This window comes from Demequina zhanjiangensis, assembly GCF_030418315.1.
GTDB lineage: Bacteria > Actinomycetota > Actinomycetes > Actinomycetales > Demequinaceae > Demequina > Demequina zhanjiangensis.
The window spans coordinates 113,006-168,942 of the sequence record NZ_JAUHPV010000001.1; the positions used below are offsets into that span (position 1 = coordinate 113,006).

Sequence of the window (55,937 nt, forward strand, 5' to 3'; positions counted from 1 at the left end):
TCGGTAACCCACGCCTCGCACCGTCTCGATCGAGTCCGCTCCGAGGCGTCCACGGAGATAGCGGATGTAGACGTCGAGCACGTTGTCCTTCGACGCCGAGCCCCACACGTGCGCCAGGGCGGCCTGCCTGCTCACCACGTCGCCTCCGTGCGTCATGAGCAACGTTGCCAGCTGCAGCTCGCGCGGGCTCAGCTCCACCGGCTCGTCGTCGCACGTCAGCGACCGGGACTCGGTGTCGAGCGCGCAGCGGCCGATGCGGATCACGGGATCCGCCACCTCGGCCTCCGGAGCGCGCGCCCGCAGGCGGATGCGCGCGAGCAGCTCGTCGAAGCTGAACGGCTTCGGCATGTAGTCGTCCGCCCCGCGTTCGAGGCCGCGGACGGTGTCCTCCGCCGAGGTGCGGGCGGTCAGGATGATCACCGGCAGATCGGACCCCGTCGCACGCAAGCGCCTCAGCACGGTGAAGCCCTCCTGATCGGGCAGCCCGATGTCGAGCACCATGATGTCGAAGTCGCCTTCGACCGCCCGCGCCAGCCCGTCACGCCCGGTGGACACTCGCTCCACCTCGATCCCCGCGACCCTCAGCCCTTCGGCGACCGACGCTGCGAGGCGATCCTCGTCCTCCACGAGCAGCAGGCGGGTCATGCGCGCGCTCCCTCCGCCGCCGGATCGTCCCAGGGGGACGCCGGAGCAGGCTCCTCATGACGCGGCGCGTAGGCCGGCGCCACGATCGAGAACGTGGAGCCCCTGCCAGGCGTGGACTCGATGTCCAGACGCCCTTCGTGCGCCTCCGCGATGGCAGTGACGATGGGCAGCCCCAAGCCGGTCCCGTCCACGCGGGTGTCGACCCTGCCGAACCGTGACCGGATGCGCTCGATATCCTCGTGAGCGATGCCGATGCCCTCATCGCGCACCCACAGCCTGAACTCGGGAACCCCGTCCACGGTGACGCGCACCTCGCTCCCGAGCGTGATGGCGGTGCCAGGCTCAGAGAAGCGCACCGCATTGGCGGAGAGCTGAAGCCACGCCTGGGTGAGGCGCTCCGCATCGGCCTCAACGACGCCCTCAGCGATGGCCTCCGTCGTCCAGATGCGCGGCCCCAGCTGTGAGGCCCGGCTCAGCGCGACGTCCGTCAGTTCGGCGAGATCCACCGGCGCAAGCCTGAGGAACTCCGGCCTGTCGGCCTTCGCAAGGGTCACCAGGTCGTCGACCAGTCGCGACATGCGGGTGACCTCATCGAGCAGCTCGTCACGGGCGGCGACCACAGCCTCCGAGTCGCGCGGCTCGAGCAGCTCGAGCCGGTTGCGGACGATCGTGAGCGGGGTGCGGAGCTCATGGGACGCGTCGTCCAGCAGCTGGCTCTGGTCGGAGAAGGCACGCTCGATGCGGTCGAGCATCTGGTTGACGGTCTCCGACAGCCGTGCGAGGTCGTCGTTCCCCACGATCGGGATCCTGTCCGACAGGTCGGTCGTCGAGATGCGTCGCGCGGTCTGGTCCAGCAGCCTGATCGGCTCGAGGAGACGGCCGACCGTGACGTAGCCGAACACGGCGATCGCCGCGAGCGAGATGAGCGCCACGACCACGTAGACCTCGAACGTGTCCACGAGAGCGGACATGATCGCGCCATGGTCGGCGGCGTAGACCATCACCCCCTGCACAGCGCCGGTCGCGTCGGCGATCGGCACGGCAAGGAACCTGTAGTCGGCTTGCTCCGTGGTGAGCGACTGTACGGCGACGGTGCCGGAGGTCGCCGCGTCAGTCGCCGCGGCGAGCAGGGCGTCGTCGGTCTCGAGGCGCAGGATCTCGTCGCCGCCCGGTACGAAGCGGGCTTCGCCGGCGAGCAACGCGACAGCGCTTTCGGTCGGCGAGGCGACCACGCGTCGCATGGCCTCCCGCAGGATCGACTCGGCATCGACGAAGGTGGCGCCCGTGACGGGGTCCCCCTCGGCGACGAGTGTGTGAAGGTCGTCGGCTCTCAGGGTGAGGTCGGTGCCGATCTCGTTGTCGAGCCGTGCGCGCTCGATCGCGAAGGCGGTGCTGCCCGCGACTGCGAGAGCGATGCCGGTGAGCGCGGTGAGGTACGTGAGGACCCGGATCCTCACGCTCACGCTTCCGCTCCACCGGCGCAGCGACATCGCCATCGGTGCCACCCTTCGACGCCACCACGCTACTGCGGGCGTGTGGCTCGGCGCGTCTCCGGCGTCAGGAACGGCCGGGGGAGTGGCGTCGGGCGCTGGGCGCGTGTCATGCGGCGCCCCCGTGCGGAGGGCTGTGGGGGACATCTCGTGGCTCGCTGTCGTGTCGCGTGCGGTCAGTCGTCGTCGAACTCGTCCTCGAGCTCGTCCTCATGCTCGGGCTCGAACTCGTCCTCGTGCTCGAACTCGTCCTCGTGCTCGACATCATCATCGCTCTCGTAGGAGTCGTCTGAGCCGCTGCGGGAGCTGTCGTCGTCCGACCCGGAGCTGGAGGACGTGGAGCGGGAGCTGTCGTCGTCGCGATCGTCGTCGTAGTCCTCGAGATCGATCACGTCGTCCTCGATCACCTCGACGGGGTCGTCGGTCGCCTCCTCCGTCGGTTCGGGGCTGCTCGTGTCGTCGGCGCTGTGCGAGGCCGAAGGCGTCGGCGCGGAGGATGGGATGATCACGGGCTCGACCGTGCTCTCGGGGCTGCTGCCGCCGGTGACCATGGCGCTGGCGCCCAGGCCGACTGCGACGAGGATCCCGGCGGTCGCGCCGATGGTGACGATGAATCGTGGTGTCGTGGCTTCCATGTCTCGATCGTCGTCCTGCGACTCTGAGAACGGCCTCAGAGAGCGAGCGGTGGGCCGTCAGTTGTCGTCGTGGCGGGTCCAGCGGAAGGTCTTCACGGCGAGCACGAGCCCGATGACGACCCACGCTGCCAGCACGATCGCACCGGTGGTCAGCTCCCAGCTGCCGCGCGCCTCGGCGGCGGCGAAGTCCTCCGGCAGGAACACCGACCGCATGCCTTGCGCAAGCCACTTGAGCGGGAAGATCTCCGCGACGTGCTGCAGGAATGTGGGGATCTGCGTGTAGACCAGGAAGACACCCGAGGTGAACTGGAGGAACAGCACGATCGGGGTGATGACCGCGGATCCTGACTTGGCGTTGCGCAGCAGCGTGGACATCGCGATGCCGAGCGTCGTCGCGGCTGCGGTGCCGAGCAGGAACACCCACGCGAACGTCCCCCAGTGGCCTGCGTCGGACGGCAGCGTGACGTCGTAGATGACGACGCCGATCGCGATCAGGATCGCCACCTGCACCGCTGACACCAGCAGGACCTGCGCGACCTTGGCCGCGAAGTACGAGGTGGCGGGCAAGGGTGTGCCCTGGATGCGCTTGAGCACGTCCTCGTCGCGGTCGATCGAGATGGTCATCGCGAGCGACTGGAAGCCCGTGTTGAGGATGCCCGAGGCGACCATGCCGGCCAGGAAGTACTGCGCGAACGTCACGCCCGGCGCGATCTCCTCGCCGCCGAAGACCGAGCCGAAGAGGAGCAGCAGCATCATCGGGAAGAGGAAGATGAAGACCATCTGCTCGCGGCTGCGGAAGAACTCCTTCAGCTCGACGCTCAGCCGGGCGAGGGTCATCGACGTCCACGTGGGCGTGGGCGGTGCGGCGGTGGCGGTCACGACGCGACCTCCTCGGTGTCGGCTGAAGGATCGGCGGCGGCGCGCTGGGTCTCGCCGATGAGCTGAAGGTAGACGTCCTCGAGCGAGGGGTGTCGCACCTCGAGCGACGTGATCTCTCCTGGGGTGCGGGCCAGCAGGTCGCGCAGGAACGCGGAGGGGGTCGCCGTCTGCTCCGTGCGGGCCACTCCGTCGTCGACCCAGCTGATGTGCGCCGCGTTGGCCCTCGAGCGCAGCCCTGCGGGGGTGTCGAGGGCGACCATGCGGCCGGCGGCGATGATGCCGATGCGGTCGGCGAGGTGGTCGGCCTCGTCGAGGTAGTGGGTGGTCAGGAGCACTGTGGTCCCGTCGCCTCGCACGGACTCGATGAGCCCCCAGAACTGGCGTCGCGCCTCGGGGTCGAAGCCGGTCGTGGGCTCGTCGAGGAAGACGAGCTCGGGCCGCCCGATCAGGGCGAGCGCCACGTCGAGCCGACGGCGCTGGCCGCCGGACAGGGTCGCAGGCTTGGCTCCGGCCTTCTCGGTGAGGCCGACGGCGGCGAGGGTCTCGTCCACGTCGCGTGCGTTCGGGTACAGGCGGGCCGCGTACTGGACGGACTCGCGCGCGGTGAGCAGGCCCCGACCGGAGGTGCCTTGGAGCATGACGCCCACCCGGTGCCGCCACTCCTTGGTCGCGGACTGCGGGTCGATGCCGAGCACGGAGACCTCGCCCGAGGTGCGCTTGCGGAACCCTTCGAGGATCTCGACCGTGGTGGACTTGCCGGCGCCGTTGGGTCCGAGCAGCGCGAACACCTCGCCGCGGGGGATCTCGAGGTCGAGTCCGTCGACCGCATGGAGGTCCCCGTAGTGCTTGTGCAGCCCGGAGATGCTGATGGCGGGTTCCGTCATGGGGTCGAGCCTAACGACGACGAAGGCCGGCCGCCTCGTCTGTGTGGACGATCGCGGCCGGCCTGTATGCCGGGGGTCTCCCCTACTCGGCGAGGAGCGACTGGATCCGGCCCACGCCCTCGGCCAGGTCCTCATCGCCCAGCGCGTAGCTGAGGCGGAGGAAGCCCGACGGGCCGAAGGCCTCGCCCGGGACGACCGCGACCTCCACCTCGTCGAGGATCACGCCCGCAAGGTCGGCGCTCGAGGTGATCTCCTTGCCGCGCACGGTGCGGCCAATGAGGCCCTCGACGGACGGGTAGGCGTAGAAGGCGCCCTTGGGGGTGGGGCAGACGACGCCGTCGATCTCGCGCAGCATCGACACCATGGTCTGGCGGCGACGGTCGAAGGCGGTGCGCATCTCGTGGACGGCGTCGAGGCTGCCCTCGAGCGCCGCGATCGCGGCGCGCTGCGACACGTTGGCGACGTTCGAGGTCAGGTGCGACTGGAAATTGCTGGCGGCCTTGATGACGTCCATGGGGCCCACCATCCAGCCCACGCGCCATCCCGTCATGGCATAGGTCTTGGCGACGCCGTTGAGGACGATGGTCTGGTCGGCGAGCTCGGGCACCAGCTTCAGGATGGGGGAGAAGACCGCGTCCTCGTACAGGAGGTGCTCGTAGATCTCGTCGGTGATGACCCAGATGCCGTGCTCGAGCGCCCACTCGCCGATCGCCTTGGTCTGCTCGGCGGAGTAGACCGCGCCGGTGGGGTTCGAGGGCGAGCAGAACAGGAGCGCCTTCGTGCTCTCGGTGCGCGCTGCCTCCAGCTGCTCGACGGTGACGAGGTAGTCCTGATCCGCGCCGGCGAACACCTCGACGGCGGAGCCTCCCGCGAGCGCGATCGCCTCGGGGTAGGTGGTCCAGTACGGGGCGGGCAGCAGCACCTCGTCGCCCGGGTCGACGATCGCGGCGAAGGCCTGGAACACGGCCTGCTTGCCACCGTTCGTCACGAGCACGCTCGCGGGGTCGATCTCGTAGCCGGAGTCGCGCAGCGTCTTCGCGGCGACGGCAGCCTTCAGCTCGGGCAGACCACCCGCGGGCGTGTAGCGGTGGTTGCGCGGCTCGCGCGCGGCCGCGACGGCCGCCTCGACGATGTAGTCCGGCGTGGGGAAGTCGGGCTCTCCCGCGCCGAAGCCGATGACGGGCCGGCCTGCGGCCTTGAGGGCCTTGGCCTTGGAGTCCACGGCGAGCGTGGCGGACGGCGCGATGGCGCCGAGGCGGGCAGAGACGCGGCGGGCGGGAGCAGTCATGCGACCATTGTTCCATCCCGGGCGGCCCTCGAGGTCGGGTGCCAGAGGCCGGGTTCGCATCTGGAGCCGAAACCACGTACTATGGCTCCTCGGCACTTGACAGTAGCCATGATGGTCCGCGCCTCGGTGCGGTGCCGGTGGTCAAGAGCCTCGGGGCCCAACCCCCGAAGGGCAGTGGCGCAATTGGTAGCGCATCGGTCTCCAAAACCGACGGTTGGGGGTTCGAGTCCCTCCTGCCCTGCGTACAGCGGACGTGTCTTCCGCGACACCCCCACACACCACCCAAGCAAAGGACGTATCGGTGAGCGAATCCGTCGTGACCGACACCGGAGATAAGGACCCGCGCCACGAGTCGCGCGAGGGTCGCAACATCTTCGGGCGCATCGCGCTGTTCGTGCGTCAGGTGGTGTCGCAGCTGCGCCTCGTCGTGTCGCCCACGCGTCACGAGTGGATCCGCCTGATCGGCGTGGTCCTGGCGTTCGTCGCGGTCATGATGGTCATCACGTTCGTGCTCGACCTGGTCTTCGGGTGGGGCGCATCGCAGGTGTTCGGCGGATAGCCGGCGAGTGAAGGAGTCGAGAGACGTGAGTGACGACAAGATCGACGAGGCGCTGAGCGCCGCCGAGGCCACCCTGGCCGAGACGGACGCGAAGCTCGCGGAGGCGACCGAGGCGGCAGAGGACGCGCTGGCGCCTGCCGTCGACGAGGCCGACCTCAGCGACGCCCCGGTCGACGCCGTGGTGACCGCGGACGACGACACCGTCCCGGGCGAGCCCGAGGCTCCCGCCGAGGAGGCCGCCGTGGTCGAGGAGACCGAGCCGACCTCCGTCGACGACGACCTGCGCGCGTCGCTGCGCATGCAGGAGGGCGACTGGTACGTCGTCCACAGCTACTCGGGCCACGAGAAGCGCGTCAAGCAGGCGATCGAGCACCGCCGCGAGAGCCTCAACATGGAGGACTTCATCTTCCAGGTCGAGGTCCCCATGGAGGAGGTCGCCGAGATCAAGGGCGGTCAGCGCAAGAAGGTCACGCGCGTCCGCATGCCTGGATACGTCCTCGTGCGCATGTACCTCACCGACGAGTCGTGGGGCACCGTGCGCAACACCCCGGGCGTCACCGGATTCGTCGGCCACGCCCACCAGCCTGTGCCGCTGACCATCGACGAGGTCTACGGCATGCTCGCGAGCCCGACCGAGGCCGAGGCCCCCGCCGAGGGCACCGAGACCGCCGCGCCGAAGAAGTCCGTCGAGGTCGACTTCGAGATCGGCGAGTCGATCACCGTCATCGACGGCCCGTTCGCGACGCTCCCCGGCACCATCTCCGAGATCAGCGTGGAGAGCCAGAAGCTCCACGTCCTCGTTTCCATCTTCGGCCGGGAGACCCCGGTCGAGCTGTCGTTCAACCAGGTGCAGAAGCTCTAGTCGAACGACGCACGTGGCGGCGGCCAGCCGCCATTCAAAGCAAGTAAAGGACCCGAAAGAACATGGCAGCCCCTAAGAAGAAGGTCGCCGGACTGATCAAGCTTCAGATCCAGGCCGGCGCCGCGAACCCCGCTCCGCCCGTCGGACCCGCGCTGGGTCAGCACGGCGTGAACATCATGGAGTTCTGCAAGGCCTACAACGCGGCCACCGAGTCGCAGCGTGGCAACATCATCCCCGTGGAGATCACGGTCTACGAGGACCGCTCCTTCACGTTCATCACGAAGACCCCGCCCGCGTCGCAGCTCATCAAGAAGGCTGCCGGCGTCGCCAAGGGCTCGGGCGTCCCGCACACCAACAAGGTCGGCAAGCTGACCGACGCTCAGGTGCGCGAGATCGCTGAGATGAAGATGCAGGACCTCAACGCGAACGACATCGACGCCGCTGCGAAGATCATCGCCGGCACCGCCCGCTCCATGGGCATCACGGTCGAGTAAGACCGCTCTCAAGACTCCCAGTGGGAGGGCCGCGCTGGCCCGCCACCACGACTGCAAAGGAAACGCAGATGACCAAGCGCTCCAAGGCTTACCGCGACGCAGCACAGCTCGTCGACCGCAGCCAGCTCTACACCCCGCTCGAGGCCGTCCGCCTCGCGATCAAGACGGGCTCCAAGAAGAACGACTCGACCATCGACGTCGTCTTCAAGCTCGGCGTCGACCCGCGTCACGCCGACCAGATGGTCCGTTCCACCGTCATCCTGCCCAACGGCACCGGCAAGACCGCTCGGGTCCTGGTCTTCGCCAACGGTGACAAGGCGGATGCGGCACGCGAGGCAGGCGCCGACATCGTCGGCGGCGACGAGCTCATCGCCGAGGTGGCCGACGGCCGCACCGACTTCGACGTCGTCGTCGCGACGCCGGACCTCATGGGCAAGGTCGGTCGCCTCGGAAAGGTCCTCGGTCCCCGAGGCCTCATGCCGAACCCCAAGACCGGCACCGTCACCATGGACGTGGCGAAGGCCGTGTCCGACATCAAGGGTGGAAAGATCGAGTTCCGCGTCGACAAGCACGCGAACCTCCACACCATCCTCGGCAAGGCGTCGTTCGGCGATGAGAAGCTGGTGGAGAACTACCAGGCGATCCTCGACGAGATCATGCGTGTGAAGCCGTCCGCCTCGAAGGGCCGCTACATCGTGAAGACCGCGATCTCCGCGACCCAGGGCCCCGGCATCCCCGTGGACGCCCTCGCGAAGGCTGACGCCTAAGCAGAACGCCTGATCGGGCCCGACCCCTCCTGGGAGTCGGGCCCGATTTGCTTTTTCTCGTGGCGTTCACGTAAGGTTGTCTAGCCCAAGACCGCCGGTCGTCGGACCTGGTTCGCCAGGAACGACCGAAGCTCCGCAACAGCGGGGGCCAGCGCAGGTGAGAAAGTAGCGCCACGTGCGCGAACCCTTGGGCGGCCTTGCGGCCGCCCTTCGTGCGTTCGCCCCCGTGACCGCCACGGCCCCGCCTGCGCGGGGCCTTTCGTCGTTTCGGGGCAGGCCCGGTGGTCACTTTCCCTGAAAGGACAACTATGGCGACGCCCGACAAGGTGACCGCGGTTGCTGAGCTCACGGAGCAGTTCCGTGCCTCCAGCGCTGTGTACCTCACCGAGTACCGCGGCCTCAGCGTCCCGCAGCTCGCGAAGCTGCGCGGCGCTCTCCGCGGCGAGGCGACCTACGTGGTCGCCAAGAACACTCTCACGGCGCTCGCGGCCAAGGATGCTGGCGTGGACGGTCTCGACGACCTCTTCGTCGGACCCACGGCCATTGCATTCGTCACCGGTGACCCGGTGGAGGCTGCAAAGGGTCTGAAGGCTTTTGCCAAGGAGAACGACAAGCTCGTCATCAAGGGCGGCGTTCTCGAGGGCAACGTGATCTCGGCTGACGAGGTCAAGAAGCTGGCGGACCTCGAGTCCCGCGAGGTTCTGCTCGCCAAGGCTGCCGGCGCCATGAAGGCGTCGCTCTTTGGTGCTGCGTACCTGTTCCAGGCGCCGCTCGCTCAGGCAGCGCGCGCCGTCGACGCCCTGCGTGCGAAGCAGGAAGACGCGGCCTAAGGGCCGCACCCCACTACACACCTCTGCTTCACGCAGGCTAAGAGAAGGAAGTCATCATGGCTAAGCTCACCACCGAGGAGCTCATCGAGCAGTTCAAGGAGCTCTCGCTCATCGAGCTCTCGGAGTTCGTCAAGGCGTTCGAGGAGACCTTCGACGTCACCGCCGCCGCCCCGGCCGCCGTTGCCGTTGCCGCCCCCGCCGCTGGCGGCGAGGCCGCTGCCGAGGCCGAGGAGAAGGACGAGTTCGACGTCATCCTCGCCGCCGTCGGCGACAAGAAGATCCAGGTCATCAAGGAGGTGCGCGCGCTCACGTCGCTCGGCCTCGGTGAGGCCAAGGCGCTCGTGGACGAGGCCCCCAAGGCCGTCCTCGAGGGTGCCAAGAAGGAGGACGCCGAGAAGGCCAAGGCTCAGCTCGAGGCTGCCGGCGCCACCGTCGAGCTCAAGTAAGCTCGCGTCTTCGACGCTCTGAGGGTCGGGTCGCTCCTGCGGGAGCGGCCCGACCTTCGTCGTTGGCACGGCCTCCGCGTCGCGGGCCGTGCCGGGGGACACGCTGTGCGCGTTCTCCCCAAGACGAGACCCAGGTCACGTTTTTCAACCGAACCGCGCGCCACTCTTGACGGCCCTCTGGCCGGGGTGGACAATCGCTCGTTTCCGCGTTAGTCTAGCGACCGCGCTGTCTTTTGCCCTGCCCTCAGATGCCTACCCGGCGTGCGTCCGTCACCTGACGGGATCGCCCCGGGGTCCGGTGGAGCTGTGGCTGGACGACGTGTCAACGCACGATCATCACAGGGAAGGACCCGCCCTTGGCTGCCTCGCGCACCCCTTCGGCAACTGCCATCTCCAACCGCTCCGCGTCACGACGCATCTCCTTCGCCCAGCTTGCTGAGCCGATCGAGGTCCCGAACCTCATCGGTCTCCAGACCGAGTCGTTCGACTGGCTTCTCGGCAACACGCTGTGGCAGGACCGCGTCGCCGCCGCAAAGGACGCAGGTCGGAACGACGTCCCCGAGGTCGCCGGCCTCCAGGAGATCTTCGAGGAGATCTCCCCGATCGAGGACTTCGGCCAGACCATGTCGCTGAGCTTCTCGGACCCGTACTTCGAGGAGCCGCGTCACACTCCCGAGGAGTGCAAGGAGAAGGACTTCACCTACTCCGCGCAGCTCTTCGTCACCGCGGAGTTCATGAACAACACCACGGGCGAGATCAAGTCGCAGACCGTGTTCATGGGCGACTTCCCGCTCATGACCGAGCGCGGCACGTTCATCGTCAACGGCACCGAGCGCGTCGTCGTGTCGCAGCTCGTCCGTTCGCCCGGCGTGTACTTCGAGCGCACCCCCGACAAGACGTCGGACAAGGACATCTTCACCGCCAAGGTGATCCCGTCCCGCGGTGCCTGGCTCGAGTTCGAGATCGACAAGCGCGACGCCGTCGGCGTGCGCGTCGACCGCAAGCGCAAGCAGCCCGTCACCCTGTTCCTCAAGGCGCTCGGCATGAGCGAGGAGGAGATCGCTGAGGAGTTCGCCGACTTCCCGGCCGTCCTCGAGACCCTCGCCAAGGACACCGTGCACGCGACCGACGAGGCGCTCGTCGACCTGTACCGCAAGCTGCGTCCGGGCGAGCCGCCCACGGTCGAGGCCGGTCAGAACCTGCTCGACAACTTCTACTTCAACGCGAAGCGCTACGACCTTGCCAAGGTCGGCCGCTTCAAGCTGAACAAGAAGCTCGGCGTCGGCAAGGCCCTCGGCGACTCGACCCTCGGCGTCGACGACATCGTCGCGACCGTGAAGTACATCGCCGCGGCGCACGCGGGCATGTCGAAGCTCACGATCGGCGACACCGAGATCACCGTCGAGACCGACGACATCGACCACTTCGGCAACCGCCGCATCCGTGCGGTCGGCGAGCTGATCCAGAACCAGATCCGCACGGGCCTGTCGCGCATGGAGCGCGTCGTCCGTGAGCGCATGACCACGCAGGACGTCGAGGCGATCACGCCGCAGACGCTCATCAACACGCGTCCGGTCGTCGCCGCGATCCGCGAGTTCTTCGGAACCTCGCAGCTGTCGCAGTTCATGGACCAGAACAACCCGCTCGCGGGCCTGACCCACAAGCGTCGCCTCTCGGCGCTGGGCCCCGGCGGTCTGTCCCGTGACCGCGCCGGCATGGAGGTCCGTGACGTCCACCCGTCGCACTACGGCCGCATGTGCCCGATCGAGACCCCTGAGGGTCCGAACATCGGTCTGATCGGCTCGCTCGCGTCGTTCGGTCGCATCAACCCGCTCGGCTTCGTCGAGACCCCGTACCGCAAGGTCGTCAAGGGTCAGGTCACCGACGCCGTCGACTACCTGACCGCGGACGACGAGGACCACTTCGTCATCGCCCAGGCGAACGCCCCGCTCGACGAGCAGGGCTACTTCGCCGAGGAGCGCGTGCTCGTGCGCGCCAAGGGTGGCGAGGTCGAGTTCGTGCAGAAGGACGCCGTGGACTACATGGACGTCTCGCCGCGCCAGATGGTGTCGGTGGCGACCGCCCTGATCCCGTTCCTCGAGCACGACGACGCGAACCGCGCCCTCATGGGAGCGAACATGCAGCGTCAGGCCGTGCCGCTGGTCCGCTCCGAGGCGCCGCTCGTCGGCACCGGCATGGAGCGCCGCGCGGCGATCGACGCAGGTGACGTGGTCGTGGCCACCAAGCCCGGCGTCGTCACCGAGGTGAACGCCGACCTGGTCACCGTCGCCAACGACGACGGCACCACCGGCTCGTACCGCGTCGCTAAGTTCGAGCGCTCGAACCAGGGCACCAGCTACAACCAGCGCGTGCTCGTCAACGAGGGCGACGTCCTGGTCCAGGGCTCGGTCATCGCCGATGGCCCCGCCACCGACGAGGGAGACCTCGCACTCGGACGCAACATGCTCGTCGCGTTCATGTGCTGGGAGGGTCACAACTACGAGGACGCGATCATCCTGTCGCAGCGCCTCGTCCAGGACGACGTCCTCTCCTCGATCCACATCGAGGAGCACGAGGTCGACGCCCGCGACACCAAGCTGGGCCCGGAGGAGATCACCCGCGACATCCCGAACGCCTCCGAGGAGGTGCTCGCCGACCTCGACGAGCGCGGCATCGTCCGCATCGGTGCCGAGGTCCGCGCCGGTGACATCCTCGTCGGCAAGGTCACGCCCAAGGGTGAGACCGAGCTGACCCCGGAGGAGCGCCTGCTGCGCGCGATCTTCGGTGAGAAGGCTCGCGAGGTCCGCGACACGTCCCTCAAGGTCCCCCACGGCGAGTCCGGCACCGTCATCGGTGTGCGCGTCTTCACCGAGGAGGACGGCGACGACCTGCCCGCGGGCGTGAACCAGCTGGTCCGCGTCTACATCGCGCAGCGCCGCAAGATCATGGAGGGCGACAAGCTCGCCGGCCGCCACGGCAACAAGGGCGTCATCTCGACGATCCTGCCCGTCGAGGACATGCCGTTCCTCGAGGACGGCACGCCGGTCGACGTCATCCTGAACCCGCTCGGTGTCCCCGGTCGTATGAACGTCGGCCAGATCCTCGAGACGCACTCGGGATGGCTCGCGAAGAACGGCTGGGACGCGACCGACGCCGAGGGCGAGTGGACCAACCACCTGCCCGACGGCGCTCGCAAGGCCGAGCCCGGCAACCCGATCGCCACCCCGGTGTTCGACGGTCTTCACGAGGACGTCCTCAACGGCCTCCGCGAGCACATCAACCCGAACCGCGACGGCGACCGCATGGTCGGCCCGAACGGCAAGGCGCGTCTGTTCGACGGCCGCTCCGGTGAGCCGTTCCCCGAGCCGATCACGGTGGGCTACAAGTACATCCTGAAGCTCCACCACCTGGTCGACGACAAGATCCACGCACGTTCCACCGGCCCGTACTCGATGATCACCCAGCAGCCGCTGGGCGGTAAGGCGCAGTTCGGCGGCCAGCGCTTCGGTGAGATGGAGGTGTGGGCGCTCGAGGCATACGGCGCCGCATACGCCCTCCAGGAGCTGCTGACCATCAAGTCGGACGACGTCACCGGTCGTGTCAAGGTCTACGAGGCCATCGTCAAGGGGCAGAACATCCCCGAGCCGGGCCTGCCGGAGTCCTTCCGCGTGCTGATGAAGGAGATGCAGTCGCTGTGCCTGAACGTCGAGGTCCTCGGCGTCGACGGCTCCGTGATCGAGATGCGCGAGACCGATGAGGACGCGTACCAGGCCGCCGAGTCGCTCGGCATCTCCCTGTCCAGCCGCCCCGACGCCTCGAGCGTCGACGAGATCTGATCTTTCGAGAGGTAAGGAATCGACTAGTGCTCGACGTCAACGAGTTCGGCGACCTCCGTATCGGCCTGGCCACCGCGGAGCAGATCCGCGAGTGGTCGCACGGCGAGGTGAAGAAGCCCGAGACCATCAACTACCGCACCCTCAAGCCCGAGAAGGACGGACTCTTCTGCGAGAAGATCTTCGGCCCGACCCGCGACTGGGAGTGCGGCTGCGGCAAGTACAAGCGTGTCCGCTACCGCGGCATCGTCTGCGAGCGATGCGGCGTGGAGGTCACCCGTTCCAAGGTGCGTCGCGAGCGCATGGGCCACATCGAGCTGGCTGCGCCCGTCACCCACATCTGGTACTTCAAGGGCGTCCCGTCGCGCCTCGGCTACCTGCTTGACCTCGCCCCGAAGGACCTGGAGAAGGTCATCTACTTCGCGGCGTACATGGTCACGTACGTGGACGAGGACGGCCGCCACGAGGACCTTCCCCAGCTCCGCAACGAGCTGGAGAAGGAGAAGAAGTTCATCGCGAACCAGCGCGACGTGGACATCAACAACCGTGCCGAGAAGCTCGAGAAGGACATCGCCGAGCTCGAGGCCGAGGGTGCCAAGTCCGACGTGAAGCGCAAGGTCAAGGACGGCGCCGAGCGCGAGATGGCGAACCTGCGCAAGCGCGCGGACGCCGAGATCGAGCGTCTCGACGCGGTGTTCGACCGCTTCGCGAACCTCAAGGTCCAGGACCTCGAGGGCGACGAGCTGCTCTACCGTGAGCTCTCGCGCCGCTACGGCTCCTACTTCAAGGGCTCGATGGGTGCCGAGGCGATCCAGCAGCGTCTGAAGGACTTCGACCTTGAGGCCGAGGCCGAGCTGCTGCGCGACATCATCGCGAACGGCAAGGGCCAGCGGAAGACCCGCGCGCTCAAGCGCCTCAAGGTGGTCAACGCGTTCCTGACGACCACCAACTCGCCGGTGGGCATGGTGCTGGACGCTGTTCCGGTCATCCCGCCGGACCTGCGCCCGATGGTCCAGCTGGACGGTGGCCGCTTCGCGACCTCCGACCTGAACGACCTCTACCGTCGCGTCATCAACCGCAACAACCGCCTCAAGCGCCTGCTCGACCTCGGTGCCCCCGAGATCATCGTGAACAACGAGAAGCGCATGCTGCAGGAGGCTGTGGACGCGCTGTTCGACAACGGCCGTCGTGGTCGCCCGGTCACGGGCCCCGGCAACCGTCCGCTGAAGTCGATCTCCGACATGCTCAAGGGCAAGCAGGGTCGCTTCCGTCAGAACCTGCTCGGTAAGCGCGTCGACTACTCGGGCCGTTCGGTCATCGTGGTCGGCCCGAAGCTGAAGCTGCACCAGTGCGGTCTGCCGAAGCAGATGGCGCTCGAGCTGTTCAAGCCGTTCGTGATGAAGCGTCTCGTGGAGCTCAACCACGCGCAGAACATCAAGTCGGCGAAGCGCATGGTGGAGCGTTCGCGCTCCGAGGTGTGGGACGTCCTCGAAGAGGTCATCCGCGAGCACCCCGTGCTGCTGAACCGTGCGCCCACCCTGCACCGTCTCGGTATCCAGGCGTTCGAGCCCCAGCTGGTCGAGGGCAAGGCCATCCACCTGCACCCGCTCGTCTGCGGCGCGTTCAACGCCGACTTCGACGGTGACCAGATGGCTGTGCACCTGCCCCTGTCGGCGGAGGCGCAGGCCGAGGCCCGCATCCTCATGCTGTCGTCGAACAACATCCTGAAGCCGTCGGACGGTCGCCCCGTGACCATGCCGTCGCAGGACATGATCATCGGCCTCTACCACCTGTCGCTGCTCAAGCCGGGCGTCACCGGTGAGGGTCGTGTGTTCGGTGACGAGGCCGAGGCGCTCATGGCGCTCGACGCCGGCGACATCACCCTCAACACGCAGATCCAGCTGCGCGTGGACGGCGACACCGTCCCGCCGGTGGGCTGGGTCGCGCCCGAGGGCTATGTCGAGGGCGAGCCGTTCATGCTCGAGACGACGCTGGGCCGTTCGCTGTTCAACGGCCTGCTGCCGGTCTCGTACCCCTACGTGAACCGCAACGTCGACAAGAAGGTGCTGGGCGACATCGTCAACACCCTTGCCGAGCGGTACCCGAAGGTGGAGGTCGCGGCCTCGCTGGACGCTCTCAAGGCGGCCGGCTTCTACTGGGCCACCCGTTCGGGCGTGACGATCGCCATCGGCGACGTCGCCACCCCGGCCTCGAAGCAGGCGATCCTCGAGCGTTACGAGGCGCAGGCGGAGAAGGTGCAGGTGCAGTTCGACACCGGTCTGATCACCGACGACGAGCGCCGTCAGGAGCTCATCGAGATCTGGACCCAGGCCACCAACGAGGTCGACCGCGAGATGCGTGCGTCCTTCCCCGAGTACAACACCGTCCACACGATGGTCGGCTCGGGTGCCCGTGGTAACTGGATGCAGGTCCGTCAGATCGCCGGTATGCGCGGCCTGGTGGCGAACCCGAAGGGTGAGATCATCCCGCGTCCGATCAAGTCGAACTACCGCGAGGGCCTGTCGGTCCTCGAGTACTTCATCGCGACGCACGGTGCCCGTAAGGGTCTGGCTGACACGGCTCTCCGTACCGCTGACTCGGGTTACCTGACCCGTCGTCTGGTGGACGTGTCGCAGGACGTCATCGTCCGCGAGGAGGACTGCGGCACCGAGCGTGGTCTGACCATGCCGATCGCCCAGACCCTCGCCGGTGGCGAGCGCGTCAAGGACGACCGTGTGGAGACCTCGGTCTTCGCCCGGACGCTCGCGACCGACGTGCTCGACAAGGACGGCAACGTCGTCGCGACCGCGGCGTCGGACATCGGCGACGTCCTCATCGACGCGCTGATCGCCGGCGGTGTGGACGAGGTCAAGGTCCGTTCGGTGCTCACCTGTGAGTCCGCTGTCGGTACCTGCGCGAAGTGCTACGGCCGCTCGCTCGCGACCCGTGAGCTGGTGGACATCGGTGAGGCTGTCGGCATCATCGCCGCCCAGTCGATCGGTGAGCCCGGCACGCAGCTGACGATGCGTACGTTCCACACCGGTGGTGTGGCGTCCGCGGACGACATCACGCAGGGTCTGCCGCGTGTCCAGGAGCTCTTCGAGGCCCGTACCCCCAAGGGTGAGGCCCCGATCTCCGAGGTCGCCGGTGTGCTCCGTGTGGACGACTCCGAGGCCACGCGCCGTCTGGTGATCACGCCCGACAACGGCGACGAGCCGATCGAGTACCCGGTCACCAAGCGTTCGCGTCTGCTGGTCCAGGACGGCGAGTCCGTCTCGGTCGGTCAGCAGCTCGTCGCCGGTGCGGTGGACCCGAAGAACGTCCTGCGCATCCTCGGCCCGCGTGCGGCTCAGAAGCACCTGGTCGACGAGGTGCAGAACGTGTACCGCTCGCAGGGTGTGGAGATCCACGACAAGCACATCGAGGTCATCGTCCGTCAGATGCTCCGTCGCGTGACGGTGCTCGACTCGGGCGACGCCCCGCTGCTGCCGGGTGAGCTCGTCGAGCGCGCCCGCTTCGAGGCGGCGAACCGCCAGACTGTCGTCGCGGGTGGCAAGCCCGCCTCGGCCCGTCCGGAGCTCATGGGTATCACGAAGGCGTCGCTTGCGACCGACTCGTGGCTGTCCGCGGCTTCGTTCCAGGAGACGACGCGCGTCCTCACCGAGGCCGCGATGTCCGGCAAGTCCGACCCGCTGATCGGTCTGAAGGAGAACGTCATCCTCGGAAAGCTGATCCCGGCCGGTACGGGCCTCGCCCAGTACCGCACCGCGACGGTGGACCCGACCGAGGAGGCCAAGTCCAACCTGTTCCCGACCTTCGGGTACGAGGAGTGGGACGGCCAGTACTTCTCCGAGGGCACCGGCGAGGCCGTGCGTCTCGAGGAGTTCGACATCCCGCGCGACTAGTCGCATCCCGAGTCGAGGGCCCGGTCACCGCAAGGTGGCCGGGCCCTCGTGCGTCCTCCGGGGGCGCCGTCAGTCCAGACGTGTGCGGGAGATGTGGACTTCTCCTCATGCGCGCACCTCACGCTGACATGCGCGGCCTCCGTGCCGATGAGCAGGTCGACGGCATCGGTCGACGAAAGGAGGTGCCGACATGGGAACGTTCCTCGCATGGTGGGCAGCGATGTCCATCCTCCTGTGCTCCGGCATCACCGCATGGGCTGCGCACCACCTGCGCTGGTAGGCGGTCAGCCCGCGCCTCTCAGAGGAGCTGCAGGGCCAGCGTCACGAGTCCGGCGAGCGAAAGCGCGCTGATCGCAACCCAGGAGGCCAGCGCTGCACGCGCCTGGCGGCGTCCCTTGCGGTTGACGGACGAGAGTGAGCTCGATCCGAGCCTTCCGCTCATGGTGGTTTGCTCGGCCGGCCGGGACGCTGGCGCCGGAGGCAGTTCCCGCGGCGCGTAGCGCGACACCGAGCCGGGACCGGCCGCTTCGGCGGCGGGCGTGACACGTGAGGCGAGGCCGGGTGCCATCGGCGGTGGTGCGATGCCTCGACGCCGACCCGCGACCCTCTCCTCGACGAGCGAGGGACGGCGATCGATCGCGCGCGTCGCCTCCTCGTCCTCCTGGGGTGCCGGGGGCATCAGCTCGGGTGCGCGCCCCCGAGGGACCACGAGCGTGTGGTCGCCCGGGTGCGCCCCGTGAGGCCGCGCGCGAGCGACGGCGCGCGTCTGATCGTCGTCGCCCCTGTCGGTCTCGTGGTCGCCGTCCGTCCCGCCCGTCAGGGATCCGGTGCCGGTGGCCTCGGAGGCGCGCGGCCCCTCCGACGGTTCGGCAGCGAGCCTGCGCGAGACGACCGTCTGCTCGTCGTCGGACGGTGATTCCGCCTCGGGAGCCCCAGCGGGCGCGGAGCGGTCGTCCTTCTCCTCCGGGCTCATCGCCGGCGCGCCCTGGTGTTCGTGGTCCCCTCGATCTGCGCGCGAGAGGTGTGCTCGGACAGAGAATCATCGGCCCCATCGAGGACGTCGATCACGACCACGGTGATGTTGTCCCGCCCTCCATGCTCCTTCGCAAGGTTCACGAGTCTGCTCGCAGCGTCCTCCGGCCGGCCCGCCATGGTGAGCACGGCCCGGATGGTCTCGTCGTCGACCTCCCCGTGCAGACCGTCGGAGCACAGGAGCAGCCTTTCGCCGTTGACGACCGGCACGAGCCAGCTGTCCGCGAGGCTGTCCTCGGCGCCGATCGCGCGTGTGATGACGTTGCGCTGAGGGAAGGTCGCGAGGTCCTCCTCGGCGAGCTGGCCCATCGCGACGAGCTCGCGTCCGAGCGAGTGGTCGACCGTGATCTGCTGGAGCTCGCGGCCCAGGTGGCGGTAGACCCGCGAGTCCCCGACGTTGAACACGAGCCAGTAGGGCTTCCCCTCGTGCTCGGTGACCACGGTGCCCGTCACTGTGCTCCCGGCGCCGACGGTGGTGTGGGACGCCACCTCGGCGACACGATCGTCCGCGTCGAGCAGCGCGCCGTTCACCTCGTCGAACGTCCCGTAGCCGGTGCCGGAGAGATGGTCCCGGAACGCTTGGACGACGGCTGCGCTCGCCTGATCCCCGGCCTCGTAGCCGCCCATGCCGTCGGCCACGACGAATGCGGGTCCGTCGAGCGCCAGGGAGTCCTCGTTCTGGGAGCGGACCAGGCCGATGTCGGTGATGCCCGCAACGCTGAGCGACACCGGGCCGACGGTGACGAGAGTCATGAGCGTCCCTCCCGGAAGCTGAGGGACATCGCCACCTCGCCGAGCAGGAACGGTCCGGCCACCTTCGCGGAGGACCCTGTGGCGAGGAGCATCTCGCGCCCGTGAGTATCGAGCAGCAGCACGCCGTTGGTCGAGTGCAGGTCGGTGATGGTCCACTCTCCGTCGTCGAGGTCGAGCCGCGCGTGGCTCTTGGACAGGGTACGTGTCGGGTCGGGGATCGGGAGGGTCTGGGAGCGTCCGTCGTCCGCTACCGGCGCGCGACCCAGGATCACCCGCCCGGCGTTGAGGGGGAGCGACCCCACGCCGTCGACCTCGAGCGCCCAGCGCACGTGCGGACGGCGGTCGACGACCACGGTGTCGCCGTGGTCGTCGACGTAGCCGGTGTGCGAGGTGGCGACTCCGGCCGGGTGACGGGTAGCCGCAGCGAGGCGGTCCGCCGGTGTGCCACCCCGGAGGAACGCCGGGAGCTCGGACGTCGCCCCGACCGGTGCGGGGGGCTCCGCAGACACGGTGAACGCAGGCGTGCGGGAGAGCGTGGCGTTCGCGGGCACCCGGGAGGGTGCGCGCTCCGCTGGCTCCGCGGTGCGCATGTGCGGAGCCAGCGTGCGCGGCGGCACCATGCCAGATGTCGCCCCCGACCGCGGAGCGCTCGGGACAGGTGGCGCTTCCGTCCCGGAGGACCTGCCCTCATCAGCCTCCGCTCCCGAGACAGGATGCGGATCGCGCGGGTCGCCGTCGTCACGCAGCAGGACTGTCGCCCACAGGGGCGGCAGGATCAGCCCGACGAGCGTGAGCCCAGGTCCGTGGCCGGTCCGTGCGGTGATCCTGTGCACCGCGACCGCGAGCAGCACCAGCGCGTAGACCTGCAGCACGGGAATGACCAGCAGGGTCGCCTGCCATGCCCTGAAGCCGGCGACGGACAGGATCTCGGCGGCGTTGACGAGCGGCACCCAGCCCTTCCACGCGGCGCGGCCCCACCGGGGGAACAGGCGCGACAGGGCGAAGCCGAGCCACAGCAGCATCGCCACCGCCACGACTGCCGACGCTGAGGCGACGATCACGCTGTGGGGGCTCGTGAGGTCATCGAGCGGCATCGGACCTCCTCCCCGGGTGCGCCAGCAACGGGCTCGCGGCCTTGTCTCCGCGTGCGCGCCTCACGAGCGATGCAGGCGACAGCCGCGACCCGAGCCGTTGTCGCAATCGCATCTCCGCGGTCAGCTGCCGGCGCTCGTCGTCCACGAGCCTCCACAGAGCGTCGCGCTCCTCGAGGGTGGGGGCGTGCTCTGCGAACACGGCGCTGTCCACGGCGTAGGCGGCCACGAGCGCAGCCTCGCGGTCGACAAGGTCGGCCAGCTCGCCTCGCGTCAGTCTCTCGGGGACCTCGAAGCCTGCGTCCACATAGGCGTCCACGAGCTCCTCCCATGCGCCCACCATGGACACCTCCGCCTGCGCCTGTCGCCGCCAGCGCCGTCGCAGCGCCTTCGCCACGGGCAGCACGGCCAGGGGAGCGAGGAGCAACGCGAGCGCGAGCGCGAGCGTCAGGGCCACCAGCATCGCTTCGACCACCGCAGGGGCGTCCTGTGCGTCCGGCTCCGTCGCGGAGGTCTCGGACGTCGCCTCGTCCCGCTGGGCGGACGGCGGTTCGATGACCTCGCTCGAGGGCTCGTCCACCTCGGTCGGGTTCTCGGGGAGGCTCTCGCCTTGCCGGATCCGCGTGGGAGGCGAGACGAACTGAGGCGTGACGTCCAAGGGCGCCCACGCCCCCTCGCCGACCCTGACCTCGACCCACGCCGACACGTTCGCTCCGGTGCAGACGCTGTCACAGGCGGGGACGCCGTCTGCAGGGTCCGCGCCTCCGAGTCGCACGCCGACGACGACCCGTGCGTCGAAGCCCAGGTAGTTCGCGAGCACCGCGCCGGCTGCGGCGAACTGCTCGTCGTCACCCACGGCTGCGACGAGCGCTGCCTCGTCCGCGCCTGTACCCACGCGGAGCTCCTGCTCAAGGAGGTTCTGGAACAGGGCGTCGACCCGCGCCGCGGTGTGTCCCGCACGGACCGGCTCGAAGGTGTACGGGGCTCGCGAGGAGAGGTCGGAGATCCACGCCTGCGCGCCCTCCTCACGCGCCGCGTGGCTGAGATAGCCGCGCTCGCGCAGCCGCGACACGAGCTCGGCCAGGTCCGCGCCGGTCCTTCCCAGGCCCTGCTGCTCGACCCATGCGGCGAGAGCGGGGTACTGCTCGTCCGAGACAGTCGGCTCCCCGCCCGACACCGTCTCGAGGGCCCCGGCCGACGCAGCGTTGGATGCGGCGATCGTGTACGTGTCCCCGGGCAGAAGACCGAGGCCCGGCTCGTCGGCCGACGGCACGACGACTGCCGTGCCGAGCGAGGCGTCGGCATAGTACGAGTCCGTCAGAGCACCGGCGCGGGCGCCCGTGAAGGTGGGGGCGCCGCCCTCTGCGGTGACGATCGGCACCCAGATGCCGGTGTACGCGGAGCCGATCGTGACGGTGATCGACCTCGCCTGCGTCGTGGGCTGACGCGCGAACTCTGCGCTCAGCGGATCGATGTGGAAGGTCTGTCCGTCGTACGAGTCGAGCGTCGCGAATCGGAGTCGCTGGCCGGAGACGTCGCCCTCGACGGTGAGCAGCGCCTCGTCGTGGAGCCCGTCCGCGAACCAGCCGCGGTAGACGGTCAGCGGGCTCGTCTGCGCGGAGATCACCTCGGGCGGAAGCACGGAGTCGCGGAGCGCCTCGCGGGCGCCGAGCATGTCCGTCACGGGCACGAAGGCGAGGCCGCCGAGCGCGGCTGCGCCGATGAGCCCGTAGGCGCCGAGGCGCCGCCGTACCGCGAGGGCAAGGGACGTCCCGCCCGCGCGCACCGTCGCGGACTGCGAGCGCGCCACGCGCAGCGCATCCGATCGATCCAGCCGTGCGCGCCAGATGAGCCAGGCTCCGCACACCAGGAGCGAGGCGCCGGCTAGCGCCACCTGGGTGGCAGCAGGAAGGATCAGCGGTCCGACCGTGACGGTGCGACCTGCGGTGGCTGAGCCGAACACGGCGCCGAAGGCGACCATGCCGAGCATCGGAAGCACCGCCAGCGTCCACAGACGTCCGCGCGCGAACGAGAGCGTCACCGCAGCCCACGAGCAGCCGATCATGACGACGAGGAAGGGCACCAGCAGCGTCTGATAGTCAGCGACCGGGATGCTGATGGTGAGAAGCCGTCTCCAATCGAGCACCGCGGCGGCGAGCACCTCCATCACGCCACGGCCGATCGCGGCAGGCGATCCCATGGAGCCCGGGGAGGCGAGCGGCACCGCCGCGAGCACGAATCCCGCGACAGCGATCCCGGCGCCTGCCCAGGCGCTCCACGCGCGCGCCCTGCCGAGCAGCGCGGATCCGATCCCGATCGTGACTCCGACGACTCCTGCCAGCACCATGCGAGGAGTGGCGTAGATCGGCCACGCGGACCAGAGGGCCAGGCCGGTCACGAGGCCGAGGGCCGCGAGCGTGAGCCAGAGCTGGCGCGAGGCGCTGGTGTCCCTCATGCGCTGGCCCGCAGCATCAGGTGACCGAGGTCGTGGAGCATGCCGATCGTGGCGACGCGGAGCTCAGGCGCCGTCTTCAGCGCCGGAGTGGCGCCCGGCTCGGATCGGATCGCCATGACCTCCACGTCAGCGGGGAAGGCGGCCGCGGCCCGGCGCAGCTCCGCGGCGGACCTGAGCGACCCCGTCGCGATGAACACCAGCGACAGCTCGGGAGTCTCGCGCGCCGTCATCGTCGACACGTCGGGCAGGGACATCGCCGCGGGTGCGGAGACGAGTCCGCTCATCGCGTCGAGCAGCCCGCGGGCGGACACGGTCGGCAGGGTCTGGAGCGAGTGGACGCGACCACGGTCGTGCTCGGACAGGGGCGAGCTCGCGGTCACGGCGACCTCGCGGCCGTCGCGCACCGCTTGGACGCTGAGGGAGGCGGCGACGGACACGGCGCTCTCGAACTCGTCCTCCGTCTCGTAGGCGTGCGCGTCGATGTCGATCATGACCGCGACTCGCGAGCGCCGGGTCTCCTCGTACTGGCGGACCATCAGCCGTCCGGTCTTGGCCGTGGACTTCCAGTGCACGTGACGCCACGAGTCGCCGGGCAGGTACTCGCGGATCGCGTGGAACGACAGGTCGGAGTCGACGATCGTGTGCGTGACCTGGCCTTCGAGGTCACGGATCAGGCCGGCGCTGAGCGGCGGGATGGGGGTGGTGACGGGGTGCACGTAGATGGTCTGCTCGCCTGGCCAGGTGTGGTCGCGTCGGAGGACCCCGAGCGGGTCTCCTCGTCCGATGGTCATGGGCCCCACGGAGATGATGCCGCGGCGCTCGGCGGAGATCGTGAGCGCGTCCTCGTGGACCGCGGACGAGCGCAGGAACGGCACCTGGGCCTCGACGAGCCCGTCGCCGACCGGGATGTCGAGCACGGCGGGCAGCGCTATCCGAAGCCCTCGGTTCTCGATCCGGAGGTTGGCTTGGACGCTGGTCCCCGCGACCACGCGGTCACGTTCCAGGTCGAGCCGCACGGCGTACGTGTGGGCGCCGAGCAGGAACGGGAGGCACAGCAGCAGGAGCGTTGCCGCGGTGCCTCCGACGATGAGGCCCTCCGCCCAGCCCCAGACGGCTGCGACGACGACGCCGCTGAGAGCGGTGGCGGCGAGCAGCCAGCCGACGGGGCTGACCGTCTCGTCGACGACCCGCCACACCTTGCCGAGCGCCGCCGCGACCTTGGCCGCGCTGGCACGTCCGCGCTCCACGCCCGCGGCCACGGTGCTTCGGTCTGCCGCGTAGCGCGTCACCGTCGCGCCACGGGCGGAGGTGTCCGTGGTGCGGGAGGTGTGGTGCTCGGTGTGCTCGTTCACGTGTGTCAGTCGTCTCCGTTCTCGGCGGGAGGCGTCACGTCCAGCAGCACCTGCCCGACGACGTCCTCCGCCGTCACCCCGTCGAACTCCGCCTCTGGTTCGAGGATCAGACGGTGCGAGAGCGTGGGGATGGCGAGGTCGCGCACGTCGTCCGGGGTGGCGAAGGTGCGTCCGTGCGCGGCAGCCCACGTCATGACGAGCCGTGACAGCGCGATCGCTCCGCGCACGGAGACGCCTAGGCGCACCTCGGAGGCGCGGCGCGTCGCGTCGACCAGGCGCATCACGTAGTCGGATACCAGAGGGTTGACGTAGACGGTGCCGGCGATGGCGGACATCTCCATGAGCCTGTCGAGCGGGGCGATGGCGGAGATCTCCGGCCGGCCGGAGGCGACGCCTTGGAGGATCCTCAGGGTGGCGGCCTCGTCCGGGTAGCCGATGGACGTCTTGATCATGAAGCGGTCGAGCTGCGCCTCGGGGAGCCGGTAGGTTCCGGCCTGCTCCACGGGGTTCTGGGTGGCGATCACGAGGAAGGGGGTGCCGACCGGTCGGGTCACGCCGTCGACGGTGACGTTGCCCTCCTCCATGACCTCGAGGAGAGCGGATTGGGTCTTGGGGCTGGCGCGGTTGATCTCGTCCGCGAGGACCACGTTCGCGAAGATCGGCCCGGCGTGGAACTCGAACTCTCCCTTCTTCTGGTCGTACACGGTGATGCCTGTGACGTCGCCGGGCAGCAGGTCGGGCGTGAACTGAAGCCGTGAGGCGGTGCCGTCGACCGTCTGTGCGAGCGCCCTGGCGAGGGCGGTCTTGCCGGTGCCGGGCACGTCCTCGAGGAGGACGTGGCCACCGCTCAACTGGGTGGCGAGCACGAGCTCGATGACGTGCCTCTTGCCGAGGATCACCTGCTCGACGTTGTCGGCCAGCGCCGAGAACGTCTGGGCGTACCACTGCGCCTGTTCGGTGGAGATCGTCATGGTGGGCCTCTCAGGGTGTGCTTCCGTCAGGGGTTCGGCGTGGCCGAGGGGGTGGGCGTGGGCGCGCAGGCAAGCGCGGGATATCTCAGGTCGGGGAGCGACGCGAACGGGCCGTCGAACGTGACGACGTACTCGTCCTGGACGGTGTCCAGGGTGATGTCCGCGCTGCCTCGCGCGGCTGCGGTGATGGTGACGAGCGTCGACGGGTCGGCGCCGTCGGCGTAGCACTCGGTGGGGAAGGTGGCTCGGACGGTGGTGGGGGGCGAGCCTGAGGCAGGCGTGACGAGGATCGGGTCGCCGCAGTTGTCGGGGCTTGCGGTGAGGCAGCTGGCGGCCGTGATGGTCTGCACGGAGAGCGGGCTCAGCGTGAACTCGGTGCTCTTGCCTGCGCCGTCGTACTCGTAGTAGAGCGTGAACCTGTTGCCCACGTTGAGGTTGGGCGGCGTGACGTCCATGAAGGAGGCGACGTTGTCGTTCCAGGAGGGCGTGGTGTCCACTCGGTAGGTCGAGTTGCCCGTCGGGTCCCCGGGTGCGACCCACGTGAGGTACGTCTGAGACGCGGCCAGCCAGGCTGACCCGAAGCCGTTGGAGGCGCAGACGCCCACGTGGTACTCGACGTTCTGCGTGAGGCCCGAGAGGGTGGCGGTCGTGGAGGTCACCTCGGCGCCGGAGACCGCTGCCGAGCCGTCCGCTGACATGGTGCAGGTGGGGGTGCCGGTGCGCCAGGCCGCACGGACCTCGGTGACGGCGCGGGTCGAGTAGTTCGCGTCGACCGCCGGGCTCGAGACGGTGAGCGTGGTGCCGGAGGCGGTCGCGGTGACCGCGCCGGCGGTGAAGCGGGGCTTGCCTGCGACGGTGACCCCGGTCGTCGAGGCGCTGCCCTCGTTCGTGCCCGTCGTGGGCGGGGCGTAGCGGCTCAGCGGCACGATCGCGAGCTGCTGAGCCCCGACGGGCAGCAGGATCTCCGCGGTGGTGAGCGCGCCGGTGCGAGCGATCACCTGCTCGGTCGCGACCACGAGGTAGCCCTCGACATCGTCGTCGGCGCCGATCGTGAGCGAGACCACGCCGCGGTCCTCGGTGGTGCGGCTGGCCCGGTACACGGGGTCGGCGGTGAGCGACTCCACGGTGGGCGCCTCGTACGCCCATGTCGTGACGGGAGAGGTGTCGAGCGATTCGCCGATGCTGTTCACGGCGCGAGCCGTGTACGTGTGGCGCTCACCGTTCACGAGTCCGGACACGACGCACGTGTAGGCGCCCGCGCCCGCTGCGGTGCAGGGCGCGCTCACGGCGGCGCCGCCTTCGTAGAGCCTCACCGAGGTGACGGCGGGGTGCGCCTGTGCCGCCTGCCCGAGCGTGACGAGGAGGGTGGCCGACGTGGGGGTGTAGGACTGCGTGACGACGCTGGACGGCGTCTGCGGGTAGCCGAGGACGTCGACGGTGAGGGTGCCGCGACCTGTCGCGCCCTGGGCGTCGGCGACCACGAAGTCCACGACGCACTCCCCTCCAGGTGGACGCTCCGACGACGGCCATGCGAGGGACACCTGGCTTCCGGAGGTCACGGTGACGGTGGCGACCGGGCAGGCCGCGGTGCTGGCGCCTTCCGGCCCGACTCCGACGAGGGTGAGCCCGGACTCCGGGGCGCCTGCATACGGGTCGTGCTCGCCCGCGACGCCGATCACCGTGACGGTGCAGGGGCCGGCGCTGACGTCGCATTGCGTGCTGAAGGTCGCCCCGACGGGCGACTCGGCCTTGGCGGTGCCGACCACGAGCGTGACGCTTGCGCTGAGGCCACCGTAGGCGGCCGACGTGACAGCCACAGTCTCCCTGGTGCCGGGCCGGGCGTCGGCCTTGGCGATGATGCTGAGCTGGTTGCCCTGCTGCACGACGACGAACGAGTCGCCGCTGTAGGTGGCGCGCAGGTCGAGGGAGTCCACGTCGCCGACCCTGTCGCCCTCCCACGACACCATGGCGGCGAGCATGTCGACCGAGTCGTTGGCTCCGGGCCGGACCGTGCGGCTGAGCGACCCGAGGACCGCCTGCGGGTCCTTGGGGACGATGGTGAGCGGGAGGTGGACCGTCGTCCAGGTCTGCTGGCCGGACACGCGGACGGGCACGGAGCAGGTGTCGGTCCATGGAGCTTCGCGGCCTGCAGCGTAGGTGACGGAGGTCTCGCCCGACGGGGTGCAGGTGGCGTTGGCGCGCTGCACTCGGAACGTGTCGGACTCGAGCACCTGGATCTCGTCCCTGGGCGCGACGCCGAGCATGTCGCGAAGCGAGAGGTCGATGGACTGCTCCTCACCGACCTCAGCGGCGCTGAGCCCTGCCGCGGGCTGGAGGCGCATGTCGTCGAACGCGGGGATCCTCAGGAAGCCGTAGCCGACCTCCTCGTTGCCTGCCGCGTCGGTGCCTGTCAGGGCGAACGGGACGAGCGCGCCGGAGTCGGGGAGGGAGCCGCGGATCCGCCAGCCGTCGACCCTGAACCCTGCGGGCGCCCCCTCCCACAGCGACAGGGTGAGGTCCTCGATCTCGCCGGTCGCCCAGCGGACCTGATCCGTGACCACGTCGAGCCCGTCGGTCTCGAGCGCGGCGCGGGTCTCGAGGGTGACGATGGTGTCGTCGATCTGGATCGCGTCCGGAGCGGGCGTGTCGGTGACCTCGACGACGATCAGGCCTTCCGCCGTGCTGAAGGAGGTCTGCGACTCGACCGTGTACACGTAGGAGTGGATGCCCTCCACGTCGCCTGCGAGCAGCGCGACGAGGCCGGAGCTCAGATCGGTGCCGTTGTCGATCAGCGCGGACAGGCGGGCGTACTCGACCGGGTCCGTCGTCTCGTCGACGTTGGGTCGGAGCTCGACGAGCGACAGCTCTCCCTGAAGCGGGTCGCGGTCGTTGATGAGGGGCAGGACGGACACGGGTGCGTCTGAGCCCAGCTCGACGGTGACGTTGTCGCCGTAGGTGACTGGCGCGACGTCGGCGAGCTCGCCGGACAGGACGCCGACGCTCACGCTCGCGGTGCCCGTGGCCCCTTGGGAGTCGCGCACCGTGTAGGAGAACTCGATCTGGCCGGAGGGGATGCCTGCCGCCGGGGCCCGGTAGGTGAGAGTGCGACCCGACGGGCCGATGGTGGCGACGCCCTCACCGGGGCTCGGCTGGGAGACGCCGACGAGCGTCACGCTGTCGCCGTCGGGGTCGATCCCGGTCATGTCCACGGTGAGGGTGACGCTGCGTCCCGCGAGGACGCGGGTTTGGTGGTCGCGTGGCTGCGGCGCGCTGTTCACTCCTTCGGGCAGCACGGTGACGGTGACGGTGGCGGTGTCGAGGCGGCCGGCGTCGCCTTCGAGGTAGGCGGAGTAGCGGAGGGTGTAGACGCCAGGCACGGTGGGTGCGACGTAGCGCAGCACGGGTCCTGACGCGAAGGCGAGCTCGTCCGGAGCGTCGGATCCGAGGACGTCGGGGTGGAGCAGGAGCCGCTCGCCACGAGGCGTCACGTCGTTCGAGAGGACGGGGATGTCCACCTGGGCGCCGGCGCGCACGGTCACCGTGTCGGGCGCGGCGATGGGGCCGACGCCGTGGGTCGAGGGGATGAGGATGACGGTCAGCTGGGTGCGCACGGCGGCGCCGGTGCCGTCGGCGATGAGGATGTCCGCGATCCCGAGGGGGATCTGGTCGGTGGCTGCGGCGGTGGCGCTCACCCTCACGAACGTCTGATCGACGACGCTGACGCTGAGGCCGCTGTCGTCCGTCGTCGCCTGCTGCACCATGAGCACCCGCCCCTGGGAGGAGGTGACGGCGCTGAGGACGTCGACCGTCGTGTCCTCGCCGGTGCGCACGAACGCTGTCAACGGGGCTGCCGCGAGGGCGCGCGGCGAGCTGTCGACGGTGACGCGCAGCACGGCGGTCTGGCGGGCTCCGGTGACGGTGTCCTCCACCGTGTATGTCGCCGTGTACGAGCCCTCCTCGGTCGACGACACGTCGATCGTGCCGTCCGCCACGCTCGGCAGCACGGAGAGCAGGTCGGCGGACGTGGTGCTCGGGGCGGCGTCGGCGAGGCTGTACGACCCGGAGCCGCCGGACACCATGTCCTCGAGCGTGACGGTGGCGGTCTCGCCCGCCCCGACGGTGACGGCGGTCGCCCTCGCGACGAGGGCCGGGGTCTGGGTGACGCGCAGAGTGAGCTGCCGCTGCGCGGTGGCGCCGCGCGAGTCGACGACCGTCACCGTGATCGTCAGCGTCTCGCTCGTGGCGTTCGCGTCGAGGTGCCTGATCGCCACCTGGCCGTCCGAGGTAGGCACGACCGTGACCGGAGCGGAGGGATCGTCGACGACGGCGTCCATGAGTGTGACGGGGTCGCCCTCGGGGTCCACCCACCCTGAGAGCACATCGGTGGACGTGTAGCCGCCTGGGGCGATCTGCGGTGCGGGCCACTCCTTGACGCAGTTCTCGACCCCGCACCACACCGGGGCGGTCTGCACCGCGTCGTCGATCACGGTGAGGGTGACGGTCGCGGGAGACGACGTGGCGGAGCCGTCGGTGACGGAGTACATGAAGGTGGCTGTCCCGCTGGTGGCCCGCACGTCGATCACGGCGCCCTGGTCGTCGGACACGAGGCCCACCTCACCGAAGCCCTCGTCGATCGCGGTCACGGAGGACGGGACGATGGTCAGCACGTCCTTGCTGTTCGGGTCGTGGTCGTTCAGCAGCAGGGGCAGGGACACGACGCTTCCGGCGCGGACCCCCAGCACGTCGTCCTCGGCGACCGGAGGCTCGGGCTCGATCACGTCGTCGACCTCGATCGTGCCCGCCTGCTCCTCCGTCTCTGCGAGGGGAGCCCATTCGTCGACCGGAAGGAGGGTGCCGTCGGAGACGAGCCACACCATGCCGCTCGACGTCTCCGTGAGCACTGCGCGGTCGCCGTTGGCGCGGAACACAGGGGAGACGCCTCGGTTCTCGTCGAGCTCCTCCGTCAGCACCTCGATCTCGCGCACGCCGTCCTGGTCGCTCGCCCACAGGGTTCCCCCGGTGAGCGACACCCACGCAGCGTAGGCGACCCCGTCCACCACGACAGGAGGCGCCGGGGTGCCGAGCGAGTCGACGATGCGCTCGACCGTGCCGTCCTCGAGGGACACGGACACGAGGCCCGCCTCGTCGGACAGCAGGACGTCCTCGCGCCCCGACCCGCTCGACTGCAGCACCGCGCTCTCGGTGGCACCCGTGTCGATCGCGTCGTCCAGGCCCTCGATCCACAGCCTGCCGCTCTCGGGCGCCGAGAGCACCCATCTGCCCGAGACGACGGCCATCTCCACCGTCTCCGCGCCTGCAGGCGCGCCAGCGAGCGCCTGGGGGCCTCCGGTGAACGCACCGTCGGCGACCCGATACACACGGACGGCGGCCTCTGCCGAGGAGTACACGGCGACCATGCCGTCGTCCCCCACGGCGACCGCGTCGGCGACGTACCGCTCGGCGGGCGCGTCGGAGTCAGGCGTCACCGACTCGGTGAGCGGATCCAGCTGGTAGGGGCTGGTCGAGCCGCCGTCCGCGTCGGGAAGCGCGCCCAGGAACACCTCGCCCGCGCCGGTGAGGTAGGCGATCTCGCCGCCGGACGCGGAGACGGTCTCGGTCCCGGAGGGGATCGTCGCGACGGTGCCGCCGCCCTCGCCGTCGGTGTCGACGAGATCGGCCGGGTCGGCCCCCGTGAGCGCCCAGGCCCGGCCGAAGCGCTGCGTGAACACCATCCCGCGCGTCCCGGACTGCACCACGGTGGTGGGGTCGGAGACGTTCTGCACCGCCTCGAACTCGCCCAGGTCCGTATTGACCCGTGCGTAGCGGCCGTCGTCCCGCGTCACCCACACCGACATCTCGACCGGCTCCGTCTCCTGGACCTCGTAGCCGGGAGCGAGCAGCGCCGCGGTCGCGAGAGAGACTCCCAGCGCGACCACAGCGGTGACGCGGAGCGCGGGGCCCCGCCGGAGTCGTGCGGCTCGCGCAGCGGCCATCACACCGCTGCCAGCAGGATCGACCCCAACGCCACGACCGCGGCGCCGATGGCCGCGCCGATCAGGAGCGTGCGGCGGTCCACGCGACGCGGAGGAGCGTCGGGCGTCGACTGCTCCTTCCTGCGCTGCGTCGAGGCGAGGTGCTGCGCGCGAGCAGCGCGACGCGACTGAGTCTGGACCGTGGAGATGGTGGGGAGCCGGGCGGGCTCGGCCGGTGCGGAGCCGGTGGCGGCCGCCCACTCCGGGGTCGCGACCTCGATCGCCGTGGGCGCGAGCGCGAGGTCGTACTGGGCCCAGCGCAGCTCCTCCGCGAGCTCCATCATGGAGCCGAACCGGGCGGCTGGGTCCTTCTGCAGGCACCGCTCGAGCGCTGCCGCGAAGCGGTCTCCCAGGTCCTCGCGGCCCGTGGGCACGTGACGACCCTTGAGGATGAGCTCCTCGTGCTTGCGGCGGCCGATGCGCTCCCCATCCGCGGGCTCGAAGGGTGCGTGCCCTGCGACGAGCGTGTAGAGCGTCGCGCCCAGGCTCCAGATCTCGGAGGCGACGGTGCCGTTGGTGTCGCCGCGCACCACCTCCGGCGCGCTCCAGGGGAGCGACATCGCGATCGTGTCGGTCGCGTCGTCGGCAGCCGCGATCGCCGAGGCGATGCCGAAGTCCGCGAGGACGGGGGTGTCGAGCGTGGTGACGAGGAGGTTGGACGGCTTGATGTCGCGATGAAGCACGCCGCTGCGATGCGCCGTCTCGAGCGCGCTTGCGACGCGCACGGCGGCGTCGAGGGCTCGTGCGGCGGGGAGTGGCTCGCGCTTCGCCTCCGCGGCGAGGGTGTCGGGGCAGTACTCCATGACGAAGTACGGCCGGCCGTCGGCGGAGATGCTCGCCTGGTGGATCGTGACGATCGCAGGGTGCGCGCTGAGGCGGGCGAGGGTGTCCGCCTCACCGGTGAAGGCGCGCAGCACGTCGGGGTTGATCGCGTCGTCGAGCAGCACCTTGACCGCCACGACGCGCCGTGGCATGTCCTGCTCGTAGAGGAACACGTCGGCGAATCCGCCCGCGCCGAGCGGACGGATGTAGCTGTACCCGGGCAGCACCGGTGGCGGTGCTGTGCTGCGTCGCGGCACTGGTCCTGCCTTCCTCCTCGGTGGTGCGGGTGGTGGGTGGGTGTGGGCCGGCTCCGTCGTCAGCGCCGTCGCGCGACGGTGATCCTGAACCCCTCGCCCAGGTCGAGGGTGTCTCCTGCGTCAAGTGTCGCATCACGGCTGTCGTGCAGAAGGTGGGCTGGCCGGTCGGGGCGAAGGACGAGGGTGCCGTTCGTGGACCCCATGTCGCGTGCACGGAGGACGTCGTCCTCCACGGTCAGCTCGAGGTGCCTGGCGGAGATCTCTCGCTGCGGGGAGGGCGCGGTCACGTAGAGGGCGCCGGTGTCGGTGCTCTCATCCTCCTCGGGGCGCCGTCCGACGACGAGGCGCGGTCGGGCGTCGAGCTCGCGGCCATCGGGCAGCGTCAGGACCCACCCCGACCGATCCGAGGCGACGGCAGCTGCCTCGCCCTGTGCCTGATCGTCTGCCGACTGCGGTGAGAGGGCGGTGCCCTCGCCGGGCGCGTGCGCGAAGGTGGCGTGCACGGCGGACGCGGGGCATGCGCCGTCGCGGAGCGGGAGCCGATGGGGAGACTCGTCGTCGGTCCCGAGCGTGAAGCTGAGCCGCTCGAGCCCGTCGACCTCGCCCAGCACGCCCGTCGATCCGGACGGCAGGCCGAACCGCGTGGTCGCGGACGGGCCGAGGTCGATCGTCAGGTCGCCGCGGAGCGCGATCCGCGCGGGTGCGGTGTCCGTCCTCGCGATCGCGAAACGCGCGTCCGGGACGGCGGCCACGATCTCCGACACCGTCCGCTCGAGCAGGGCCGAGCCGGCGAAGGCCGCGTGGATGCGCGCGACGAGCTCAGGTCGTACACCGACGTCGACGAGCGCCACGAAGCCGCCGGCGACGACGGCGCAGCCCGTGTCGCCAGGGCGTGCCGGCGCGTACTCGACCATGCGGCAGAGGATAGCCGTCGTCCCTGGTGCTCCGGCAGGGGGATGTGAGGGACGCGACTGTGGACGAGGGGTACCGTGGGGGCCGTGCCTGCCGTCACCGTTCCCGTGCCGCTCCGCTGGTCCGACTGCGACGCCTACGGCCACGTGAACAACGTGGCGATCGTGGGACTGCTCGAGGAGGCGCGCGTCCGCGCGCTGTGGGACGACGAGGACCCGATCATGCCGCCGCTCGGCGCAGGCTCGGACGTGTGGGTGCTCGTCGCCGACGTGTCGGTGAAGTACAGGCGCACGATCGACCATCGCGTCGCCCCTATCGATGCCGAGGTGTCGGTGTCCCGCTGCGTGGGCGCGACGTTCGTGCTCGACTATCGGCTGCTGGTCGACGGCGACGTGTGCGTCGAGGCGTCCACGACCATGGCGATGGTCGACGCAGCCAGCCAACGCCCCACCAGGCTCACCCCCGAGCAGAAGGAGCGGCTGCTGGCCCTCATGCTCGACTGAGCTCCGCTCAGCCGAGCGTGCGCAGCCGCGGCGCGAGGTCGCGCTCGAACAGCGCCATGAAGCGGCGCTGGTCGTGTCCGGGGGCGTGGAACACGAGGTGCGTGAAGCCCATGTCGACGTAGTCGGCGATGCGGGCGGCCACCTCGTCGGGGTCTGTGCCCACGATCCAGCGGGACGCGATCTGCTCGATCGGGAGCGCGTCGGCGGCCTTCTCCATCTCGACCGGGTCGGTGATGTCGTGCTTGGCCTCGGCGGGCAGCGACAGCGGCGACCAGAAGCGGGTGTTGTCGAGCGCCGCCTCCTCGGTCTCCTCGTAGGAGAGCTTGATCTCGATCATCCGGTCCACGGAGGCGGGGTCCTTGCCTCCGGCCTCGGCGCCCGCGGCGACGGCGGGGAGCAGCTTCTCGGTGTAGAGCTCGCGTCCCTTGCCGGAGGTGCAGATGAAGCCGTCGCCGGCGCGGCCCGCGTACTTGGCGACGACGGGGCCGCCTGCCGCGATGTACACGGGGATGCCGCCGTCGGGCTTGTCGTAGATGGAGGCGTCGTGCGTCGAGTAGTAGTCGCCTTCGAAGCTCACGCGTTCGCCTGCCCAGAGGGCGCGCATGAGGCGCACGGACTCGCGCAGGCGCGCGAAGCGCTCCTTGAACTCGGGCCAGCGCTGCTCGCCCGCCCCGTCCCAGCCGGTGGCGATCTCGTTGAGCGCCTCACCGGAGCCGACGCCCAGCCAGATCCTGTCGGGGTTGAGCATGCCGAGCGTGGCGAACGCGTGGGCGAGCACCGCGGGGTTGTACCTGAAGGTGGGGGTCAGCACGGACGTGCCGAGCGTGATGGTCGACGTGCGCTCGCCTGCGGCGGCGAGCCAGGCGAGCGAGAACGGCGCGTGGCCGCCGGTGTGCCGCCAGGGCTGGAAGTGGTCGCTGATGGCTGCGGACTCGAAGCCGTGGTTCTCCGCGGCGACGGCGAGCTCGACGAGCTCGCGCGGTCCGAACTGCTCTGCTGACGCCTTGTATCCGAGCTTCAGGGTCATGGCTGCTCCTTGTCAGTGCCGGCGGTGCCGGCGTCGTCTCGTGCGGCGAGCCCCGCCGCGTATCCGTCTGCGTACGCCTCACGGTGGCCCTGCCTGAACATGTCGCTCTCGACCGAGCGGACGATGCTGCGCGCTCCTGGAAGGTCCAACGCGCCGACGGCGTGGCCCATGCCGCGCACGACGGCGAAGGGTCGTCCGGACGCCTTGCCCTTGACCAGGTCCGCGGCGCCCGCGAGCTCGTCGGCGAGGCACGGGCGGGTCGCTACCAGGGGGCGTCCCTGCGCGTCGGTCGTGCCCGCGAGCTCGTCGAACACGCGAACTCCGGCGGCGCCGATCGCCACGTCGGTCTGGCCGTTGCGCCACGCGCGTCCCAGGGTGTCGGTGATGATCACGCCCACCGCGAGCCCGAGCGCGTCGCGCAGCCCCGCCGCGAGGGCGCGGGCCGACTCGTCGGGGTCGACCGGGAGCAGCAGGACCGTGCCTGCTGCGGTGTTCGACGCGTCCACCCCCGCCGCAGCGCACACCATGCCGAGGCGATTCTCGACGATCAGCGTGGCGCCGTCGTCGTGCGCGTGCGGGATCGAGGCGACGAGCCGGACGGTCTCGGAGTCGATCGCCGCCTGACGGTCGTCCGCCTGCACCACGCGCCCTTCGGCCTTCGACACGATCTTCGAGGTGACGACGACGATGTCACCGTCACGCAGCTCGGGTCCGTGGCCCAGCGCCTCGAGGGCGAGGAGCGTGAGGTCGTCCCCGGGGTGCACCTCGGGTACGGGGCCCGGGGCCCAGGCGGTCAGCACGGGATCCTGCGAGCGAGGGGGCTGCTCGGGCACGGGCGCGGCGCGGCCCAGGTGGAGTGGAGTCATGATCCGCTCACTGTACGGCTGGCAGATTACCGGCGTGTTGTGGCGCCGACGGGTGCGTTGATCGCCGCGCAGGCGCGCCGGGAGGAGGCGCCGAGGCCGAGCGACGCGGCGCGAGCGAGGTCGTCGAGCGTGTCGACATCGGAACGCACCCGGTCGGGCACGGCGTCCGCCACGGACACGTAGCCGGCGGCGAGGTGACGGGCGAACGAGCCGGTGCCGAAGGCGGGGGAGTGGGGGACCCGTGCCGCTGCCGTGACGAGCGTCGTCCCGGTGCCGTCGGCATCGGGCACGACGGCCCGGTCGAGGCGGCCTGCCGCCTTCAGCGCCTCGTCGAGCGCGGCGCCCGTGAGCGCGGGCAGGTCGCCGAGCATGACCGCGCGGGGCGCGTCGGGATCGCATGCGGCGAGACCCCGGGCGATCGCCGTGGCGAGCGACGGCGGCTGCGGATCCGAGACCACGCGCGCTCCCATGGCCTCGAACACCTCGCGGGCGGGCTCCGCGGTCACGACGATCACCCGCGCCACCGTGCTCGCCTCGACCGCCGCACGCACAGTGTCACGCGCGAACGCGCGCGCGAGGCGCTCGCGAGCGGAGTCGGGGAGCGCAAGGCGGCTCTTGGACGGAGCGGTGCCCCTCACAGGGATCACCAGCTGCCAGGTCCGCTCAGGTCCGGGGGCGGGCATACTCGTCAGTCTAGAGATCCGGCAGCGGGTGCCGGACCGGCGTCATGGAGGTGCGTGTGAGGGAGATCGTCGTCCTGTCAGGAGGCGTCGGCGGCGCGCGGTTCACCCGTGCCCTCCGCGACGCGCTCGTGGACGAGGACGCGCGCATCCGCGTCGTCGTGAACACCGCCGACGACATGTGGATGGCCGGGCTGCGGATCTGCCCGGACCTCGACTCGGTCACCTACACCCTCGCTGGCGTCAACGACGAGCAGCGCGGCTGGGGTCGCGTCGGGGAGACCGAGCGGGTCTCCGCCGAGCTTCATGAGTGGGGCATCGGCTGGCCGTGGTTCACGCTCGGCGACCTCGACCTGGGGATGCACATCGCTCGCACGTCGCTGCTGCGCGACGGCGTCCCGCTGTCCGGCGCGGTGTCACGTCTCACCGCGCGATGGGATCTGGGGGTCGAGCTGCTGCCTATGACGGACGACGAGGTGGAGACCCACGTCCTCACCGACGAGGGCTCGATGCACTTCCAGGAGTGGTGGACGAGGCATCGTGCGCAGCTGCCTGCGCGCGGGTTCGAGATGCGCGGGGCAGGCTCGGCGACGCCCGCGCCCGGCGTCGTGGAGGCGATCGAGTCGGCGGACGCCGTGCTCCTCGCGCCGTCGAACCCGATCGTGTCGATCGGACCGATCCTGGCCGTGGAGGGAATCCGTCAGGCGCTCGCGGCCACGCGCGCCCCGGTCGTCGGGGTGTCGCCCATCATCGGCGGCTCGGTGGTGCGAGGGATGGCCGACGCCTGCCTCACCGCGGTCGGCACCGCGACCGATGCTGCCGCAGTGGGGCTGCGCTACGGCGCACGCTCCGCAGGCGGTGTGCTGGACGGTTGGCTCGTGGACGACGTCGACGCCGCCGAGGTGCCCGAGCTCGAGTCCGCAGGGATCGCGTCACGCGCCGTGCCCCTCTGGATGACGGAGCCCGAGGCTGCGCGTGCGCTGGCACGGGATGCGCTCGCGCTCGCGAGCCGTCGAGGGTAGCATCGAGGGCGAGCAGCCTGCGGTAGCCGTGCCCAGGAGTCGTCCTGCCCCACTTTGACGACGGCCACGCCTGCAGGTACAGTTGACGTTCGTGCCCGCGTCATCGGGCCCTCACGCGCGCCCTTCCGGGCGCAACCCAACCAGGTTCGACACGCCCGGGCGCGGGGGTCGGACGCCGCCCGCAGAGTTTGACAATCGATTCACCGAAGTTCGGAGATGTAGTGCCTACGATTCAGCAGCTGGTCAGGAAGGGCCGCCACCCCAAGGCGTCCAAGACCAAGACCCCGGCTCTCAAGTCGAGCCCCCAGCGTCGTGGCGTGTGCACCCGCGTGTACACGACGACCCCCAAGAAGCCGAACTCGGCGCTGCGCAAGGTGGCGCGTGTCCGCCTGTCGTCCGGCATCGAGGTCACGGCCTACATCCCCGGTGAGGGCCACAACCTCCAGGAGCACTCGATCGTGCTCGTCCGCGGTGGTCGTGTGAAGGACCTCCCCGGTGTCCGCTACCGCATCGTCCGTGGCTCGCTCGACACCCAGGGTGTCAAGGGCCGTCAGCAGGCCCGCAGCCGTTACGGCGCGAAGAAGGAGAAGAAGTAGTGCCTCGCAAGGGACCGGCGCCCAAGCGCCCCATCATCAACGACCCCGTCTACGGCGCGACCGTCGTCACCCAGCTGATCAACAAGGTCCTGCTGGACGGCAAGAAGTCCGTCGCCGAGGCGATCGTCTACGGCGCCCTCGAGGGTGTCCGTGAGAAGTCCGGTCAGGACCCGGTCGTCGTGCTCAAGCGTGCGCTCGACAACATCCGCCCGGCGCTCGAGGTCCGCTCCCGCCGCGTCGGTGGCGCCACCTACCAGGTGCCGGTCGACGTGCGCCCCGTGCGTGCGACCACCCTCGCGCTGCGCTGGCTGGTCGACTTCGCGCGTCAGCGTCGCGAGCACACCATGACCGAGCGCCTCATGAACGAGATCCTCGACGCCTCCAACGGTCTCGGTGCCGCGGTCAAGCGCCGCGAGGACATGCACAAGATGGCCGAGTCCAACAAGGCCTTCGCGCACTACCGCTGGTAGCAGTCGCTCACCCCTCTACGGAATCCCCAAGGAGAACCACTCGTGGCACAGGACGTGCTCACGGACCTCAAGAAGGTCCGCAACATCGGCATCATGGCTCACATCGATGCTGGCAAGACCACCACCACCGAGCGCATCCTGTTCTACACGGGTGTGAACTACAAGATCGGTGAGACCCACGACGGTGCGTCGACGACCGACTGGATGGAGCAGGAGCAGGAGCGCGGCATCACCATCACCTCCGCCGCGGTGACCTGTTTCTGGGACAAGAACCAGATCAACATCATCGACACCCCCGGCCACGTGGACTTCACGGTCGAGGTGGAGCGTTCGCTGCGAGTGCTCGACGGCGCGGTCGCCGTGTTCGACGGCAAGGAGGGCGTGGAGCCCCAGTCCGAGACCGTGTGGCGTCAGGCCGACAAGTACGACGTTCCCCGCATCTGCTTCGTCAACAAGATGGACAAGCTGGGCGCCGACTTCTACTTCACGGTCGACACGATCATCAAGCGCCTCGGTGCCAAGCCGCTGGTCATCCAGCTGCCCATCGGCGCCGAGAACGACTTCGTCGGCATCGTCGACCTGGTCGAGATGAACGCCAAGGTCTGGCCCGGCGACGCCAAGGGCGACGTGACCATGGGCGCGACCTACGAGACGGTCGAGATCCCCGCGGACCTCAAGGACAAGGCCGAGGAGTACCGTGCGGCCCTCCTCGAGACCGTGGCCGAGGCCGACGACGAGCTGCTCGAGAAGTACCTCGGCGGCGAGGAGCTGACCCTGGCCGAGATCAAGGCCGGCATCCGCAAGATGACGATCGCCTCCGAGGTCTACCCGGTCCTGTGCGGCTCGGCGTTCAAGAACCGCGGCGTGCAGCCGATGCTCGACGCCGTCATCGACTACCTCCCCGCGCCGGTCGACGTGCCCGCGATCAAGGGTCACGACGCCAAGGACGAGGAGAAGGAGATCGAGCGTCACGCCGACGCGAACGAGCCCTTCGCCGCGCTCGCCTTCAAGGTCGTCGCGCACCCGTTCTTCGGTCGCCTCACCTACGTCCGCGTGTACTCCGGTCACCTCGAGACGGGCGCCCAGGTCATCAACTCGACCAAGGGCAAGAAGGAGCGCATCGGAAAGCTCTTCCAGATGCACGCCAACAAGGAGAACCCGGTCGACACGATCCAGGCGGGTCACATCTACGCCGTGATCGGTCTGAAGGACACCACCACCGGTGACACCCTGTCGAACCCGGACCACCCCGTCGTGCTCGAGTCGATGACGTTCCCGGACCCGGTCATCGACGTGGCCATCGAGCCCAAGACCAAGGGCGACCAGGAGAAGCTGTCGATCGCGATCCAGAAGCTCGCCGAGGAGGACCCGACCTTCCGCGTGCGCCTGGACGAGGAGACCGGCCAGACCGTCATCGGCGGTATGGGCGAGCTGCACCTCGACATCCTCGTGGACCGCATGAAGCGCGAGTTCAAGGTCGACGCCAACGTCGGCAAGCCGCAGGTCGCGTACCGCGAGACCATCCGCAAGACGGTCGAGAAGTACGACTACACGCACAAGAAGCAGACCGGTGGCTCCGGTCAGTTCGCGAAGGTGCAGATCTCGCTCGAGCCGCTCGAGGCCGACGCCGAGGTCCAGTACGAGTTCGTGAACGCCGTCACCGGTGGCCGCATCCCGCGTGAGTACATCCCGTCGGTCGACGCCGGTATGCAGTCCGCCATGGAGCTGGGCATCCAGGCCGGCTACCCGGTCGTGGGCGTCAAGGCGACGCTTCTCGACGGTGCCTACCACGACGTCGACTCCTCGGAGATGGCGTTCAAGATCGCCGGCTCGATGGCCTTCAAGGAGGCCGCGCGTCAGGCGAAGCCCGTGCTGCTCGAGCCGATGATGGCCGTCGAGGTCCGTACTCCCGAGGAGTACATGGGCGACGTCATCGGTGACGTGAACTCGCGTCGCGGTCAGATCCGCCAGATGTCTGACGCCCAGGGCGTCAAGGTCATCGACGCGCTTGTGCCGCTGTCCGAGATGTTCGGCTACGTCGGCGACCTGCGTTCCAAGACGTCGGGTCGTGCGGTGTACTCGATGACCTTCGACAGCTACGCCGAGGTCCCGAAGGCTGTGGCCGACGAGATCATCGCCAAGACCCGGGGCGAGTAGTCCCACCGGTCGGAAAAATCAGGAAGAATAGCGACCAGTAGGGATGAAGCCCCCGATGGCGTCAGGCCATCGAACGGACTAGCATCTTTACCCGAGTCTCATCAATCAGGAGGAACACCTCATGGCTAAGGCCAAGTTCGAGCGGTCCAAGCCGCACGTGAACATCGGTACGATCGGTCACGTCGACCACGGCAAGACCACGCTGACCGCTGCGATCTCCAAGGTCCTGCACGACCAGTACCCGGACCTGAACCCGTTCACCCCGTTCGAGGACATCGACAAGGCTCCTGAGGAGCGCGAGCGCGGTATCACGATCAACATCGCGCACATCGAGTACGAGACCGCGAAGCGCCACTACGCGCACGTCGACGCCCCGGGTCACGCGGACTACATCAAGAACATGATCACCGGTGCCGCCCAGATGGACGGCGCGATCCTCGTGGTCGCCGCGACCGACGGTCCGATGGCCCAGACGCGTGAGCACGTGCTGCTCGCCAAGCAGGTCGGCGTTCCCTACCTGCTCGTCGCGCTGAACAAGTCCGACATGGTCGACGACGAGGAGATCCTCGAGCTCGTCGAGGTCGAGGTCCGTGACCTCCTGTCCTCGCAGGGCTTCGACGGCGACAACGCTCCCGTCATCCAGGTCTCGGCGCTCAAGGCGCTCGAGGGCGACGAGAAGTGGGTCAAGTCGGTTCAGGACCTCATGGAGGCCGTGGACGAGAACGTCCCGGAGCCCGTCCGCGACATGGACAAGGCGTTCCTGATGCCGATCGAGGACGTCTTCACGATCACCGGTCGTGGCACCGTCGTCACCGGTAAGGTCGAGCGCGGCAAGCTCAAGATCAACTCCGAGGTCGAGATCCTCGGTATCCGTGAGCCGCAGAAGACCACCGTCACCGGCATCGAGATGTTCCACAAGTCGATGGACGAGGCGTGGGCCGGCGAGAACTGCGGTCTGCTGCTCCGTGGTACCAAGCGCGAGGACGTCGAGCGTGGCCAGGTTGTGGTCACCCCCGGCACCACGACGCCGCACACCAACTTCGAGGGCCGTTGCTACATCCTCAACAAGGACGAGGGTGGCCGCCACAACCCCTTCTACACGAACTACCGCCCGCAGTTCTACATCCGCACGACGGACGTGACCGGCGTCATCTCGCTGCCCGAGGGCACCGAGATGGTGATGCCCGGTGACACCACCGACATGACCGTCGAGCTGATCCAGCCCATCGCCCTCGAGGAGGGCCAGGGCTTCGCGATCCGCGAGGGTGGCCGCACCGTCGGTTCAGGCACCGTCACCAAGATCATCAAGTAACTGATGGTCGCGTAGTTCCTACGCTTCACACGAAGGCCCCCGGCATCTGCCGGGGGCCTTCGTCGTGTGCGGGCCGTGATTGCCAGAAGACTCCCAGGCAAAGCCCAGCGAACCGGTAGCCCGGTGCTGTTACGGTGGTCGCGTGCCCGCAGTCCTCACCCGCGCCGAACGTTTGGCGCGCTCCGTCGCGGTCTGGGACCCCCACCGCGACATGGCCCATGCCGCGCTGCTCAGCGGCAGCGGCCGGTCCGGCACCACGTGGCTGCTGGAGGCGTACGCGCGCGCCGGGCGCCTCCGCCCGGTGTTCGAGCCGTTCCGCCCCGATCTTGACGCACGCTTCAGCGATCTGAGGCCCGGGCGGTACGTCCCTGTGGACGCCCCGCGACTGCCGTCCCAGGAGGCCGTGGAGGCCGTGCTGACGGGGCGCTACCGGCACCCATGGGCGGATCAGGAGGCCTCGCTCAATCCCTTCACCCGCTACCGGGGCCGTCTCATCAAGGAGATCCGCCTCCCGATGTGGGCTGGTTGGGTCGCGAAGAGGCATCCTGAGGTGCGCCTCGTGCACGTCATCAGGCACCCGCTTGCGACGCTCAGCAGCCAGAGCGTGCTCGGCTGGTCGCCGGACCGTCTGCACTACATGATGGCTCAGCCAGAGCTGGTGGACGACCTCCTGGGCGACCTTCCGCTCCGTTCGCTCGCGCTGGCCGACGCCGATACCGCGCTCGTGACCCGGTGGGCTGTCGAGAACCTGACGGCGGTGCGGACGTACGGTGGCGATCGCACGGCGCTCGTGTCGTACGACGTGGCGCTTGAGGACCGCTCGGAGCTGGCTGCCGGAGCCGAGAGGCTGGGCTTCTCGGCCGACGAGCTCACCGACCTGGAGAAGCCGTCCAGGATGACCCACGCCAAGAGCTCGAACGCGCACGCCGGTGGCGACCCGCGGGCATGGATGGACCGCATCTCGCCAGAGCAGCAGAGGTCCGCGGAGCGGGTGCTCGAGGCTGTCGGGCTGGCCGATGCCTTCCCCTCCGACGGCACGGTGGACCGGGCCGCCCTTCAACGATGGTGGGATGCCCGAGGCCGCTCCTGAGAGCAGGTGTCAGGTCCAGCCTTCGCCGGTCTGGCGTTCTCGGACCAGCAGTGCGACGGTGCCTTGCTCGCCACCGAGCACGCTTGCCTCCGCGGCTTCAAGGCCGGCAGCGAGCCGATCCGTTCGCGCATCCACCTCATGCAGCTGCGTGCCTGGCGTGAGCGTCGCATGCGCGACGATGGCATCGCCATGCTGGGAGACGGCTGTGAGCACCGGGCCCACATACTCTCCGTCGTCGGCGTAGCGTCCAAGGCCGCCCACGACCATCCCGTGCTCCCACCGCCATCGCAGATCCGCCGCGAAGCGGCGCAGGCGGGCGTCGGACACGGTGTTCGGGAACCTGTCGACGGGATGCGGTCGCCACGGCTCGAGGCCGGACCCGTGAAGGCGCGCGACCAGGAGGCCGACAAGCGTCAGCAGCACGAGCGCAAGCACTGGTTGCACCAGGGCGATCGCGGACACTGATGCGGCGACTACCAGGGCGAAGAGGGCCGGCCTCAACCAGGCCCGTGCCGTGTCGAACGGTCTGTGCTCGCCACTGTCGACGGCCGCAGTGCGGTGCGTCATCGTCGCCTCCTCGGGGGTGCTCGTCCTCGGAGGCCGGGGGAGGCGTCCGGATGTGCGCAGGATGCATGTCCACGATACCCTGGAGGGCGTTCGCCGGCGGCGGGCTCCGTGTTGCGAGAGACCCGTTGATCTGGCACACTATTCAGGTTGCCCATTGCGGGCAGCCACACGCTTCCCACGACTATCCGAGAAATCGGCCGGTCGGACGTGCGTCCTGAATGGGCGACACGCCCGAGCGCGGGGGTCGGGGGAGAGACCACAGTTGTACGAGAGAAAAGGCAGACCACGCCATGGCGGGACAGAAGATCCGCATCCGGCTGAAGAGCTATGACCACGAGGTCATCGACTCGTCGGCCCGCAAGATCGTCGAGACGGTCACGCGCGCTGGTGCGTCGGTAGTGGGACCCGTCCCGCTGCCCACCGAGAAGAACGTGTTCTGTGTGATCCGTTCGCCCCACAAGTACAAGGACTCCCGCGAGCACTTCGAGATGCGCACCCACAAGCGCCTCATCGACATCGTGGACCCCACGCCCAAGGCCGTCGACTCGCTCATGCGTCTCGACCTGCCCGCGGTCGTGAACATCGAGATCAAGCTCTAAAGCTTCTTTAAGGACTTTCACCATCATGACTACGACTTCCAATGCCCAGCGCAATGTCACTGCGCTGCTTGGTACGAAGCTGGGCATGACGCAGGTGTGGGACGACGAGGGCCGTATCGTGCCCGTCACCGTCGTCCAGGCTGACACCAACGTCGTGACCCAGGTGCGAACCGCTGACGCCGACGGCTACGAGGCCGTCCAGCTCGCGTTCGGCACCGTCGACCCGCGCCGCGTGACCGACCCGCTGAAGGGCCACTTCGAGAAGGCAGGCGTGACCCCTCGCCGCCACGTCGCCGAGGTCCGCACCGGCAACGCCTCCGAGTTCGAGCTCGGCCAGGAGCTCACCGTCGAGGTGTTCGAGGCCGGCCAGAAGGTGGACGTCACCGGCACCACCAAGGGCAAGGGCACCGCTGGTGTCATGAAGCGCCACGGCTTCAAGGGCGTCGGCGCCTCCCACGGTGCGCACCGCAACCACCGCAAGCCCGGCTCCATCGGTGGCGCCTCGTACCCGGCCCGCGTCTTCCGCGGCATCAAGATGGCCGGCCGTATGGGCAACGCTCGCAAGACCGTGCAGAACCTGACCATCCACTCGGTCGACGCCGAGAAGGGCCTCGTGCTCCTCAAGGGAGCAGTGCCCGGCAACAAGGGCGGCGTGGTGCTCATCCGCACCGCCGCGAAGGGTGCGTGAACCTCATGGCTGACACGCTGACTGTCGACGTGGTCGACGCGAAGGGCAAGAAGTCCGGCACCGCCGAGCTTCCCGCCGAGATCTTCGACGCCGTCACCAACGTCCCGCTGATCCACCAGGTCGTCGTCGCCCAGCGCGCCGCGGCCCGCCAGGGCACGCACGCCACCAAGACCCGCGGCGAGGTCCGCGGTGGTGGCCGCAAGCCCTACAAGCAGAAGGGCACCGGCCGCGCCCGCCAGGGTTCGACCCGCGCGCCGCAGTTCGCCGGCGGTGGCACCGTCCACGGCCCGCAGCCGCGCGACTACTCGCAGCGCACCCCCAAGAAGATGAAGGTCGCCGCGCTCCGCGGTGCACTGTCCGACCGCGCCCGCGCCGGTCGCGTGCACGTGCTCGCCTCCATCGTCTCGGGTGACGCCCCCTCGACGAAGGCCGCCCTGTCGGTCATCAACGCCGCGACGGCGGGACGCTCGGCCCTCGTGGTCCTCGAGCGCTCCGACGAGCTCGCCTGGAAGTCGCTGCGCAACGCGGTCGACGTCCACGTGATCGCGGTCGACCAGCTCAACACGTACGACGTGCTCGTCAACGACGACACGGTGTTCACCTCGGGTGCTCTCGAGGCGTTCCTCGCCGGTCCCGCCACGGGCAAGTCTGCCAAGGCTGTCGCGACCGAGTCCGAGGCGGAGGAGAAGTGACCATGACTGCGCTGAACAAGGACCCCCGTGACATCCTCATCCGACCCATCGTGTCGGAGAAGAGCTACGGCCTGATGGACGAGGGCAAGTACACGTTCGAGGTCGCGCCGACCGCCAACAAGACGGAGATCAAGATCGCCGTCGAGCAGATCTTCGGCGTCAAGGTGACCTCGGTGAACACCATCAACCGCAAGGGCAAGGCGCGTCGCACGCGCTTCGGCCTCGGCAAGCGCAAGGACGTCAAGCGCGCGATCGTCACCGTCGGTGGCGGCGAGGCGCTCGACATCTTCAGCGGCCGGGTCGGCTAGTAAGGCAAGGACAGGACCTATGGCTATTCGCAAGTACAAGCCGACGACTCCGGGCCGCCGAGGCTCGTCCGTCGCCGACTTCGTCGAGGTGACCCGTTCGGAGCCCGAGAAGTCGCTCGTCCGCCCCCTTCACAAGAAGGGTGGCCGCAACAACACCGGTCGCATCACCACCCGTCACCAGGGTGGTGGCCACAAGCGCGCCTACCGTGTGATCGACTTCCGTCGTCACGACAAGGACGGCGTGCCCGCGACCGTCGCGCACATCGAGTACGACCCCAACCGCACCGCGCGCATCGCGCTCCTGCACTACGCGGACGGCGAGAAGCGCTACATCATCGCGCCGAACAAGCTGCAGCAGGGCGACCCGATCGAGGCCGGCGCCACCGCCGACATCAAGCCGGGCAACAACCTGCCGCTGCGCAACATCCCGACCGGTACGGTCATCCACGCCATCGAGCTCAAGCCCGGTGGCGGCGCGAAGATCGCCCGTTCGGCTGGCGCCTCGGTGCAGCTCGTCGCGAAGGACGGCCCCTACGCCCAGCTGCGTATGCCGTCCGGCGAGATCCGCAACGTCGACGCGCGCTGCCGCGCGACGATCGGCGAGGTGGGCAACGCCGAGCAGTCCAACATCAACTGGGGCAAGGCCGGCCGCATGCGCTGGAAGGGCAAGCGCCCGACCGTCCGCGGTGTCGTCATGAACCCGGTTGACCACCCGCACGGTGGTGGTGAGGGCAAGACCTCGGGTGGTCGCCACCCGGTCTCGCCGTGGGGCAAGCCCGAGGGCCGCACCCGCAAGGCAAACAAGGAAAGCGACAAGCTCATTGTTCGTCGCCGTAAGACTGGCAAGAACAAGCGTTAAGGAGCACCTGAGACATGCCTCGCAGTTTGAAGAAGGGCCCCTTCGTCGACGACCACCTTCAGAAGAAGGTGGACTCGCAGAACGAGGCGGGCACCAAGAACGTCATCAAGACCTGGTCGCGCCGTAGCGTCATCACGCCGGACTTCCTGGGTCACACCTTTGCCGTGCACGACGGCCGCAAGCACGTCCCGGTGTTCGTCACCGAGTCGATGGTCGGCCACAAGTTGGGCGAGTTCGCTCCCACGCGCACGTTCAAGGGCCACGTCAAGGACGACCGCAAGGGCCGCCGCTAAGGCGCCTGAGCAAGGTAAGAGGAGTTAGAGATGGAAGCCAAGGCGCAGACGCGGTACCTCCGCGTGACCGCCCAGAAGGCTCGCCGCGTCGTGAACCTCGTCCGTGGTCAGAACGCCGTCGAGGCAGCTGCCTCGCTGAAGTTCCAGCCGCAGGCGGTCGCCGTCGACGTGCGCAAGCTCATCGAGTCCGCGATCGCGAACGCACGCGTCAAGGCCGAGCAGGCCGGCGAGCGCTTCGATGAGACCGAGCTCGTGATCACGCAGATCATGGTGGACGAGGGTCCGACCATGAAGCGCATCCAGCCGCGCGCCCAGGGTCGGGCCAACCAGATCCTGAAGCGCTCGTGCCACATCACCGTCACCGTCGCGACCCCGGTCGCCGTCAAGGAAGGGGTGTAACCCTATGGGCCAGAAGGTCAACCCCCACGGCTACCGCCTGGGCATCACCACCGACCACCGGTCGCGCTGGTTCGCCGACTCGACGAAGCCGGGCGAGCGCTACCGCGACTACGTGGCTGAGGACGTCAAGATCCGCAAGCTCATGTCGCAGGGCCTCGAGCGCGCAGGCGTGTCGAAGGTCGAGATCGAGCGCACCGGTGGCCGCGTCCGCGTGGACCTGCACACCGCGCGTCCGGGCATCGTCATCGGCCGCCGCGGTGCGGAGGCCGACAAGCTGCGCGCCAACCTCGAGAAGCTGACCGGCAAGCAGGTCCAGCTCAACATCCTCGAGGTCAAGAACGCCGAGGTCGACGCCCAGCTCGTCGCCCAGGGCATCGCCGAGCAGCTCGCGTCCCGCGTCTCGTTCCGTCGCGCCATGCGCAAGGGCATCCAGTCGGCGCTGCGCGCCGGCGCCAAGGGTGTCCGCGTGCAGTGCTCGGGCCGCCTCGGTGGCGCCGAGATGTCGCGCTCGGAGTTCTACCGCGAGGGTCGTGTGCCGCTGCACACCCTTCGCGCCAACATCGACTACGGCTTCTTCGAGGCCCGCACCACGTTCGGCCAGATCGGCGTGAAGGTGTGGATCTACAAGGGCGACATGACCGAGAAGGAGTGGGCCGCCGAGCAGGCGAAGGCCCCTCGTCCCCAGCGTGGTCGTGGTGACCGCGGTGGCCGCGGCCCGCGCCGCGACTCGGCTCCTCGCTCGGACGCCCCGAAGGCCGACGCACCCGCCGCCGAGGCCCCCGCGGCCGACGCCGGTAAGGAGAGCTGACCATGCTTATTCCCCGTCGAGTCAAGTACCGCAAGCAGCACCACCCGAAGCGTTCGGGTGCGTCGACGGGCGGCACCGAGGTGTCGTTCGGTGACTTCGGCATCCAGGCCCTCGAGCCCGCCTACGTCACCAACCGCCAGATCGAGGCGGCCCGTATCGCGATGACGCGTCACATCAAGCGTGGCGGAAAGGTGTGGATCAACATCTACCCGGACCGTCCGCTGACCAAGAAGCCTGCCGAGGTCCGCATGGGCTCCGGTAAGGGCTCGCCCGAGTGGTGGGTCGCCAACGTGAAGCCCGGTCGTGTGATGTTCGAGCTCGCCGGTGTTCCGGAGGAGCTGGCCCGTGAGGCCATGCGTCGTGCGCAGCACAAGCTGCCGATGAAGACCCGTTTCGTTTCCCGTGAGGGTGGTGACATCTGATGGCTATCGGTACCAAGGGCCTCCTGCCCGCCGAGCTGGACGCCATGGAGGACGAGCGCCTCGTGGAGGAGCTCAAGAAGGCCAAGGCCGAGCTCTTCAACCTGCGTTTCCAGTCGGCCACCGGCCAGCTGGAGAACCACGGCCGTCTCAAGGCCGTGAAGCGCGACATCGCCCGCATCTACACCATCCTGCGCGAGCGCGAGCTCGGTATCCGCACCGCCCCCACGGCGAAGCAGTAAGGCGAAGGTAAGAGAATGTCGACCAAGCACACGACTGCCACCGAGACCCACCGCCCGTACCGCAAGACGCGCCGTGGCTACGTGGTGTCCGACAAGATGGACAAGACGATCACCGTCGAGGTGGAGGATCGCGTCAAGCACCCCCTCTACGGCAAGGTGATGCGTCGTAGCAGCAAGATCAAGGCCCACGACGAGGCCAACACCGCCGGTATCGGCGACCTCGTCGTCGTGATGGAGACCCGTCCGCTTTCCGCTTCCAAGCGGTGGCGCCTGGTCGAGATCGTCGAGAAGGCCAAGTAACTAACGTTCGACCAGGCTCGTGGCCTGATCCGCCGCGAGAACCAGACGACAGGAGACAGACATGATTCAGCAGGAGTCGCGACTGCGCGTCGCCGACAACACGGGTGCGAAGGAAGTCCTCTGCATCCGCGTGCTCGGTGGCTCCCAGCGTCGCTACGCCGGCATCGGCGACGTGATCGTCGCCACCGTCAAGGACGCGATCCCTGGCGGCAACGTCAAGAAGGGCGACGTCGTCAAGGCGGTCGTCGTGCGCACCACCAAGGAGCGCCGCCGGCCCGACGGCTCGTACATCAAGTTCGATGAGAACGCTGCTGTGATCCTCAAGGGCAGCGACAGCACCGACCCGCGCGGCACCCGCATCTTCGGCCCCGTGGGTCGCGAGCTGCGCGACAAGAAGTTCATGAAGATCATCTCGCTGGCACCGGAGGTCATCTGATGGCGAAGATCAAGAAGGGCGACCTCGTCGTCGTCATCGCCGGGCGCGACCGTGGCCAGCAGGGCCGCGTGCTCGAGGTCAACACCGAGACCGACCGTGTCATCGTCGAGGGCGTCCAGCGTGTCACCAAGCACATCAAGCCGGGCACCCGCCGCGACAACCAGCAGGGCGGTCTCGTGACCGTCGAGGCTCCGATCCACATCTCGAACGTGATGCTCGTGGACCCGGAGACCAAGCAGGGCACCCGCGTCGGCTACCGCACCGAAGAGGTCGAGCGTGACGGCCGCAAGCGCAACGTGCGTGTGCGCGTCGCCAAGCGCTCGGGGAAGGACGTCTGATGGCCGCCGAGACCGTCACGCTGCCGCGTCTCAAGGAGAAGTACCGCGGTGACATCATCGCCGCCCTCCGCGAGGAGTTCGGCTACGAGAACATCAACCAGGTCCCCGGCCTGACCAAGATCGTGGTCAACATGGGTGTGGGCGACGCCGCCAAGGACTCGAAGCTCATCGAGGGCGCCATCGCCGACCTCACCGCGATCACCGGTCAGAAGCCGCAGGTCACCAAGGCCCGCAAGTCCATCGCGCAGTTCAAGCTGCGTGAGGGCCAGCCGATCGGTGCGCACGTCACGCTGCGCGGCGACCGCATGTGGGAGTTCCTCGACCGCCTGCTGTCCATCGCGCTGCCCCGCATCCGCGACTTCCGTGGCCTGAGCCCCAAGCAGTTCGACGGCACCGGGAACTACACCTTCGGTCTCACGGAGCAGTCGATGTTCCACGAGATCGACCAGGACAAGATCGACCGCGTGCGCGGAATGGACATCACTGTGGTGACCACCGCGTCGACCGACGCCGAGGGCCGCTCGCTGCTGAAGCAGCTGGGCTTCCCGTTCAAGGAGAAGTAAGCATGGCGAAGACCGCGCTGAAGAACAAGGCGGCCGGCAAGCAGAAGTTCGCCGTCCGCGCCTACACCCGGTGCCAGAAGTGCGGCCGTCCGCACTCCGTGTACCGCAAGTTCGGCCTGTGCCGCGTGTGCTTCCGTGAGATGGCGCACGCGGGTGAGCTGCCGGGTATCACCAAGAGCAGCTGGTAACTACTACGTCGCAGGTCCGGGGAACCGGAAACCACGGCGAGGAAGAGTGACTCACTCATGACGATGACTGACCCCATCGCAGACATGCTGACGCGTCTGCGCAATGCGAACGCGGCGTACCACGACACCGTGTCGATGCCGCACTCGAAGCTCAAGGCGAACATCGCCAAGATCCTCGAGGCCGAGGGATACATCGCTGGCTCGAGCGTCGAGGACGCCGAGGTCGGCAAGACCCTGACCCTCACCCTGAAGTACGGCAACAGCCGCGAGCGTGCGCTCGCCGGCGTGCGCCGCATCTCGAAGCCGGGACTCCGCGTGTACGCGAAGTCCACCAACCTGCCGAAGGTTCTCGGCGGGCTCGGCGTCGCGATCCTGTCCACCTCCTCCGGTCTCCTGACTGACCGCGAGGCTGAGAAGAAGGGCGTCGGCGGCGAGGTCGTCGCCTACGTCTGGTAACCGGAAGGAGACCGAAGAACTATGTCGCGTATCGGCAAGTACCCCGTTCCGGTTCCCGCCGGAGTGGACGTCACCATCGACGGCGCCGACGTCACGGTGAAGGGCCCCAAGGGCACCCTTGACCTGACCGTCGCTGCCCCCATCACCGTCGCGCAGGGCGCGGACGGCATCGAGGTCTCGCGCCCCGACGACGAGCGTGTCTCGAAGTCGCTGCACGGCCTCACCCGCACGCTCATCGCCAACATGGTGCAGGGCGTCACCGAGGGCTACGAGAAGAAGCTCGAGATCGTCGGCACGGGTTACCGCGTCGCGCTCAAGGGCAAGGACCTCGAGTTCGCGCTCGGCTTCTCGCACCCCGTCGTCGTGAACCCGCCCGAGGGCATCACGTTCGCCGTGGAGTCCCCGACCAAGTTCTCGGTCGCGGGCATCAGCAAGCAGCAGGTCGGCGAGGTCGCCGCGAACATCCGCAAGATCCGCAAGCCCGAGCCTTACAAGGGCAAGGGTGTGCGCTACGCGGGTGAGCAGGTCCGTCGCAAGGCCGGAAAGACGGGTAAGTAAGCCATGGGTATCACTGTCAAGGGCAAGGGCAAGGCGATCGCTCGCAAGCGTCGTCACTTCCGCCTGCGCAAGAAGATCTCGGGCACCACGGCACGTCCGCGTCTCGTCGTGACCCGCTCGACCCGTCACATGGTCGCGCAGATCGTCGACGACACCGCCGGCAAGACCCTGGTGTCCGCCTCCACGCTCGAGTCCGACGTCCGCACCCTGGACGGCGACAAGACCGCGAAGGCGACCAAGGTCGGCGAGCTCGTCGCCGAGCGTGCGAAGGCCGCTGGCATCGAGGCCGTCGTGTTCGACCGTGGTGGCAACAAGTACCACGGCCGTGTCGCCGCGGTCGCCGACGGAGCCCGAGAGGGCGGCCTGGCCCTCTAGGGCCCGGACCGGTTAGGAAAGAGATATGGCTGAGAACAACAACGGCCGTCGCAGCAACCGCCGCGACAGCGAGCCGGACAACAAGTTCCTCGAGCGCGTCGTCACGATCAACCGCGTGTCCAAGGTCGTCAAGGGCGGCCGTCGCTTCAGCTTCACCGCTCTCGTGGTGGTGGGCGATGGCGAGGGCAACGTCGGCATCGGCTACGGCAAGGCGAAGGAGGTGCCTGCCGCCATCTCGAAGGGTGTCGAGGAGGCCAAGCGCAACTTCTTCCGCGTGCCGCGCATCCAGGGCACCATCCCGCACGCCGTGCAGGGTGAGGCCGCCGCTGGCGTCGTGTTCCTGCGTCCCGCCTCGCCGGGTACCGGTGTGATCGCCGGTGGTCCGGTGCGCGCCGTCCTCGAGTGCGCGGGCATCCACGACGTGCTGAGCAAGTCGCTCGGTTCGTCGAACGCCATCAACATCGTCCACGCGACGGTCGACGCCCTCAAGCGCCTCGAGCGCCCCGAGGCCGTCGCAGCTCGCCGCGGCAAGTCCGTGGAGGACGTGGCTCCGGCCGCGATGCTCCGCGCGCAGGCAGCGGGGGTGGCTCACTGATGGCACGCCTGAAGGTCGTTCAGAAGAAGTCCACGATCGGTACCAAGCCGCAGCACCGTGAGACCATGCGTTCGCTGGGTCTCAAGCGCATCGGCGACATCGTCGTGAAGGAGGACCGTCCCGAGATCCGCGGGATGGTCAAGGCGGTGGACCACCTGGTCTCCGTCGAGGAGGTTGAGTGATGGCTGACGAGACGTCGGAGCCCAAGAAGGCTCCCGCCAAGAAGCCTGCCGCCAAGAAGGCCGCTGCCGACAAGGCTGAGGCTCCCAAGGCCGCCGCCAAGAAGGCTCCTGCCAAGAAGGCTGCCGCTGACAAGGCTGAGGCCCCCAAGGCTGCTGCCAAGAAGCCGGCTGCTGACAAGGCTGAGGCCCCCAAGGCTGCTGCCAAGAAGCCCGCTGCCTCGAAGGCCAAGACCGCCAAGGCGGAGGAGACCGTCGAGAAGGTCGCGACGCTGAAGATGCACCACCTGCGTCCCGCCGAGGGTGCCCACACCAAGAAGACCCGCGTGGGTCGTGGTGAGGCGTCCAAGGGTAAGACCGCAGGCCGCGGTACCAAGGGCACGGGTGCCCGCTACCAGGTTCCGGAGCGCTTCGAGGGTGGCCAGACCCCCCTGCACATGCGTATCCCGAAGCTGCGTGGCTTCAAGAGCCCGTTCAAGATCCAGTACCAGGTCGTGAACGTGTCGCAGATCGCCGAGCTGTTCCCCAAGGGCGGCGAGATCAGCAAGGCTGACCTCGTGGCCAAGGGCGCCGTTCGCAAGAACCAGCCCGTCAAGGTGCTGGGCGACGGCGACATCGCCGTCAAGGTGACGCTGGTCGACGCGGACAAGGTCTCTGAGTCTGCAAAGGCTAAGATCGAGGCCGCTGGCGGCTCGGTCGCCCAGGGCTGACATCGGTGTCGGGCCCGCTCCAACAGTGAGCGGGCCCGCGCCGTGCCCTGACCCCTTGCATCTGACGGCACCAACGGAGGACATATGCTGTCCGGCTTCATGAGCGCATTCCGCACTCCAGACCTGCGGAAGAAGCTGCTCTTCACCCTCGGCATCATCGCCATCTACCGACTCGGTGTCGCCATCCCGACGCCTGGAGTCGACTACGGCGCGGTGCAGCAGTGCATCAACGTCACAGGCGGCACCGAGGGCGCGTTCGCCATCCTGAACCTCTTCACGGGTGGCGCGCTCCAGAACCTCTCGATCTTCGCGCTGGGCATCATGCCCTACATCACCGCGTCGATCATCGTGCAGCTGCTGCGCGTGCTGATCCCCCGCTTCGAGACCCTGTACCGCGAAGGTGCGGACGGTCAGGCGAAGCTGACGCAGTACACGCGCTACATCACCATCGGCTTCGCGGTGCTGCAGTCGGCGTCCTACGTGACGCTCGCGCGCACCGGCCAGTTCTTCCCCGGCTGCACCTTCGAGATCGTCCCCGACGACTCGTGGTCGCGCATCGCCGTCATGATCCTCACCATGACCGCGGGAACCGTCCTCATCATGTGGCTCGGCGAGCGGATCACCGAGCGCGGCGTCGGCAACGGCATGTCGCTCATGATCTTCACCTCGATCGCGGCGGGCTTCCCGGCCGTGTTCGGCGTGGTCTACGCCGCGGGCTGGGGCACGCTGTTCGCCTTCTCGCTCGTGACGCTCGCGGTCATCGCCGGTGTCGTGTTCGTCGAGCAGTCGCAGCGCCGCATCCCGGTGCAGTACGCCAAGCGCGTCGTCGGACGACGCACGCTCGGCGGCTCCTCCACCTACATCCCGCTGAAGATCAACATGGCGGGAGTCATCCCCGTCATCTTCGCGGCATCGCTCCTGTCGCTGCCGTCGGTGATCCTCCAGTTCTCGGGGGACAACCCCGCCGACTGGGCCGTGTGGCTGCGCGACAACGTCGCCGACGCGACCTCGCCGATCCACATCGGCCTGTACATCCTCCTGATCGTGTTCTTCGCGTACTTCTACACGGCGATCACCTTCAACCCGGAGGAGGTCGCGGACAACATGAAGAAGTACGGCGGCTTCATCCCCGGCATCCGCCCGGGCAAGCCCACCGCTGACTTCCTCGACTACGTGCTGTCGCGCATCACCGCAGCCGGCTCGCTGTACCTGGCGGTCGTGGCGCTCGTGCCGACGGTCATGTTCGCGGTGCTCGGCCTCAGCCAGAGCATCCCGCTGGGCGGTACCTCGGTGCTGATCCTCGTCGGCGTCGGACTCGACACCGTCAAGCGCATCGAGTCCCAGCTCGAGCAGCGACACTACGAAGGGTTCCTCAAGTGATGCGTGCAGTGCTTCTCGGTCCTCCCGGAGCAGGCAAGGGCACCCAGGCGGCCCGCCTGGCCGAGCAGTGGGGGATCCCCGCGATCTCCACGGGTGACATCTTCCGTGCGAACGTCAAGGGAGCCACCGAGCTCGGACGCAAGGCGCAGGAGTTCATGCACGCGGGCGCGCTCGTGCCCGACGAGATCACCAATGCGATGGTGCGCGACCGTCTCTCGCAGGACGACGTGACGAACGGCTTCCTCCTCGACGGCTACCCCCGCAACCCGGACCAGGCGGTCGAGCTCGACACGATGCTGTCCGACCTCGGCGTGGAGCTGGATGCCGCCATCGAGATCACCGCGGACAGCGAGCTCGTGATCGAGCGCCTGCTCAAGCGCGCGGAGATCGAGGGTCGCGCCGACGACACCGAGCCCGTGATCCGCAAGCGTCTCGAGGTCTACGCGACGTCGACCGCACCCCTCACCGCGTTCTACGCGGGCCGGGGCCTGCTCGTCCAGGTCGACGGCATCGGCGAGGTCTCCGAGGTCACCGACCGTCTGGTCGCTGCCGTCGAGACCCGCTGACCCGAGCGGGAAGCACCAGGCATGGCGGAGCGCATCGAGTACAAGACGCGTGAGCAGATGCGCACCATGGCGCGCGCGGGGCTCGTCGTCGAGTCGGCTCTCGCGGCCGGGCGCGCGGCGGCGGTGGCCGGAGCCACGACCGCCGACATCGATGCCGCTGCCGCCCGGGCCATCGCTGACGGGGGAGCGACCTCGAACTTCCTGGGGTACCACGGCTTCCCGGCGTCGAGCTGCGTGTCCGTGAACGATGAGGTCGTGCATGGCATCCCCGGTGAGCGTGTGCTCGCGGACGGCGACGTGGTGTCCATCGACTGCGGAGCGATCATCGACGGGTGGCACGGCGACTCCGCCGTCAGCTTCACCGTCGGAGCCGCGCAGAGCGAGGCGGACTCCGCGCTGATCGAGGCAACCAGGCGCGCGCTGTGGGCTGGCATCGCTGCCCTTGCCAGAGCAAAGAGGCTCGACGAGGTAGCCGCGGCCATCGAGGACGTCGCGATCGAGG

Annotated in this window: 58 protein-coding genes and 1 tRNA gene (2 of these 59 running past the window's edge); 40 read left to right on the top strand and 19 right to left on the bottom strand. The window is 68.9% G+C overall.

The annotated features are described in order from the left end of the window. The 6 genes from QQX04_RS00525 to QQX04_RS00550 all read right to left on the bottom strand — a co-directional run. Window positions 1–645: the 5' portion of a response regulator transcription factor gene (locus tag QQX04_RS00525; protein WP_301125132.1), read on the bottom strand. It extends 12 nt beyond the left edge of the window; only the first 645 of its 657 coding nucleotides appear in the window; its start codon is at window positions 643–645; its stop codon lies off the left edge, out of view. Then, the gene (locus QQX04_RS00530) at window positions 642–2,108 is read right to left on the bottom strand and encodes a sensor histidine kinase (RefSeq protein ID WP_301125134.1); all 1,467 of its coding nucleotides are present in this window, start codon (window positions 2,106–2,108) and stop codon (window positions 642–644) included. Before QQX04_RS00530 ends, QQX04_RS00525 begins: the two co-directional genes overlap by 4 nt. A gap of 203 nt (window positions 2,109–2,311) precedes the next feature. Beyond that, complete coding sequence (locus QQX04_RS00535; protein ID WP_301125136.1) at window positions 2,312–2,770, bottom strand: hypothetical protein; 459 nt, start codon at window positions 2,768–2,770, stop codon at window positions 2,312–2,314. Between the two features lie 57 nt (window positions 2,771–2,827). Next, window positions 2,828–3,649 carry an ABC transporter permease gene (locus QQX04_RS00540; RefSeq protein ID WP_301125138.1) on the bottom strand — a complete coding sequence of 274 codons (822 nt, stop codon included), beginning with the start codon at window positions 3,647–3,649 and terminating at the stop codon, window positions 2,828–2,830. Next, the gene (locus QQX04_RS00545; RefSeq protein WP_301125140.1) at window positions 3,646–4,533 is read right to left on the bottom strand and encodes an ABC transporter ATP-binding protein; all 888 of its coding nucleotides are present in this window, start codon (window positions 4,531–4,533) and stop codon (window positions 3,646–3,648) included. The genes QQX04_RS00540 and QQX04_RS00545 overlap by 4 nt, the downstream gene beginning before the upstream one ends. An 82-nt stretch (window positions 4,534–4,615) precedes the next feature. Further along, window positions 4,616–5,821 (bottom strand): pyridoxal phosphate-dependent aminotransferase, encoded by a 1,206-nt coding sequence (locus tag QQX04_RS00550; protein ID WP_301125142.1) that lies wholly within the window; start codon window positions 5,819–5,821, stop codon window positions 4,616–4,618. A gap of 168 nt (window positions 5,822–5,989) precedes the next feature. Between QQX04_RS00550 and QQX04_RS00555 the strand changes: the two genes are divergently transcribed. From QQX04_RS00555 to QQX04_RS00595, 9 genes are all read left to right on the top strand, one after another. Then, window positions 5,990–6,062, top strand: a tRNA-Trp gene (locus tag QQX04_RS00555). Between the two features lie 60 nt (window positions 6,063–6,122). After that, complete coding sequence (secE, locus tag QQX04_RS00560; RefSeq protein WP_301125144.1) at window positions 6,123–6,380, top strand: preprotein translocase subunit SecE; 258 nt, start codon at window positions 6,123–6,125, stop codon at window positions 6,378–6,380. Window positions 6,381–6,405: 25 nt separating this feature from the next. After that, a complete protein-coding gene (gene nusG / locus QQX04_RS00565; RefSeq protein ID WP_301125146.1) occupies window positions 6,406–7,242 on the top strand; it encodes a transcription termination/antitermination protein NusG in 837 nt (278 codons plus the stop codon). 62 nt (window positions 7,243–7,304) lie between these two features. Next, a complete protein-coding gene (gene rplK / locus QQX04_RS00570; protein WP_301125148.1) occupies window positions 7,305–7,736 on the top strand; it encodes a 50S ribosomal protein L11 in 432 nt (143 codons plus the stop codon). 68 nt (window positions 7,737–7,804) lie between these two features. After that, window positions 7,805–8,503 (top strand): 50S ribosomal protein L1, encoded by a 699-nt coding sequence (gene rplA, locus QQX04_RS00575; protein ID WP_301125150.1) that lies wholly within the window; start codon window positions 7,805–7,807, stop codon window positions 8,501–8,503. A 308-nt stretch (window positions 8,504–8,811) separates the two neighbouring features. Next, window positions 8,812–9,333, top strand: coding sequence for a 50S ribosomal protein L10 (gene rplJ / locus QQX04_RS00580; protein ID WP_301125152.1), 522 nt, complete (start codon window positions 8,812–8,814; stop codon window positions 9,331–9,333). Between the two features lie 56 nt (window positions 9,334–9,389). Further along, window positions 9,390–9,779 (top strand): 50S ribosomal protein L7/L12, encoded by a 390-nt coding sequence (gene rplL, locus QQX04_RS00585; RefSeq protein WP_301125154.1) that lies wholly within the window; start codon window positions 9,390–9,392, stop codon window positions 9,777–9,779. A gap of 356 nt (window positions 9,780–10,135) precedes the next feature. Continuing rightward, a complete protein-coding gene (rpoB, locus tag QQX04_RS00590) occupies window positions 10,136–13,615 on the top strand; it encodes a DNA-directed RNA polymerase subunit beta (RefSeq protein WP_301125156.1) in 3,480 nt (1,159 codons plus the stop codon). A gap of 26 nt (window positions 13,616–13,641) precedes the next feature. Next, window positions 13,642–17,517 (top strand): DNA-directed RNA polymerase subunit beta', encoded by a 3,876-nt coding sequence (locus QQX04_RS00595; protein WP_301125158.1) that lies wholly within the window; start codon window positions 13,642–13,644, stop codon window positions 17,515–17,517. 298 nt (window positions 17,518–17,815) lie between these two features. Here the strand turns inward: QQX04_RS00595 and QQX04_RS00600 are convergent, their stop codons facing one another. The 9 genes from QQX04_RS00600 to QQX04_RS00640 are packed head-to-tail and all read right to left on the bottom strand — an operon-like array spanning window position 17,816 to window position 33,196. Next, window positions 17,816–18,490, bottom strand: a complete 675-nt coding sequence (locus QQX04_RS00600; RefSeq protein ID WP_301125160.1) for a hypothetical protein — start codon at window positions 18,488–18,490, stop codon at window positions 17,816–17,818. Further along, the gene (locus tag QQX04_RS00605) at window positions 18,487–19,302 is read right to left on the bottom strand and encodes a PP2C family protein-serine/threonine phosphatase (protein WP_301125162.1); all 816 of its coding nucleotides are present in this window, start codon (window positions 19,300–19,302) and stop codon (window positions 18,487–18,489) included. Before QQX04_RS00605 ends, QQX04_RS00600 begins: the two co-directional genes overlap by 4 nt. Continuing rightward, a complete protein-coding gene (locus tag QQX04_RS00610; protein WP_301125164.1) occupies window positions 19,299–20,396 on the bottom strand; it encodes an FHA domain-containing protein in 1,098 nt (365 codons plus the stop codon). The genes QQX04_RS00605 and QQX04_RS00610 overlap by 4 nt, the downstream gene beginning before the upstream one ends. Beyond that, a complete protein-coding gene (locus tag QQX04_RS00615; protein WP_301125166.1) occupies window positions 20,383–22,848 on the bottom strand; it encodes a transglutaminase domain-containing protein in 2,466 nt (821 codons plus the stop codon). Before QQX04_RS00615 ends, QQX04_RS00610 begins: the two co-directional genes overlap by 14 nt. Next, window positions 22,845–24,200: a DUF58 domain-containing protein gene (locus QQX04_RS00620; protein WP_301125168.1), complete on the bottom strand. Its 1,356-nt coding sequence runs from the start codon at window positions 24,198–24,200 to the stop codon at window positions 22,845–22,847. The genes QQX04_RS00615 and QQX04_RS00620 overlap by 4 nt, the downstream gene beginning before the upstream one ends. 5 nt (window positions 24,201–24,205) lie before the next feature. Then, the gene (locus QQX04_RS00625) at window positions 24,206–25,171 is read right to left on the bottom strand and encodes an AAA family ATPase (RefSeq protein ID WP_301125170.1); all 966 of its coding nucleotides are present in this window, start codon (window positions 25,169–25,171) and stop codon (window positions 24,206–24,208) included. 26 nt (window positions 25,172–25,197) lie between these two features. Next, complete coding sequence (locus tag QQX04_RS00630) at window positions 25,198–31,164, bottom strand: Ig-like domain-containing protein (RefSeq protein WP_301125172.1); 5,967 nt, start codon at window positions 31,162–31,164, stop codon at window positions 25,198–25,200. Then, entirely contained in the window at window positions 31,164–32,282 is a 1,119-nt protein-coding gene (locus tag QQX04_RS00635) for a serine/threonine-protein kinase (RefSeq protein WP_301125174.1), read from the bottom strand. Before QQX04_RS00635 ends, QQX04_RS00630 begins: the two co-directional genes overlap by 1 nt. 59 nt (window positions 32,283–32,341) lie before the next feature. Continuing rightward, window positions 32,342–33,196: an FHA domain-containing protein gene (locus tag QQX04_RS00640; RefSeq protein ID WP_301125176.1), complete on the bottom strand. Its 855-nt coding sequence runs from the start codon at window positions 33,194–33,196 to the stop codon at window positions 32,342–32,344. A gap of 84 nt (window positions 33,197–33,280) precedes the next feature. Between QQX04_RS00640 and QQX04_RS00645 the strand changes: the two genes are divergently transcribed. After that, complete coding sequence (locus QQX04_RS00645; protein ID WP_301125178.1) at window positions 33,281–33,697, top strand: acyl-CoA thioesterase; 417 nt, start codon at window positions 33,281–33,283, stop codon at window positions 33,695–33,697. Window positions 33,698–33,704: 7 nt separating this feature from the next. Here QQX04_RS00645 and fgd read toward each other — a convergent pair whose 3' ends face one another. From fgd to cofC, 3 genes are read right to left on the bottom strand one after another with little or no spacing between them, the layout of a single operon-like run. Then, the gene (gene fgd / locus QQX04_RS00650; RefSeq protein ID WP_301125180.1) at window positions 33,705–34,724 is read right to left on the bottom strand and encodes a glucose-6-phosphate dehydrogenase (coenzyme-F420); all 1,020 of its coding nucleotides are present in this window, start codon (window positions 34,722–34,724) and stop codon (window positions 33,705–33,707) included. Further along, window positions 34,721–35,590, bottom strand: coding sequence for a coenzyme F420-0:L-glutamate ligase (cofE, locus tag QQX04_RS00655; RefSeq protein ID WP_301125182.1), 870 nt, complete (start codon window positions 35,588–35,590; stop codon window positions 34,721–34,723). The genes fgd and cofE overlap by 4 nt, the downstream gene beginning before the upstream one ends. 26 nt (window positions 35,591–35,616) lie before the next feature. After that, the gene (cofC, locus tag QQX04_RS00660; RefSeq protein ID WP_301125184.1) at window positions 35,617–36,273 is read right to left on the bottom strand and encodes a 2-phospho-L-lactate guanylyltransferase; all 657 of its coding nucleotides are present in this window, start codon (window positions 36,271–36,273) and stop codon (window positions 35,617–35,619) included. A gap of 56 nt (window positions 36,274–36,329) precedes the next feature. Here cofC and cofD point away from each other — a divergent pair, with 56 nt between their 5' ends. The 6 genes from cofD (at window position 36,330) to QQX04_RS00690 (ending at window position 42,917) form a co-directional block, all read left to right on the top strand. Then, window positions 36,330–37,292, top strand: coding sequence for a 2-phospho-L-lactate transferase (cofD, locus tag QQX04_RS00665; protein WP_301125186.1), 963 nt, complete (start codon window positions 36,330–36,332; stop codon window positions 37,290–37,292). 221 nt (window positions 37,293–37,513) lie between these two features. Then, window positions 37,514–37,888, top strand: coding sequence for a 30S ribosomal protein S12 (gene rpsL, locus QQX04_RS00670; protein WP_301125188.1), 375 nt, complete (start codon window positions 37,514–37,516; stop codon window positions 37,886–37,888). Further along, a complete protein-coding gene (gene rpsG, locus QQX04_RS00675; protein WP_301125190.1) occupies window positions 37,888–38,358 on the top strand; it encodes a 30S ribosomal protein S7 in 471 nt (156 codons plus the stop codon). The genes rpsL and rpsG overlap by 1 nt, the downstream gene beginning before the upstream one ends. Before the next feature lie 42 nt (window positions 38,359–38,400). After that, a complete protein-coding gene (fusA, locus tag QQX04_RS00680; protein ID WP_301125192.1) occupies window positions 38,401–40,515 on the top strand; it encodes an elongation factor G in 2,115 nt (704 codons plus the stop codon). Between the two features lie 121 nt (window positions 40,516–40,636). Further along, a complete protein-coding gene (gene tuf / locus QQX04_RS00685; protein ID WP_301125194.1) occupies window positions 40,637–41,827 on the top strand; it encodes an elongation factor Tu in 1,191 nt (396 codons plus the stop codon). A gap of 142 nt (window positions 41,828–41,969) precedes the next feature. After that, window positions 41,970–42,917 carry a hypothetical protein gene (locus QQX04_RS00690; protein ID WP_301125196.1) on the top strand — a complete coding sequence of 316 codons (948 nt, stop codon included), beginning with the start codon at window positions 41,970–41,972 and terminating at the stop codon, window positions 42,915–42,917. A gap of 9 nt (window positions 42,918–42,926) precedes the next feature. Here QQX04_RS00690 and QQX04_RS00695 read toward each other — a convergent pair whose 3' ends face one another. Then, on the bottom strand, window positions 42,927–43,484 hold the full coding sequence (locus QQX04_RS00695) for a hypothetical protein (RefSeq protein ID WP_301125198.1): 558 nt from the start codon (window positions 43,482–43,484) through the stop codon (window positions 42,927–42,929). A 290-nt stretch (window positions 43,485–43,774) separates the two neighbouring features. Here QQX04_RS00695 and rpsJ point away from each other — a divergent pair, with 290 nt between their 5' ends. From rpsJ to map, 24 genes are all read left to right on the top strand, one after another. After that, the gene (rpsJ, locus tag QQX04_RS00700; protein ID WP_062200749.1) at window positions 43,775–44,083 is read left to right on the top strand and encodes a 30S ribosomal protein S10; all 309 of its coding nucleotides are present in this window, start codon (window positions 43,775–43,777) and stop codon (window positions 44,081–44,083) included. Between the two features lie 25 nt (window positions 44,084–44,108). Continuing rightward, window positions 44,109–44,771: a 50S ribosomal protein L3 gene (rplC, locus tag QQX04_RS00705; protein ID WP_301125203.1), complete on the top strand. Its 663-nt coding sequence runs from the start codon at window positions 44,109–44,111 to the stop codon at window positions 44,769–44,771. A 5-nt stretch (window positions 44,772–44,776) separates the two neighbouring features. Continuing rightward, window positions 44,777–45,463, top strand: a complete 687-nt coding sequence (rplD, locus tag QQX04_RS00710; protein WP_301125205.1) for a 50S ribosomal protein L4 — start codon at window positions 44,777–44,779, stop codon at window positions 45,461–45,463. 2 nt (window positions 45,464–45,465) lie between these two features. Then, window positions 45,466–45,771: a 50S ribosomal protein L23 gene (gene rplW, locus QQX04_RS00715; RefSeq protein WP_301125207.1), complete on the top strand. Its 306-nt coding sequence runs from the start codon at window positions 45,466–45,468 to the stop codon at window positions 45,769–45,771. A 19-nt stretch (window positions 45,772–45,790) separates the two neighbouring features. Beyond that, complete coding sequence (gene rplB / locus QQX04_RS00720; RefSeq protein WP_301125209.1) at window positions 45,791–46,630, top strand: 50S ribosomal protein L2; 840 nt, start codon at window positions 45,791–45,793, stop codon at window positions 46,628–46,630. A gap of 14 nt (window positions 46,631–46,644) precedes the next feature. Continuing rightward, window positions 46,645–46,923, top strand: a complete 279-nt coding sequence (rpsS, locus tag QQX04_RS00725) for a 30S ribosomal protein S19 (RefSeq protein WP_084074157.1) — start codon at window positions 46,645–46,647, stop codon at window positions 46,921–46,923. A 30-nt stretch (window positions 46,924–46,953) separates the two neighbouring features. Continuing rightward, window positions 46,954–47,322, top strand: coding sequence for a 50S ribosomal protein L22 (rplV, locus tag QQX04_RS00730; protein ID WP_301125212.1), 369 nt, complete (start codon window positions 46,954–46,956; stop codon window positions 47,320–47,322). Between the two features lie 4 nt (window positions 47,323–47,326). Further along, window positions 47,327–48,130 (top strand): 30S ribosomal protein S3, encoded by an 804-nt coding sequence (gene rpsC / locus QQX04_RS00735; protein ID WP_301125214.1) that lies wholly within the window; start codon window positions 47,327–47,329, stop codon window positions 48,128–48,130. Between the two features lie 2 nt (window positions 48,131–48,132). Further along, on the top strand, window positions 48,133–48,552 hold the full coding sequence (gene rplP / locus QQX04_RS00740) for a 50S ribosomal protein L16 (protein ID WP_301125216.1): 420 nt from the start codon (window positions 48,133–48,135) through the stop codon (window positions 48,550–48,552). Beyond that, window positions 48,552–48,791 (top strand): 50S ribosomal protein L29, encoded by a 240-nt coding sequence (rpmC, locus tag QQX04_RS00745; protein WP_062200757.1) that lies wholly within the window; start codon window positions 48,552–48,554, stop codon window positions 48,789–48,791. The genes rplP and rpmC overlap by 1 nt, the downstream gene beginning before the upstream one ends. Window positions 48,792–48,806: 15 nt before the next feature. Continuing rightward, complete coding sequence (gene rpsQ / locus QQX04_RS00750; protein WP_301125219.1) at window positions 48,807–49,091, top strand: 30S ribosomal protein S17; 285 nt, start codon at window positions 48,807–48,809, stop codon at window positions 49,089–49,091. 61 nt (window positions 49,092–49,152) lie between these two features. Then, window positions 49,153–49,527, top strand: a complete 375-nt coding sequence (gene rplN / locus QQX04_RS00755; RefSeq protein WP_084074151.1) for a 50S ribosomal protein L14 — start codon at window positions 49,153–49,155, stop codon at window positions 49,525–49,527. After that, window positions 49,527–49,865 (top strand): 50S ribosomal protein L24, encoded by a 339-nt coding sequence (rplX, locus tag QQX04_RS00760; protein WP_301125222.1) that lies wholly within the window; start codon window positions 49,527–49,529, stop codon window positions 49,863–49,865. The genes rplN and rplX overlap by 1 nt, the downstream gene beginning before the upstream one ends. Continuing rightward, complete coding sequence (rplE, locus tag QQX04_RS00765; protein WP_301125224.1) at window positions 49,865–50,428, top strand: 50S ribosomal protein L5; 564 nt, start codon at window positions 49,865–49,867, stop codon at window positions 50,426–50,428. Before rplX ends, rplE begins: the two co-directional genes overlap by 1 nt. A gap of 2 nt (window positions 50,429–50,430) precedes the next feature. Beyond that, on the top strand, window positions 50,431–50,616 hold the full coding sequence (locus QQX04_RS00770; RefSeq protein ID WP_062069937.1) for a type Z 30S ribosomal protein S14: 186 nt from the start codon (window positions 50,431–50,433) through the stop codon (window positions 50,614–50,616). Window positions 50,617–50,673: 57 nt separating this feature from the next. Then, a complete protein-coding gene (rpsH, locus tag QQX04_RS00775) occupies window positions 50,674–51,072 on the top strand; it encodes a 30S ribosomal protein S8 (protein WP_301125227.1) in 399 nt (132 codons plus the stop codon). 21 nt (window positions 51,073–51,093) lie between these two features. Then, window positions 51,094–51,630 (top strand): 50S ribosomal protein L6, encoded by a 537-nt coding sequence (rplF, locus tag QQX04_RS00780; RefSeq protein WP_301125228.1) that lies wholly within the window; start codon window positions 51,094–51,096, stop codon window positions 51,628–51,630. A gap of 3 nt (window positions 51,631–51,633) precedes the next feature. Then, complete coding sequence (gene rplR / locus QQX04_RS00785) at window positions 51,634–52,005, top strand: 50S ribosomal protein L18 (protein WP_301125231.1); 372 nt, start codon at window positions 51,634–51,636, stop codon at window positions 52,003–52,005. Window positions 52,006–52,030: 25 nt separating this feature from the next. Continuing rightward, window positions 52,031–52,600, top strand: a complete 570-nt coding sequence (rpsE, locus tag QQX04_RS00790) for a 30S ribosomal protein S5 (RefSeq protein ID WP_062200765.1) — start codon at window positions 52,031–52,033, stop codon at window positions 52,598–52,600. Continuing rightward, on the top strand, window positions 52,600–52,782 hold the full coding sequence (rpmD, locus tag QQX04_RS00795) for a 50S ribosomal protein L30 (protein ID WP_062200766.1): 183 nt from the start codon (window positions 52,600–52,602) through the stop codon (window positions 52,780–52,782). The genes rpsE and rpmD overlap by 1 nt, the downstream gene beginning before the upstream one ends. Continuing rightward, window positions 52,782–53,489 (top strand): 50S ribosomal protein L15, encoded by a 708-nt coding sequence (rplO, locus tag QQX04_RS00800; RefSeq protein WP_301125234.1) that lies wholly within the window; start codon window positions 52,782–52,784, stop codon window positions 53,487–53,489. The genes rpmD and rplO overlap by 1 nt, the downstream gene beginning before the upstream one ends. Window positions 53,490–53,573: 84 nt before the next feature. Next, window positions 53,574–54,869: a preprotein translocase subunit SecY gene (secY, locus tag QQX04_RS00805; RefSeq protein ID WP_301125236.1), complete on the top strand. Its 1,296-nt coding sequence runs from the start codon at window positions 53,574–53,576 to the stop codon at window positions 54,867–54,869. After that, window positions 54,869–55,435: an adenylate kinase gene (locus tag QQX04_RS00810; RefSeq protein WP_301125237.1), complete on the top strand. Its 567-nt coding sequence runs from the start codon at window positions 54,869–54,871 to the stop codon at window positions 55,433–55,435. The genes secY and QQX04_RS00810 overlap by 1 nt, the downstream gene beginning before the upstream one ends. 21 nt (window positions 55,436–55,456) lie before the next feature. Beyond that, a protein-coding gene (gene map / locus QQX04_RS00815; RefSeq protein WP_301125238.1) for a type I methionyl aminopeptidase crosses the window boundary here: on the top strand, window positions 55,457–55,937 show its 5' portion. Its footprint extends 329 nt past the window's final position; the window shows 481 of its 810 coding nt (coding positions 1–481); it begins with the start codon at window positions 55,457–55,459; its stop codon lies beyond the right edge, outside the window.

Excerpts from the sequence above, each read along its gene's own strand:
- rpsS (WP_084074157.1), top strand. The coding sequence starts at position 46,645 with ATGCCTCGCAGTTTGAAGAAGGGCCCCTTCGTCGACGACCACCTTCAG.
- rplX (WP_301125222.1), top strand. The coding sequence starts at position 49,527 with ATGGCGAAGATCAAGAAGGGCGACCTCGTCGTCGTCATCGCCGGGCGC.
- rpsH (WP_301125227.1), top strand. The coding sequence starts at position 50,674 with ATGACGATGACTGACCCCATCGCAGACATGCTGACGCGTCTGCGCAAT.
- rplC (WP_301125203.1), top strand. The coding sequence starts at position 44,109 with ATGACTACGACTTCCAATGCCCAGCGCAATGTCACTGCGCTGCTTGGT.
- rpsE (WP_062200765.1), top strand. The coding sequence starts at position 52,031 with ATGGCTGAGAACAACAACGGCCGTCGCAGCAACCGCCGCGACAGCGAG.
- QQX04_RS00615 (WP_301125166.1), bottom strand. The coding sequence starts at position 22,848 with ATGAGGGACACCAGCGCCTCGCGCCAGCTCTGGCTCACGCTCGCGGCC.
- rplO (WP_301125234.1), top strand. The coding sequence starts at position 52,782 with ATGGCTGACGAGACGTCGGAGCCCAAGAAGGCTCCCGCCAAGAAGCCT.
- rpsQ (WP_301125219.1), top strand. The coding sequence starts at position 48,807 with ATGTCGACCAAGCACACGACTGCCACCGAGACCCACCGCCCGTACCGC.
- rplP (WP_301125216.1), top strand. The coding sequence starts at position 48,133 with ATGCTTATTCCCCGTCGAGTCAAGTACCGCAAGCAGCACCACCCGAAG.
- QQX04_RS00605 (WP_301125162.1), bottom strand. The coding sequence starts at position 19,302 with ATGACTCTCGTCACCGTCGGCCCGGTGTCGCTCAGCGTTGCGGGCATC.
- rplL (WP_301125154.1), top strand. The coding sequence starts at position 9,390 with ATGGCTAAGCTCACCACCGAGGAGCTCATCGAGCAGTTCAAGGAGCTC.
- rpmD (WP_062200766.1), top strand. The coding sequence starts at position 52,600 with ATGGCACGCCTGAAGGTCGTTCAGAAGAAGTCCACGATCGGTACCAAG.
- rplJ (WP_301125152.1), top strand. The coding sequence starts at position 8,812 with ATGGCGACGCCCGACAAGGTGACCGCGGTTGCTGAGCTCACGGAGCAG.
- QQX04_RS00630 (WP_301125172.1), bottom strand. The coding sequence starts at position 31,164 with ATGGCCGCTGCGCGAGCCGCACGACTCCGGCGGGGCCCCGCGCTCCGC.
- QQX04_RS00550 (WP_301125142.1), bottom strand. The coding sequence starts at position 5,821 with ATGACTGCTCCCGCCCGCCGCGTCTCTGCCCGCCTCGGCGCCATCGCG.
- rplD (WP_301125205.1), top strand. The coding sequence starts at position 44,777 with ATGGCTGACACGCTGACTGTCGACGTGGTCGACGCGAAGGGCAAGAAG.
- rplR (WP_301125231.1), top strand. The coding sequence starts at position 51,634 with ATGGGTATCACTGTCAAGGGCAAGGGCAAGGCGATCGCTCGCAAGCGT.
- rplN (WP_084074151.1), top strand. The coding sequence starts at position 49,153 with ATGATTCAGCAGGAGTCGCGACTGCGCGTCGCCGACAACACGGGTGCG.
- rpmC (WP_062200757.1), top strand. The coding sequence starts at position 48,552 with ATGGCTATCGGTACCAAGGGCCTCCTGCCCGCCGAGCTGGACGCCATG.
- cofC (WP_301125184.1), bottom strand. The coding sequence starts at position 36,273 with ATGCCCGCCCCCGGACCTGAGCGGACCTGGCAGCTGGTGATCCCTGTG.
- QQX04_RS00770 (WP_062069937.1), top strand. The coding sequence starts at position 50,431 with ATGGCGAAGACCGCGCTGAAGAACAAGGCGGCCGGCAAGCAGAAGTTC.
- QQX04_RS00535 (WP_301125136.1), bottom strand. The coding sequence starts at position 2,770 with ATGGAAGCCACGACACCACGATTCATCGTCACCATCGGCGCGACCGCC.
- QQX04_RS00640 (WP_301125176.1), bottom strand. The coding sequence starts at position 33,196 with ATGGTCGAGTACGCGCCGGCACGCCCTGGCGACACGGGCTGCGCCGTC.
- rplB (WP_301125209.1), top strand. The coding sequence starts at position 45,791 with ATGGCTATTCGCAAGTACAAGCCGACGACTCCGGGCCGCCGAGGCTCG.
- fgd (WP_301125180.1), bottom strand. The coding sequence starts at position 34,724 with ATGACCCTGAAGCTCGGATACAAGGCGTCAGCAGAGCAGTTCGGACCG.
- rplA (WP_301125150.1), top strand. The coding sequence starts at position 7,805 with ATGACCAAGCGCTCCAAGGCTTACCGCGACGCAGCACAGCTCGTCGAC.
- rplE (WP_301125224.1), top strand. The coding sequence starts at position 49,865 with ATGGCCGCCGAGACCGTCACGCTGCCGCGTCTCAAGGAGAAGTACCGC.
- rpsJ (WP_062200749.1), top strand. The coding sequence starts at position 43,775 with ATGGCGGGACAGAAGATCCGCATCCGGCTGAAGAGCTATGACCACGAG.
- rplV (WP_301125212.1), top strand. The coding sequence starts at position 46,954 with ATGGAAGCCAAGGCGCAGACGCGGTACCTCCGCGTGACCGCCCAGAAG.
- QQX04_RS00610 (WP_301125164.1), bottom strand. The coding sequence starts at position 20,396 with ATGCCGCTCGATGACCTCACGAGCCCCCACAGCGTGATCGTCGCCTCA.
- QQX04_RS00600 (WP_301125160.1), bottom strand. The coding sequence starts at position 18,490 with ATGAGCCCGGAGGAGAAGGACGACCGCTCCGCGCCCGCTGGGGCTCCC.
- rpsC (WP_301125214.1), top strand. The coding sequence starts at position 47,327 with ATGGGCCAGAAGGTCAACCCCCACGGCTACCGCCTGGGCATCACCACC.
- secY (WP_301125236.1), top strand. The coding sequence starts at position 53,574 with ATGCTGTCCGGCTTCATGAGCGCATTCCGCACTCCAGACCTGCGGAAG.
- QQX04_RS00625 (WP_301125170.1), bottom strand. The coding sequence starts at position 25,171 with ATGACGATCTCCACCGAACAGGCGCAGTGGTACGCCCAGACGTTCTCG.
- rplW (WP_301125207.1), top strand. The coding sequence starts at position 45,466 with ATGACTGCGCTGAACAAGGACCCCCGTGACATCCTCATCCGACCCATC.
- rplF (WP_301125228.1), top strand. The coding sequence starts at position 51,094 with ATGTCGCGTATCGGCAAGTACCCCGTTCCGGTTCCCGCCGGAGTGGAC.
- QQX04_RS00695 (WP_301125198.1), bottom strand. The coding sequence starts at position 43,484 with ATGACGCACCGCACTGCGGCCGTCGACAGTGGCGAGCACAGACCGTTC.
- QQX04_RS00545 (WP_301125140.1), bottom strand. The coding sequence starts at position 4,533 with ATGACGGAACCCGCCATCAGCATCTCCGGGCTGCACAAGCACTACGGG.
- QQX04_RS00810 (WP_301125237.1), top strand. The coding sequence starts at position 54,869 with ATGCGTGCAGTGCTTCTCGGTCCTCCCGGAGCAGGCAAGGGCACCCAG.
- rplK (WP_301125148.1), top strand. The coding sequence starts at position 7,305 with ATGGCAGCCCCTAAGAAGAAGGTCGCCGGACTGATCAAGCTTCAGATC.
- cofE (WP_301125182.1), bottom strand. The coding sequence starts at position 35,590 with ATGACTCCACTCCACCTGGGCCGCGCCGCGCCCGTGCCCGAGCAGCCC.
- tuf (WP_301125194.1), top strand. The coding sequence starts at position 40,637 with ATGGCTAAGGCCAAGTTCGAGCGGTCCAAGCCGCACGTGAACATCGGT.